The 57,671-nt window shown below is 40.1% G+C and carries 50 protein-coding genes and 1 tRNA gene (2 of these 51 cut by a window edge); 30 read left to right on the forward strand and 21 right to left on the reverse strand.

Annotation, left to right across the window (positions count from 1 at the left end; translation table 11 throughout):
* The 13 genes from Q0058_RS11240 to Q0058_RS11300 form a co-directional block, all read left to right on the forward strand.
* Positions 1 to 72: the 3' portion of a serine hydrolase domain-containing protein gene (locus Q0058_RS11240; RefSeq protein ID WP_298223960.1), read on the forward strand. 1,368 nt of this gene lie to the left of the window's left edge; 72 of the gene's 1,440 nt are visible here — the last part of the coding sequence; its start codon lies beyond the left edge, outside the window; the stop codon is at positions 70 to 72.
* 244 nt (positions 73 to 316) lie between these two features.
* Positions 317 to 685 carry a BlaI/MecI/CopY family transcriptional regulator gene (locus Q0058_RS11245; protein ID WP_298223962.1) on the forward strand — a complete coding sequence of 123 codons (369 nt, stop codon included), beginning with the start codon at positions 317 to 319 and terminating at the stop codon, positions 683 to 685.
* A gap of 3 nt (positions 686 to 688) precedes the next feature.
* A complete protein-coding gene (locus tag Q0058_RS11250) occupies positions 689 to 2,446 on the forward strand; it encodes a M56 family metallopeptidase (protein WP_298223964.1) in 1,758 nt (585 codons plus the stop codon).
* Between the two features lie 61 nt (positions 2,447 to 2,507).
* Positions 2,508 to 2,663, forward strand: a complete 156-nt coding sequence (locus tag Q0058_RS11255) for an SsrA-binding protein (protein WP_298223966.1) — start codon at positions 2,508 to 2,510, stop codon at positions 2,661 to 2,663.
* 116 nt (positions 2,664 to 2,779) lie between these two features.
* Positions 2,780 to 2,853, forward strand: a tRNA-Arg gene (locus Q0058_RS11260).
* 614 nt (positions 2,854 to 3,467) lie between these two features.
* Positions 3,468 to 3,881 carry a response regulator gene (locus Q0058_RS11265; RefSeq protein WP_298223968.1) on the forward strand — a complete coding sequence of 138 codons (414 nt, stop codon included), beginning with the start codon at positions 3,468 to 3,470 and terminating at the stop codon, positions 3,879 to 3,881.
* 5 nt (positions 3,882 to 3,886) lie between these two features.
* On the forward strand, positions 3,887 to 4,429 hold the full coding sequence (locus Q0058_RS11270) for a heme NO-binding domain-containing protein (protein ID WP_298223970.1): 543 nt from the start codon (positions 3,887 to 3,889) through the stop codon (positions 4,427 to 4,429).
* Between the two features lie 2 nt (positions 4,430 to 4,431).
* Complete coding sequence (locus Q0058_RS11275; RefSeq protein ID WP_298223972.1) at positions 4,432 to 7,041, forward strand: PAS domain S-box protein; 2,610 nt, start codon at positions 4,432 to 4,434, stop codon at positions 7,039 to 7,041.
* 11 nt (positions 7,042 to 7,052) lie between these two features.
* The gene (locus Q0058_RS11280; RefSeq protein ID WP_298223974.1) at positions 7,053 to 8,186 is read left to right on the forward strand and encodes an FIST N-terminal domain-containing protein; all 1,134 of its coding nucleotides are present in this window, start codon (positions 7,053 to 7,055) and stop codon (positions 8,184 to 8,186) included.
* Positions 8,186 to 9,211 (forward strand): ATP-binding protein, encoded by a 1,026-nt coding sequence (locus tag Q0058_RS11285; RefSeq protein WP_298223976.1) that lies wholly within the window; start codon positions 8,186 to 8,188, stop codon positions 9,209 to 9,211. Before Q0058_RS11280 ends, Q0058_RS11285 begins: the two co-directional genes overlap by 1 nt.
* A complete protein-coding gene (locus Q0058_RS11290) occupies positions 9,211 to 9,528 on the forward strand; it encodes an Hpt domain-containing protein (protein ID WP_298223978.1) in 318 nt (105 codons plus the stop codon). The genes Q0058_RS11285 and Q0058_RS11290 overlap by 1 nt, the downstream gene beginning before the upstream one ends.
* Before the next feature lie 14 nt (positions 9,529 to 9,542).
* Positions 9,543 to 10,250 carry a LytTR family DNA-binding domain-containing protein gene (locus tag Q0058_RS11295; RefSeq protein ID WP_298223980.1) on the forward strand — a complete coding sequence of 236 codons (708 nt, stop codon included), beginning with the start codon at positions 9,543 to 9,545 and terminating at the stop codon, positions 10,248 to 10,250.
* 117 nt (positions 10,251 to 10,367) lie between these two features.
* Positions 10,368 to 12,800: a DUF4114 domain-containing protein gene (locus Q0058_RS11300; RefSeq protein ID WP_298223983.1), complete on the forward strand. Its 2,433-nt coding sequence runs from the start codon at positions 10,368 to 10,370 to the stop codon at positions 12,798 to 12,800.
* Positions 12,801 to 13,793: 993 nt separating this feature from the next.
* Here Q0058_RS11300 and Q0058_RS11305 read toward each other — a convergent pair.
* On the reverse strand, positions 13,794 to 15,857 hold the full coding sequence (locus Q0058_RS11305; protein ID WP_298223984.1) for a hypothetical protein: 2,064 nt from the start codon (positions 15,855 to 15,857) through the stop codon (positions 13,794 to 13,796).
* 163 nt (positions 15,858 to 16,020) lie between these two features.
* Here Q0058_RS11305 and Q0058_RS11310 point away from each other — a divergent pair, with 163 nt between their 5' ends.
* The 3 genes from Q0058_RS11310 (at position 16,021) to Q0058_RS11320 (ending at position 18,903) form a co-directional block, all read left to right on the forward strand.
* Complete coding sequence (locus tag Q0058_RS11310) at positions 16,021 to 16,323, forward strand: STAS domain-containing protein (RefSeq protein WP_298223986.1); 303 nt, start codon at positions 16,021 to 16,023, stop codon at positions 16,321 to 16,323.
* Positions 16,324 to 16,419: 96 nt separating this feature from the next.
* Entirely contained in the window at positions 16,420 to 17,622 is a 1,203-nt protein-coding gene (locus Q0058_RS11315) for an oligosaccharide flippase family protein (protein ID WP_298223988.1), read from the forward strand.
* 78 nt (positions 17,623 to 17,700) lie between these two features.
* Complete coding sequence (locus Q0058_RS11320; RefSeq protein ID WP_298223991.1) at positions 17,701 to 18,903, forward strand: glycosyltransferase; 1,203 nt, start codon at positions 17,701 to 17,703, stop codon at positions 18,901 to 18,903.
* Here the strand turns inward: Q0058_RS11320 and Q0058_RS11325 are convergent.
* From Q0058_RS11325 to Q0058_RS11335, 3 genes are read right to left on the reverse strand one after another with little or no spacing between them, the layout of a single operon-like run.
* Positions 18,886 to 20,439 (reverse strand): glycoside hydrolase family 2 TIM barrel-domain containing protein, encoded by a 1,554-nt coding sequence (locus Q0058_RS11325; RefSeq protein ID WP_298223993.1) that lies wholly within the window; start codon positions 20,437 to 20,439, stop codon positions 18,886 to 18,888. The two genes, Q0058_RS11320 and Q0058_RS11325, sit on opposite strands and share 18 nt — an antisense overlap.
* On the reverse strand, positions 20,426 to 21,658 hold the full coding sequence (locus Q0058_RS11330; protein WP_298223995.1) for a hypothetical protein: 1,233 nt from the start codon (positions 21,656 to 21,658) through the stop codon (positions 20,426 to 20,428). Before Q0058_RS11330 ends, Q0058_RS11325 begins: the two co-directional genes overlap by 14 nt.
* Positions 21,658 to 24,747, reverse strand: a complete 3,090-nt coding sequence (locus Q0058_RS11335; RefSeq protein ID WP_298223997.1) for a hypothetical protein — start codon at positions 24,745 to 24,747, stop codon at positions 21,658 to 21,660. Before Q0058_RS11335 ends, Q0058_RS11330 begins: the two co-directional genes overlap by 1 nt.
* A 182-nt stretch (positions 24,748 to 24,929) precedes the next feature.
* Here Q0058_RS11335 and Q0058_RS11340 point away from each other — a divergent pair, with 182 nt between their 5' ends.
* Positions 24,930 to 26,114, forward strand: a complete 1,185-nt coding sequence (locus Q0058_RS11340; RefSeq protein WP_298223999.1) for a glycosyltransferase — start codon at positions 24,930 to 24,932, stop codon at positions 26,112 to 26,114.
* Positions 26,115 to 26,304: 190 nt separating this feature from the next.
* Here the strand turns inward: Q0058_RS11340 and Q0058_RS11345 are convergent, their stop codons facing one another.
* Positions 26,305 to 26,706 carry a response regulator gene (locus Q0058_RS11345; protein WP_298224001.1) on the reverse strand — a complete coding sequence of 134 codons (402 nt, stop codon included), beginning with the start codon at positions 26,704 to 26,706 and terminating at the stop codon, positions 26,305 to 26,307.
* A 101-nt stretch (positions 26,707 to 26,807) separates the two neighbouring features.
* On the reverse strand, positions 26,808 to 28,076 hold the full coding sequence (locus tag Q0058_RS11350) for an MFS transporter (protein ID WP_366869732.1): 1,269 nt from the start codon (positions 28,074 to 28,076) through the stop codon (positions 26,808 to 26,810).
* Positions 28,077 to 28,376: 300 nt separating this feature from the next.
* On the opposite strand from Q0058_RS11350, the gene Q0058_RS11355 reads away from it, so the two are divergent.
* Both Q0058_RS11355 and Q0058_RS11360 read left to right on the forward strand, forming a co-directional pair.
* Positions 28,377 to 28,952 carry a pentapeptide repeat-containing protein gene (locus tag Q0058_RS11355; RefSeq protein ID WP_298224004.1) on the forward strand — a complete coding sequence of 192 codons (576 nt, stop codon included), beginning with the start codon at positions 28,377 to 28,379 and terminating at the stop codon, positions 28,950 to 28,952.
* A gap of 194 nt (positions 28,953 to 29,146) precedes the next feature.
* On the forward strand, positions 29,147 to 29,725 hold the full coding sequence (locus Q0058_RS11360) for an NUMOD4 domain-containing protein (RefSeq protein WP_298224006.1): 579 nt from the start codon (positions 29,147 to 29,149) through the stop codon (positions 29,723 to 29,725).
* Between the two features lie 6 nt (positions 29,726 to 29,731).
* On the opposite strand, the gene Q0058_RS11365 is transcribed toward Q0058_RS11360, so the two are convergent.
* From Q0058_RS11365 to glyA, 9 genes are all read right to left on the reverse strand, one after another.
* Entirely contained in the window at positions 29,732 to 30,229 is a 498-nt protein-coding gene (locus Q0058_RS11365; protein ID WP_298224007.1) for a GNAT family N-acetyltransferase, read from the reverse strand.
* Positions 30,230 to 30,236: 7 nt separating this feature from the next.
* Positions 30,237 to 32,024 (reverse strand): ATP-binding protein, encoded by a 1,788-nt coding sequence (locus tag Q0058_RS11370; RefSeq protein WP_298224008.1) that lies wholly within the window; start codon positions 32,022 to 32,024, stop codon positions 30,237 to 30,239.
* Between the two features lie 5 nt (positions 32,025 to 32,029).
* Positions 32,030 to 32,482 (reverse strand): response regulator, encoded by a 453-nt coding sequence (locus tag Q0058_RS11375; protein ID WP_298224009.1) that lies wholly within the window; start codon positions 32,480 to 32,482, stop codon positions 32,030 to 32,032.
* A gap of 23 nt (positions 32,483 to 32,505) precedes the next feature.
* Positions 32,506 to 33,063 (reverse strand): AraC family transcriptional regulator, encoded by a 558-nt coding sequence (locus Q0058_RS11380; RefSeq protein ID WP_298224010.1) that lies wholly within the window; start codon positions 33,061 to 33,063, stop codon positions 32,506 to 32,508.
* Between the two features lie 147 nt (positions 33,064 to 33,210).
* Complete coding sequence (locus tag Q0058_RS11385) at positions 33,211 to 33,804, reverse strand: tRNA-(ms[2]io[6]A)-hydroxylase (RefSeq protein ID WP_298224012.1); 594 nt, start codon at positions 33,802 to 33,804, stop codon at positions 33,211 to 33,213.
* A gap of 131 nt (positions 33,805 to 33,935) precedes the next feature.
* Positions 33,936 to 36,383, reverse strand: a complete 2,448-nt coding sequence (locus tag Q0058_RS11390; RefSeq protein WP_298224014.1) for a TonB-dependent receptor — start codon at positions 36,381 to 36,383, stop codon at positions 33,936 to 33,938.
* Between the two features lie 146 nt (positions 36,384 to 36,529).
* Positions 36,530 to 38,215: a M56 family metallopeptidase gene (locus Q0058_RS11395; RefSeq protein WP_298224016.1), complete on the reverse strand. Its 1,686-nt coding sequence runs from the start codon at positions 38,213 to 38,215 to the stop codon at positions 36,530 to 36,532.
* Between the two features lie 18 nt (positions 38,216 to 38,233).
* Positions 38,234 to 38,614: a BlaI/MecI/CopY family transcriptional regulator gene (locus Q0058_RS11400; protein ID WP_298224018.1), complete on the reverse strand. Its 381-nt coding sequence runs from the start codon at positions 38,612 to 38,614 to the stop codon at positions 38,234 to 38,236.
* Positions 38,615 to 38,757: 143 nt separating this feature from the next.
* On the reverse strand, positions 38,758 to 40,032 hold the full coding sequence (glyA, locus tag Q0058_RS11405) for a serine hydroxymethyltransferase (protein ID WP_298224020.1): 1,275 nt from the start codon (positions 40,030 to 40,032) through the stop codon (positions 38,758 to 38,760).
* A gap of 109 nt (positions 40,033 to 40,141) precedes the next feature.
* On the opposite strand from glyA, the gene fahA reads away from it, so the two are divergent.
* Together fahA and Q0058_RS11415 are read left to right on the forward strand one after the other, a co-directional pair.
* Entirely contained in the window at positions 40,142 to 41,425 is a 1,284-nt protein-coding gene (gene fahA / locus Q0058_RS11410) for a fumarylacetoacetase (protein WP_298224022.1), read from the forward strand.
* Between the two features lie 119 nt (positions 41,426 to 41,544).
* Positions 41,545 to 42,732: a hypothetical protein gene (locus tag Q0058_RS11415; RefSeq protein WP_298224024.1), complete on the forward strand. Its 1,188-nt coding sequence runs from the start codon at positions 41,545 to 41,547 to the stop codon at positions 42,730 to 42,732.
* Between the two features lie 20 nt (positions 42,733 to 42,752).
* Here the strand turns inward: Q0058_RS11415 and Q0058_RS11420 are convergent, their stop codons facing one another.
* Together Q0058_RS11420 and Q0058_RS11425 are read right to left on the reverse strand one after the other, a co-directional pair.
* Positions 42,753 to 44,501, reverse strand: a complete 1,749-nt coding sequence (locus tag Q0058_RS11420; RefSeq protein WP_298224026.1) for an ABC transporter ATP-binding protein — start codon at positions 44,499 to 44,501, stop codon at positions 42,753 to 42,755.
* Between the two features lie 117 nt (positions 44,502 to 44,618).
* Entirely contained in the window at positions 44,619 to 45,050 is a 432-nt protein-coding gene (locus tag Q0058_RS11425; RefSeq protein WP_298224028.1) for a lipocalin family protein, read from the reverse strand.
* Positions 45,051 to 45,246: 196 nt separating this feature from the next.
* On the opposite strand from Q0058_RS11425, the gene Q0058_RS11430 reads away from it, so the two are divergent.
* The 7 genes from Q0058_RS11430 (at position 45,247) to Q0058_RS11460 (ending at position 51,144) form a co-directional block, all read left to right on the forward strand.
* A complete protein-coding gene (locus Q0058_RS11430; protein ID WP_298224030.1) occupies positions 45,247 to 45,840 on the forward strand; it encodes a small multi-drug export protein in 594 nt (197 codons plus the stop codon).
* 141 nt (positions 45,841 to 45,981) lie between these two features.
* Positions 45,982 to 46,602, forward strand: coding sequence for a hypothetical protein (locus tag Q0058_RS11435; RefSeq protein ID WP_298224031.1), 621 nt, complete (start codon positions 45,982 to 45,984; stop codon positions 46,600 to 46,602).
* Positions 46,603 to 46,613: 11 nt separating this feature from the next.
* Positions 46,614 to 47,084 (forward strand): DUF1572 domain-containing protein, encoded by a 471-nt coding sequence (locus Q0058_RS11440; RefSeq protein WP_298224033.1) that lies wholly within the window; start codon positions 46,614 to 46,616, stop codon positions 47,082 to 47,084.
* A 33-nt stretch (positions 47,085 to 47,117) separates the two neighbouring features.
* Complete coding sequence (locus tag Q0058_RS11445; protein WP_298224035.1) at positions 47,118 to 47,837, forward strand: VIT family protein; 720 nt, start codon at positions 47,118 to 47,120, stop codon at positions 47,835 to 47,837.
* A gap of 122 nt (positions 47,838 to 47,959) precedes the next feature.
* Entirely contained in the window at positions 47,960 to 49,252 is a 1,293-nt protein-coding gene (locus Q0058_RS11450) for an ATP-binding protein (protein WP_298224037.1), read from the forward strand.
* Between the two features lie 91 nt (positions 49,253 to 49,343).
* Positions 49,344 to 50,501 (forward strand): Na+/H+ antiporter NhaA, encoded by a 1,158-nt coding sequence (gene nhaA, locus Q0058_RS11455; protein ID WP_298224039.1) that lies wholly within the window; start codon positions 49,344 to 49,346, stop codon positions 50,499 to 50,501.
* 79 nt (positions 50,502 to 50,580) lie between these two features.
* Positions 50,581 to 51,144, forward strand: a complete 564-nt coding sequence (locus tag Q0058_RS11460) for a DUF4256 domain-containing protein (protein ID WP_298224041.1) — start codon at positions 50,581 to 50,583, stop codon at positions 51,142 to 51,144.
* 9 nt (positions 51,145 to 51,153) lie between these two features.
* On the opposite strand, the gene Q0058_RS11465 is transcribed toward Q0058_RS11460, so the two are convergent.
* Positions 51,154 to 51,843: a hypothetical protein gene (locus tag Q0058_RS11465; RefSeq protein ID WP_298224043.1), complete on the reverse strand. Its 690-nt coding sequence runs from the start codon at positions 51,841 to 51,843 to the stop codon at positions 51,154 to 51,156.
* Positions 51,844 to 52,090: 247 nt separating this feature from the next.
* On the opposite strand from Q0058_RS11465, the gene Q0058_RS11470 reads away from it, so the two are divergent.
* Positions 52,091 to 54,064, forward strand: a complete 1,974-nt coding sequence (locus tag Q0058_RS11470) for a PAS domain-containing sensor histidine kinase (RefSeq protein ID WP_298224045.1) — start codon at positions 52,091 to 52,093, stop codon at positions 54,062 to 54,064.
* 37 nt (positions 54,065 to 54,101) lie between these two features.
* Here the strand turns inward: Q0058_RS11470 and Q0058_RS11475 are convergent, their stop codons facing one another.
* From Q0058_RS11475 to Q0058_RS11485, 3 genes are all read right to left on the reverse strand, one after another.
* Positions 54,102 to 54,383, reverse strand: a complete 282-nt coding sequence (locus tag Q0058_RS11475) for a hypothetical protein (protein ID WP_298224047.1) — start codon at positions 54,381 to 54,383, stop codon at positions 54,102 to 54,104.
* A gap of 133 nt (positions 54,384 to 54,516) precedes the next feature.
* Positions 54,517 to 55,281 carry a DUF4382 domain-containing protein gene (locus tag Q0058_RS11480; RefSeq protein ID WP_298224049.1) on the reverse strand — a complete coding sequence of 255 codons (765 nt, stop codon included), beginning with the start codon at positions 55,279 to 55,281 and terminating at the stop codon, positions 54,517 to 54,519.
* Between the two features lie 148 nt (positions 55,282 to 55,429).
* A complete protein-coding gene (locus tag Q0058_RS11485; protein ID WP_298224051.1) occupies positions 55,430 to 56,788 on the reverse strand; it encodes a PQQ-dependent sugar dehydrogenase in 1,359 nt (452 codons plus the stop codon).
* A 258-nt stretch (positions 56,789 to 57,046) separates the two neighbouring features.
* On the opposite strand from Q0058_RS11485, the gene Q0058_RS11490 reads away from it, so the two are divergent.
* Positions 57,047 to 57,671: the start of a tetratricopeptide repeat protein gene (locus tag Q0058_RS11490; protein WP_298224052.1), read on the forward strand. It continues 1,487 nt past the right edge of the window; only the first 625 of its 2,112 coding nucleotides appear in the window; the start codon lies at positions 57,047 to 57,049; the stop codon falls past the right edge of the window.

Genomic DNA, 57,671 nt, shown 5'->3' on the forward strand with positions numbered 1-57,671 from the left:
AACGAAAAAAGTAGTCAAGAAAGAGTTGGAGCATTAGAACGTAATTTGTCGGAAGCCTTAAACGGAAAATAAAAACTACCGTTATCATCGGTTTGTAATATGGCGGCTGAAGTGCTTCTATGGAACATTTTTGCAAGGTTCAACTGCAGTAATTCTATTGAGCTTTTGTGCTAAAAACCTGTCAGGTCGCCAAGTCGAAAACCGTTCATGTGCGTTAGGGATAGCAATGGAAATCCTCTTGTGTCGGCGTTCGACACAAAAGATTGCAATGGATAGCACGGCCCGCAGGGTAACGCCAAAAAAAATAAAACACATCATGCAAAAACTCACAAACAAAGAAGAAGAAATCATGCACATTTTATGGAAGCTCGAAAAGGCTTTCGTGAAGGAAGTCATGGCCGAGATCACCGAAGAACAGCCGCATTACAACACGCTTTCGACGATTATCCGGAACCTTGAGGAAAAAGGTTTTGTGTCGCACCACGCGTTTGGGAATACGCACCAATATTTTCCGGTTGTGAGTAAGGAAGATTATCGCAAACGCTTTATGAATACGGCGATTGACACGTATTTCAACAGTTCGTATAAGAATATGGTGTCGCTTTTTGCGAAAGAGGAAAAGATTTCGGCTGAAGAATTGCGCGAGATTTTAGCGATGATCGAAAACGAAAACCCTAAAAAATAAGCTATGGAAAACTTGTTCTTTTATCTGCTGAAGTCGGCTGGTTTGCTGGCGATGTTCTTTGTCGCTTACCATTTTCTGTTGCGCAAGGAAACGTTTTTTAACGGCAACCGTTGGTTTTTGCTGTCGGGTTTATTTACTTCTGTGGTTTTGCCTTTGGTGACTTTTGACAAGATTATTTGGGTCGAAGCGAGTCCGAAAATGTATGCCTGGAATGACAATATTCCTACTGCTTTGCCAGTGAGAACAGAAACTTTTGAAATCAACTGGTATTGGGTTTTGGCGGCTGTTTATGGTTTGGGATTGTTAGTCTTTTTATGTCAGTTTTTGTTTGATTTCAGGAACCTGAGGTCAGTTTTGAAAGGGAAAACGGTGCAGCAACAGGCGGATTTCAAATATATAGACGTCGATGAAAAAGTGGCGCCTTTCTCCTACTTCAACTATATCGTATACAATTCTGCTTTGTTTGACGAGAATGAACTCAATAATATTCTGGCGCACGAAAAAGTGCATTGCGAGCAAAGGCATTCGATTGATGTGTTGATCGCGCGTTTGTTCTGCATTGCTTTTTGGTTCAATCCTATTGTTTGGTTTTACAAAAAAGCGATGTTGCAGAACCTTGAGTTTATCGCCGACAGTGAAGCCTTGAAAAATATCACGGATAAGAAATCATATCAAATCACCTTATTAAAAGTCACTACACACGAAAATTGTGTGGCCATTACCAATCCTTTTTATCAATCATTAATCAAAAAACGAATCGTTATGCTCAACAAAAATCAATCAAAAAAATGGAACTCGTGGAAGTATGCCTTAATCATCCCAATCTTAATCGGGTTCTTGTTGTATTTTCAGGTAAATGTTATTGCTCAGGAAAAACATTCAACGGTCAATGCTGAAGTAATTTCAACCAAAGACATTTCTGTGGTCATCGACAAAAACAGCACGGACCAACAACTTAAAGAAGCCTCGGAACAAGCCAAAGCGCAAGGCGTCACGTTGAAATTTTCTAAAGTAAAAAGAAACAGCGCCGGAGAAATCGTGGCGATCAAAGCAGTTTATAAAGACCAAAATGGCAACAGCGGAACTTCGCAAATCAATGGCGACGAAGCGATTAAGCCGATGCGTTTCTTCAAAGACGATCATGGCGCTATCGGATTTGGAACGGCCAAAAAAATCCGCATCTTCAAAAATGGAAACCAAGATAACAAAGACGGAAATGATGATGGGGAAATCATCATCAGTACTGATTTTGCCGAAGCGCCTGAAGCACCGGAAGCAGCCGAAATTCCTGAAGGTGTAGAAGCGCCGGAAGCTCCTGAAGCACCGGAACCTCCAACGCCTGCAGACAAACATAAAAAAGTAATCATCAAAAAATTTAAAGATAAAAACGGTAAAATATCGATGACGGTAAACGGCGAAACCGTTGACATTGATGTCGACAAGATTGTTGATGAAGCCTTGGCCGGATTAAATTTCAGTTTCGATTTTGATTCCGATGATGCACAGGAAAATGCACAGGAACAAATGAAGAGAGCCAAAATCCAGATTGAAAGAATGCGTCCGCAAATGGAGCGCGCCAAAAGAGAGATGGAACGCAGCAGACCTGAAATGGAAGATGCCAAACGCGAACTTGAAGATGCCAAAAGAGACATGGAAAACGCCAAACGCGAAATGGAAGACGCGCGAAGACAATTAGACCAATCAAGAAAAGAGCTTGAAGTGCAGAAAGCGCAATTACAGAAATCAAAGAAAAGCAAATAAGTAAAAGGAAAGACTGTCGGAAGGCGGTCTTTTTTTATATTTGTGGGAAACCAAACAACTTATGTTTAAAATCCTTGCTAAAATAAACCTGATACTTTTACCGAGTTTCACCAAGCAACAACTCGACATGGCTAAAGCGAAAAAGTGGCAACTGGCTTTGATTGCTTGGCGGTATTATGTGACTATACGCGCACTTGATTACAATTCAAGAGGTTAATCGTTGGATTTTGCAAAGGTTCAGAATGTCACTTTCAATCATAAAATCCGAAAGAATTTTTATTTGAATTTAGATTTGCAAATGCCATATTTATGCCTATATTTGCACCCGCATTAGGCCTCGTGGCGCAACTGAATAGCGCATCTGATTACGGCTCAGAAGGTTACTGGTTTGAATCCAGTCGAGGTCACTTAAGAATGAAAAGTCTGCACGCTAGTGCGGACTTTTTTATTTTATTTTTTGATGTTGAGCTCGCTCATAAAATCAAAAAATAAAATAAAAAAGTTTCAATCTTTGATTGAAAGACTTTTAATTTCCACTACGGAGCTTATTCTGGATATGCAATCCAGTCAATGCTCAATAAAACCAAGTAAACTTGAGCATTTTTTTGTTTTTGGGATTTTCAAAACGGAGCTTATTCTGGATATGCAATCCAGTCAATGCTCAACAAAACTAAGCACACTTGAGCATTTTTTAAGGATTTTAAAAACCAAGTTTTGATGGATGGGCGAAGCCAATACACTCGAAACAACCCTTAATCCCAAAATACTTAATATTAAGATTTCAGTATTTTTATCTAATTTCATTTTTTTAGTTTCATTAAAATTTAGTCTTTTAACCAAGTAAAAACTAAATGTAGATTATGAACTTTATTAATCTAAACTAGCTTTTCCAACTTGTAACTATTATCGTTCGTCTACACTTTTCTACCATTCGTCTACACTTAAACGGTGATTAACGAAAAAAAAACGACAATGACACCCTTTGACCTAGTTTTGAAATTGGATACTTATACCTAAACAAATGGCTAGATCATTAAATATACTGCTTATCGAAGACGACGCGATTGAAGTGATGAAATTCAACAGAGTGCTGACCACTTTAAAGATGAATCACAAAATCATTGAAGCCAATAACGGTGAAGAAGCATTAGCTATCTTAAAAGAAAAAGAAATCATTCCAGACATTATTATCTTAGATTTGAACATGCCGCGTATTAACGGCATCGAGTTTTTACAAATTTTAAAGAATGACGACTATTTAAAGTACATCCCATCCATTATTTTAACTACTTCCAACAATCATAAAGATGTTATGGAATGTTATAAAATTGGAATTGCCGGGTATGTTTTAAAACCTTTGAAATACGAAGATTACGTTGATCGTATCCAAAAAATGCTCGAATACTGGAGCGCGAATGAATTAATTTCTCAATAAATAGTATGTACGGAATTGTAAACAAAGCCATCGAAGATTTGGTCATAGCCAACTTCGGCGAGGAAAAATGGGAAGCGATTAAGCAGCGAAGCGGCATCGATATTGACTTTTTCATCAGTAGCGAACCCTATGACGACGACGTTACCTTTAAATTAGCAGTGGCGGTTTCGGAAGAAATGAATATGACGGTTGGCGATGTGTTGATTGCTTTTGGCGAATGGTGGGTCATCAAAACAACTTCTGAAAAATACACCGGATTAATGCAGTCTGGCGGGAATAACCTTAAAGAATTTTTATTAAATTTACCCAACTTCCACAATCGGGTGATGCTGATTTATCCCAAACTAACACCTCCGGAATTTAAAGTGAGCGACGTGACTGAAAACAGCATTCAGTTGCATTATTTCTCTAAACGTCAAGGGTTGCAAGAATTTGTGAGAGGCTTAATTCAAGGACTCGGAAAAATGTATGATACACCGGTCACAATCGAATTGATGCAAACCCGAAACGAAGGAAGTACACACGAAATATTCAAAATAAGCTGGTAAAAATGGACGGATTAGAATTTAAATTTCAAGAAGAATCTTTTAATAAATTATTCCCTTATTTTATTCTAATCGACGCCGCTTTTCAAATCGTAGGATTCGGGAAAAGCATTGCTAAAATTTGCCCTGATTTAAAAGCGAATGTTCCGTTTAATGCCTTTTTCATACTCAAAAGACCGCAGGCCGAAACCAATACCTTTGATGCGTTATTGCATTTCAGTAATCAATTAGTAGTTATTGAAAGTAATGCTGATGGTGTTGCACTTAGAGGACAATTTGAATTTCTTAACGGACAATTGCTATTTGTGGGCTCGCCTTGGTTCAACTCGATGAACGAGGTGGTGGAAAGAAGTCTGACTATTAATGATTTTGCTATTCACGATCCCCTTTTAGATTTACTTCACGTTTTAAAAAATCAGGAAATTTCTGCTAAAGAACTGAAAGAAACGCTGATCACGATCAACAAACAAAAAAATGATCTAAAAAAAGCCAACAAAGAAATTCATGACATCGCCTTGTTTCCCACACAAAATCCGGATCCTTTGATTCGAATCGATTTTGATGGGAATTTGATCAAAAGAAACCCTGCGGCTGAAACGCTCTTGTCCTTTATTCATGAAGGTAGAGAATACGATGCAGCCACTTTTTTCAAAATCATTAGCCCCCAAATTGATGTAGACCAAGAGCGCTATATTTTTGAAACCCAATCAGGATCTAAAGATTATTCGTTTGTGTGTAAAAGCCTTAAAGAAGAAAAGTACATTAATATTTATGGGCGAGATATCACAGAACAAAAAAGAAATAGGGCCGAATTAGAACGATTGTCTCTGGTAGCGAGTTCAAATGAAAACGGAATCGTCTTTACGTATCCTGATGGCACTATTTTCTGGTGCAATGATGCATACACCAATTTAACAGGCTTTCCTAAAGAGTTTATTTTAGGCAAGACGCCTATAGAAATTGGGAAATGCGAGCATACCAATACCGAAGATTTTTCAAAAATGCTTACGCCTTTCTATAAGGGTGAACCTTTTGAAGTAGAACTCATTCACGGCAAAAAGGATGGTAGTCATTTCTGGTCCAGAACCAAAGGGCAACCGATTTTTGACGAACAAGGCAAGGTAAAGCAGTATTTCGCGATGCTTGAGGATATTTCCCTTAAAAAGCGCTATGACGAAAGTTTAGAAAAAGAAAAAAGCAAATACCAAAGTATTATCGCCAACATGAATTTGGGCTTACTGGAAGTTGATTTGAATGATGTGATCACATTATCCAACAACAGCTTTAATGAAATGAGTGGTTATGCTTCAGAAGAGTTGGTTGGCAAAAAAGCTGCTGAATTGTTGATGCCTAGTGAAAGCCAAAAAATCATTCTTTCCAAAAATGACACCCGAAAACAAGGTGTTACCGATTCCTACGAAATAAAAATATTCAATAAAAAAGGGGAAAAAAGAAATTGGCTAATTAGCGGAGCTCCTAATTATGACCTTAACGGAAATGTCATCGGATCTATTGGCATACATCTCGATATTACCGAACAAAAAGCCCAGGAAGAGCAATTATTGATGTTGTCGCTTATTGCTGAAAAAAACATTAATGCCGTACTTATCGCGGACAAAAATGGTTTAATTGAATGGGCTAATACTAGTTTTTTAGGCATGTCTGGCTTTTCGATGGAGGAAATCATAGGAAAGAAACCAGGCCATTTATTGCAAGGCCCGGAAACCAATCCGGAAACAGTAATCTACTTGAAAGACCGCATCCAAAAAGGATTGCCTTTCAATTGTGAAATTGTCAATTATTCTAAAGCTGGTAAGAAATACTGGGTCAGCATTCAAGGGCAGGCTTTGTATAACAAGAAAAATGAGATTGTGAAATTCTTTGCAATCGAGGAAAATATCACCAAGAAAAAAGAATTGGAACAACAAAGAGAATTCCTGGTGGATAGCTTAGCGAAAAGCAATAAAGAACTCGAAGATTACGCCGCGATTGTTTCGCATGATTTAAAATCGCCTTTACGAAGCATCCATTCTTTGATTACATGGATTAAAGAGGATAATGACAAAGAGTTTAATCCTCAAACCTTGCAGTATCTGGGCATGATGGAAAACAAAGTAGAAAAAATGGACCACCTGATCGAAGGCATCCTAACTTACGCCAAAATTGACAAAGCCGATGTGGCCATGGAAAACATCAACACCCATGAAATTGTTCAAAACATCATCAATATCATTCATATTCCACCGCATATTTCGGTTACCATCAAGAATAGCTTACCAGTCATCAAAGGAGATCGTTTCAGAATCCAGCAATTGTTTCAAAATATTATTAGCAATGCCGTAAATTATATCGATAAACCTAGCGGAATAGTTGAAATAGATTGCCAATCGATGCCCAAGCATTACGTTTTTTCAATAAAAGATAACGGTCCAGGAATCGCCAAAGACAACCAGGAAAAAATATTCAAAATATTCCAGTCTTTGGGCTCCAGCGATAAATCAACCGGGCTCGGGCTGTCTATCGTAAAAAAAATCATCGACTTGTATCAAGGCGAGATCTGGATCGAAAGTGAAATCAATCAAGGCGCCACTTTTTATATTCAACTAAACAAATAATTTGTTCCTCTATGAAAATAGTTCAAGCTTCAAAAACAGAAAACCAACCTTGGAAATTCCTTCAGGAAAATACCGTATTAAACAATCCTTTGGTATTGATTTTTGCCAACCGCTTCTTATTAGAGCAGGAAGAAGTCATTGCCGATATTCGAGAACAATTTCCTTATGAGCATCTTATTTTTGGTTCCACTTCAGGTGAAATCATCGCAAACCAGGTGCATGATGATTCTATTGTTGTGACCGCCATCGAATTTGAAAAAAGCAGTTTTGAAATCGTCACCGAGAACATTTTAAACTTCGACAAAAAAGCAAAACCACTCGGAGAAGCTTTGTATGCTAAGATCCCCAAAGCCAATTTAAAGCACTTGTTTGTGCTGTCAGAAGGCAGTTTCGTCAATGGCAGTTCGTTGATTGATGGTCTTGAAAACAAACTGACCGATGCAGTTTCGATCACCGGCGGAATGTGTGGCGATGATGCCAGATTCCTAAAGACCCTTGCGTCGTATAAAGAAAATCCGAAAGAAGGCGAAGTCGTTTTGATTGGTTTTTACGGAGCAACATTAGAAATCACTTTTGCGAGTTTTGGCGGCTGGATTCCATTTGGTCCGGAGCGTAAAATCACCAGTGCCAAAGCCAATATTCTTTTCGAAATTGACGATCAGCCTGCGCTCGATTTATATAAAAATTATTTGGGTGACAAAGCCAGCGAATTGCCTCAAGCGTCGCTATTATATCCTTTGAACGTGACTCCTGAAGGCAAAAGCGAACCGGTGGTACGCACGATTCTAAGCATCAATGATGACAACAATTCGATGGTGCTTGCCGGAGATGTTCCTGTAAATTCAAGGGTGCAACTCATGATGGCTTCCGTTGATGGTATTGCCGCCGGCGCCCAACATGCCGCGGAAATCGCTATGAGAAACAGAAAGTCACCCCCACAAATAGCTCTGTTGGTCAGTTGCATCGGAAGAAAATTAGTCATGAACCAAAGAGTTGAAGAAGAAATAGAACAAGTGCAGGAAATCATCGGGAAACAAACCGCCATCACTGGTTTTTATTCTTATGGCGAAATGGCGCCTTTTAATGGTCAGACCGCTTGTGAGTTGCACAACCAAACGATGACCTTAACCTTAATCAGCGAATAATGAATTCCTTATTAAAAAGACAAATTGCCAAGCATTTGGATACCGGTCTCAATAATATCGACTTATTTTTTAAAGCCGTCGACAATTCCTATGAAAATTATGAGGAGCAAATTGCGATGTTGCAGCGCGCTATGAAAATTAGTTCGGATGAACTGTATGCTGCAAACCAAAAATTGCGAGAAGAAGCGGAAAGTTTGAAAGATATCAATAGAAATTTAGAGTCGATCCTGAATTCTATGAATCTCGACGCTTCTAAATTTTCTAATACTGATACGCTGAAATCTTCCGAATACATCAAACAACAAGCCGTTGAAATTATCAAAATCAACAAGCAACGGGAAGAATTATTAATCAATCTTGAAAAACAAAACCAAGCGCTGAATGAATACGCGCACATGGTATCGCACGATTTAAAAGCACCGTTACGCAGTATTGATACTTTGATCAACTGGTTTATGGAAGACAATGCCACAATGATGACTGGCGAGAATAAAAAATCGATGCAGACCATTTTATCCAATGTTGAAAAAATGGATTTGCTGATTAAAGGCATACTAGTGTATTCTTCAGTAGAAAAGCAAGAAGTAGAAGACCGAACGATTGATTTAAACATTTTGATTGATGAAGTGGTTCGTACGATTCATGTTCCCAATCACATTACCTTGACTGTAAACAATACCTTACCTAAAGTATTTGGAAATCAATATCGTTTCAAGCAATTGTTTCAGAACCTAATTCAGAATGCAATAAAATACAACGACAAAGAAACCGGAACCATTGAAATTGGAAGCACCGAAACAGAAACAGAAATGCAATTTTACATCAAAGACAATGGCATTGGCATCGCAGAGAAATACCAAAGCAAAATCTTCGATGTCTTTTCGAAACTTCATAACAACGATGCATCTTCTGGCATTGGACTTTCAATTGTAAAAAAAATCATTGATCTCTATAATGGTAAAATCTGGTTAAAAAGCCAAGAAAATACCGGTACTACTTTTTATTTCACCCTACCCAAAAACTAATGGAACAACCCAACAACAATTATATCGACCAACTTTCGGGCGATAATCTCGAATTTAAAGCTAAGATGATTGCCATTTTAAAACGGGAATTGCCTGAAGAAATAGAGATATATCTAAACCAAATGCGCAATAATGATTGGGCTGAAGCGGCACAATGCGTGCACAAATTGAAACACAAAATTTCCATACTAGGTCTTGAAAAAAGTTATTATATTGCTGAACAATTTGAAACACAATTGAAAAACAAAAACACCGTGTTGCATTCGGACTTTGAAGCTATTCTAGAAGTGATGCAACAGTTTGTTCAGGAATTATAATTTTGATTTAAGCTATGAATTGCATTGTTATCGACGACGAAGAAATGGCAAGAGCCATCATTGGACAAATGATTGAGAACTCCGCTCCATTGAAATTAGTTCAAGAGTTTTCAAACGCAATGCAAGCCATCAAATATTTAAATCAGCATCAGGTTGATTTGATTTTCCTCGACATTCACATGCCTGATTTTACAGGTTTCGACTTTATTCAAACCATCAAAAATCCACCGAAAGTTATCTTAGTTACTTCTGATAAAAACTTCGCCATCGAAGCTTTCGAATACGAGTGCATCGTAGATTATTTAGTAAAACCCATCACCGAAGATCGTTTCCTAAAAGCCGTTCAGAAAGCCAATGCCAAACAATTGACCGCTGCCACAACTGCGAATAAAGCGGTGGCAGAAGACAATGCCAACGAATTTTACATCAATATCGATCGTCGTTTAATCAAAATTGAATTTGCCGCGGTCAATATTGTCGAGGCCAAAGGCGATTATATCCACATCAAAACCGAAGGGAAAAACTACGTCGTGCATTCCACACTTAAAAAAATTGAAGACAAATTGCCTAAAGATTTGTTTTTGAAAGTGCACCGCTCGTTCATCATCAATACCAAAAAAATCATCGACATTGAAGACAACAGCGTCTTGATCGGCAAAGATGTCATTCCGGTCAGCCGTGCCAACCGCCCAGAATTGATGAAGCGCTTGAATTTACTCTAAATCATTCGTCGAAAGAAAACCGTATTCCACCGACACTTCCGTTTGCCTCTATCTAATATTAAAAAGAGTCCGTAACCAAGCTGTTAGATTTGTATCATAATTTTAAAAAACTCAATTATGAAACGAATTTTAGTACTCATTACATTTTTCTTTTGCACCGTAAATTACGGGCAGACTTATCAATATTTAGGATCCTATACTGCAGACGGAACGCCTTTATATTTTGCGCCTAGTGACGTTATCACACAAGCAACACTTACGCTAGTAAGTAATTCTTTACCTGAAAGCTATCCAGTACCAACCTACAATCCGCAGTACATTTCATCAGGTTATGGCACCGACATTATTATTGACAGCCTCGCCGATGTTTGGGTGACTTTCGTAACTGAAGGAGCGGGTTACAAAAACGTCTTAGGATTTTATACTTACGACATTAATAATCCTCCTACAACGGCTCCCACAGCCAGTCAAATTACGATTGTTTTTCCTAATGTTTCTGCGCAAGGAAGCGGTGGTTCTTTAGTCGCAGGTAATAAAGTGAAAATTGGTACTTTTCCTGCTGGAACAGGAATTGGCTGGGTATTGCTTGCCAATGCCTGGAATGGTACTCAAGTGACCAGTGGTTTGTGGCGTTTGTTTTCAAATCCAAATTTTAATCCGGAAGCAACAGCTGCTTTACGCCAACACAATGTTTTGTTGAATGACCCGGACAACCAACGCGTCATCCTTGGCTTTGAAGACATTCGCCGCGACAATACCAGTTGCGACAATGATTTTAATGATGCCGTTTTTTATATCACATCAAATCCTTACGAAGCCATTCGTTGTACTAATCTGGCGGATGTTAGTAGTGCCAATGATGTTACTTCGGGAAATAATGGCGGACTGGAAAGCAAAGGCGATCTAGCCACTTTAATTGCAAAACGAAATTTTAAAAGAATCAAAACGAATAGCTTTGCCGATCGCAAACCAATACAAACAACGTATGCCGCAGCCCAAGGAACACAATTGCGTGCAAACGATCAAGTTAATTTTGCAGCGTTGCTTCCAGGTAGCGGATTGTTTGGCACTGAAACCACTTATGTTTCGAGTCCGACCGATTTGATCGGAATTACCAATGCGAATCAAGTGTATTCCGTTGATTATTATCAAGGTGAAAACAGAGTGGCTGCCGTTTTAGCAACTGCTACAACAGGTGGAATTTACGGTCACTCAAAGGCCATTTGCGATCGTTTGAACAACAGTACTTTAGAAGATGTGAGAACCATCAATTTGAACGGTCTTGAAATCATCATGGTCAAAATCAAAAGAGCCAATGGCGCGATTGAATTTGCTTTGAATTTCTCCGTACAACAATTGGTTGGCGAAAACAAATTACACAGTTACTGGAATATTGCACAATATCCAACGGGAGCGTATACTAATTTCCAGGTTTGGGGAAATTCTATGGGGCAAGTGAGTAGCATTACCAATTATATTTTGGCGCAATATCAGTCGCAAGGTGCTTTAACTACAGAAACCGTAAGCAACCGAATTCCAACGGTTTTCGTAAAGAAAGGTTTTTATAAAAATGGCGCATTGCATTTGTCTATCATCAATAAGTCTGGAGCAGCATCCATGCTTTTAGAGGGCAATAAAAAAGTGACGGAATTGGCAACGTTAGAAAATGTTTCTCAAAACATCGCATTAACGAATGACTACAATCAAGAAGTAGTTTTAGATTTAGGTGGCTTGTTCGATTTTGGATTTTCAATCACCGGAAACAATTCTCCGCAACAAGATGCCTTATACATGGCAGACGGACCTTGGGGATTGGATTATGTGTCTGCAGAAACTACCATAGAGAATTATCAAATGACTAACACGTCAACAGCCGTAGCTTCTGATACGTATGCTATTGAAAGAAATGTGCAAGTAAACGGACAAGTGTTAGGAACGTTGAATGTCTTCAGAAATATGTTGCCTGGAGAATTAACTTTTGATGCTAGTGATTACGCTGCCGTTGGATTTACCATTCAGAATTCATTGCCTATGGAAGTCATATTGGTTACAGAAAACACGACCGATTGGAATAACCGTTTGCGCTTTCAAATCCCGGCGCATGCTACCGCTACAGAAACTACAATTGCTTTCTCTGATTTCACGAACAGTTTTGGGACGCAATTCAACCATGAAAAAATCAAAGGATTTGTGTTTTCGGTTCATGGGAATTACAGCACGTTTCAACCGTTTTCAACGAACATTTCCAACTTAGCATTGAAAAGCGCATCTGCTTTAGGAACGGTAGGATTTGAAAATGCAACGACTGCTCAATTATACAATTACCCGAATCCATGTCAGGGTACTACTACCCTAGTGTTGCCTGTACAAACTTCAAAAGCAACCGTACAAATTATTGATTTGACAGGAAAAGTTTTGCAAAATAAAACCTACGAAGTAGAATCGAATCAAGTAACGATTTCGCTAGACGGTATTTCAAAAGGCTTTTACTTTTTTGAAGTAACGACCCAGGACAATCAAAAATACCAAAGCAAGTTTTTAGTGAAGTAAATAACCCAATTATATAATCGGAAAGAGGCTGTCAGTAATGATGGCCTTTTTCTTTTTGTGGTTATACCGAATCCAATCGCTTTTAGTTGAACGTTTTAATTTTGTGCAAAACACAGACAACCTCTTGCCAAAAACAGATTAAATCAAACGCCAAAATTACGCTCGCATCAATCTTTTACTTTTTTTAGAAACACCATTTTAGATTGATTTAGCAAAATTAATAAATCCAAAAACCTAAATGCTTAGCGATTGCTTTACACTGCGGTTATAGTGGTTCGCGACGCACGCAATTGGTAAGGCCATAAGGATCTTTTCAAATATACCATTCCAATCTCAAACCAACCTTACCATTTTTATTCTGTGTCAAAAACATTTATCTTTTTAAAATTGACACAAAACCTTTGTCAAAAAAAAGATTTCAAAAAATTTGACACAAAATCTGTGTCAAAATATTTTTTTCGAAAAAATTGACACAAAAGATTCTTATCACTCAAACCTAAATCTTGTTACATAAATAGTGAGTTGTTCAAAGCTTAGCGCAGTGCGTTTAGATCATAGTGGGTTGAGGCCATTGCGCCTGGGTTTCAGAGAAAAAAGTGGTGACTGCTCTGCTTTAGAAATCGTACTTACAGAAATACTTCACACTACTTTGGCCAGCGCAAACCAACGATAACACTTCAGTAAAACTAACGTCATGCTATTATCGAGGCATCTATTTTGAAAAGTTTTAGCGTCGTATTTAATTCGTATTATAACCCCTTTATTGCAATGGGAAGACTCCTAAATTTCAGGAACAATCTTTCTTAAATATCATCTGTTACATCGCCTCAATGCCTTGCATCACCTCTTAAAGTTAAATAGATTGATACTGCAATAAAGCCCAATTAAAGCTTAATCGGATAATATGATGCTGCTTGGTTTAAAATGGAATCGTTGTAAGAATGACGCATAAAAAAAAGCCGCCCAATCAAACAACTTTAATTTTTTTCATCATTAAGATTTCGTCTTAAATAATGGTTTCGAGAACAAACTCCAGCGCAAACGGAATCCGATTTCCGTATAAGTAAATCCTGCCACCGATGCCGAAGCGATATTACTTTTACCGCCATAAAGATTGGCCAGCAAACGATCGGAAAACTTATAACCAAAACGCGCCTGAATGCGGTAAGTAAGTTGTTTGTCGTTGTCTTCAATATACTGATAACCTGCAGCGGCATTGACATTGTAGAAAATACTTTTGGGCAACGCAATTTTTTCATCTTTCAGAAAATCGACGAAGATTTCGTACGCATTAAATTTCTTCGGACTAAAATATATCGTGGGCACTTGGTCTTTAAAAGTAATGAACTGGTAATTGAATCCGGTTTTCAAAACGGGTTTCGAAAGAATGTTATAATACAACGAAGTAAACAAAAGGTTTCTCGTATTGCTGTCCGTTTGCGTGGTGTAATAATACTGCGTAAACCAACCCAAATTGATGTTGGTTCCCATATTGTAATTCAAATAATAATTGTTGGTCGCAATTTGTTGGTCGATCAAATCGGTATTGAAATTTTGCAATTCGCGTTTGTAACCCACTTCTAAATCTTGCAATTTGTAAGGCTTGACTTTGAAATATGCTGCCACTAAAGCTTGTGTATAATTGCTGAAGGTAGAAGAAGCGGAAGTCACTCCAATTTCCGCATTAAAATTAATTTTCGGATGAAACTTATAACCAAAACCCACTAAAAAATCATTCGATTCCGCTTTGACATTCGTATTCTTATTGCCTGTTTTTCTAAATTGATACGTTGTATTTAGCGCCCATTTTGTCGACAAAGGAAAAGTCAATAAGGTTCGAGAAGTTATTGCAGTGTTGTTTCCGTTATCAAACGAATAGCTGATTTTCTCTTCTACGTTAGGCGTGTGTTCTTCGTTTAGTTTCTTTAGAAAATTCGTAGCATCGTTTTGGTTTTCAAAAATAGTTAGCGTGGTTTTTACCGCGGCAAACGATTTGTCGATTTCGCCTGAAGCATAATAAGCATTGGCAATCCCCAGGTTTCCATCAAACGATTTGGCATCATTGACCAGAATGTTTTCATAATAACGGATACTGTCTTTAAAATCACTTTTATAAATAGATAATGTTGCTGAAAGTGCTAATAACCAATTCTCGTTGGTGTAATGCGTATTCAATTCGTTAATTTCCGTGGCTGCTGCTTTAAATTTTTTATTCCAGATTAAAGCTTGTACGTGGCGTTCGTAGGTTTGCTTTTTTAAAGTTTCGTCACTGCTTTCTTTTACCGCAGTCATGGCGTTTTGGGAAGTTTGTAAGGCTTGCGCATCTTTACCATCAATATGTTCAATTAATGCCTGTCCATTCAAAGCCAATATCGGATCGGTTGCTGACAACAACTTATAGGTCGCTTTTCCTTTGGCAATGTCTTTACTGATAAGGTATAAATTGGCTTTGTTTAATGAGGTTTCTTTGTCGTTCGGGAAGTCGGCTAATATTTCATTGTAAAAAGTTTCCGCTTCGGCGTATTTTTTCTCTTTCACCTTATCATTCGCATAACCCAATTTGATATACTTTCTGGAAACCAATGCGCCTGAATTTCCGGGCGACAACTCCAACGCTTTGTTCACATTCATTAAAGCATCTGGAAATTCTTTCAGATTAGATAATGTATTGGCGAAACCCAAATGCGCGACAAAATTGGTTGGATTGTTGGCGACCAAGTTGCTGTAGAATACTTTAGCCTCGGCAAATTTCTTATTCCATAATAAGGCTTCGGCATAATTCAATTCGATTTCCAGATCGCCTGGATATTCATTTTTCAGTTCGATAAACATTTGCAAGGCCGCTTCAGGTTGTTTATTTAAACCGACAGCTCTCGCATAACACAAACGGGCGGTTTTATTTTGAGGATAATCTTTTAAGATGTCTTTGAAAAAAACTTCGGCTTGGCTGAATTCGCCTTTTTCAAGATGGCTGAATCCGGCATTCATATTTTGAGCGCTACAGATACTACTTAAAGTAATCAGAAAAAACAGAACCGTTTGGTGTATTAATTTCATTCGTCGATGGTGTGTTTATTAATGAGTGCAAGTTAGGGACAAACCTATGATATTTCACCTACAGCAAACCGCCATTCGTCGAATAATATCGAGGTCTCGTGGCCAAACGCTGGATATTTGCATCAGAAATAACAAATAATATAAACTTTTTAAATCAAATATCATGGCTTTACAAATCACAAACAATGCAGGAATTTTCGAAATCAATGGCGACTTAAATTCGCAAAATGTACTTTCATTAAACAATCATTTCGAAGCTTTACTTGAGCGTTCCAAAATGATTACACTTTCTTTAAATAAATTAGTCGACATCGATACCTCGGCGGTTTCAGCGATTGCTTCATTATACAAAAAAGCAATGTCAAGCAATAAAATCTTCTATATCATCGGACAGGAAAACCAAAAAATCAGCGATCGGTTTCAAACAGAGAAACTAAGTTACATTTTACGTAGAGACGTACTTTAATTTTAATTGTCCTAACGCTTCTAATTCAACAATATGAGAACAATAAACGTCAGTCGCTTTTTAAATCATAAGCCGTTCAGTGAAGAAAAAATCTTCATGCTCACAATGCTTGTGGTCAATGCCGGTAACTACTTTTACAACCTGTTACTGGGAAGGATTTTAGGTCCGGCTGCCTTTTCAGATGCCGCCATATTGATTACTTTTTTATTGGTGCTTTCGTTTTTAGGCATGACTTTTCAAATCGTAACTTCAAAATACGCGGTGTTACTCGAAGAAAAAGCATTGACAGTTTTCATAAAAAAAATAACCCGATCAGGCATCAATCTTGGCGTTGTGATTGGGGCTGTAATCGTAGCATTGAATGAGCAATTGCAAGTTTTGTTTCATACGCAAACTGCCATGATGTTCTTTATTTTCGGATTCGGCATTCCGCTTTACTTTCTGATCAGCATCAATCGAGGATTGTATCAAGGGAAAAACAGTTTGCACAAGATGGCAATCACCTATCAAACAGAAATGATCAGTCGTCTGGTGATTACGATTCTGACTGTATTGTTCTTACCTGAAATTCCTACTTCAATTGCTGTAGCTGCAGGAATTCTGATTTCTTTTGTCTTTGGCTTGTTTCCTTTTCAAAAGCGGTTGGTGCAAAGTGCTGCGCGAATTCCAAACGAATCCATTCCTACGAAAAGCATCTTGACCTTTTTTGCCCTCACCGCATTTTATGAATGCACCCAAATTATCATCAACAACAGCGATATTCTTTTGGTAAAACATTATTTCTCGAACGATGAAGCCGGTTTGTATTCCTCTTTAGCCTTAATCGGACGTGTGGTCTATTTTGTGGCCTGGATGTTCGTGATGTTGTTGTTGCCCAAAGTAATCCAGCTTCAAAAAGATGGAAAAAACACGCAACCCATTTTGTTGCAGTATGTAGGCTATATTGTGCTTTTGTCTACAGGAATTGTGGCAGGAAGTTATCTATTTCCGGAAACCGTGGTTGATGTGATGTTTGGTTCAAAATACCTTTCGATTGCGCCGTTATTATGGCAATATGCACTAGCGACTTCGATTTTTGCCATTGCTAATATTTTTGCATATTATTTCCTGTCGATTGGAAAATACGTTCCGGTTTTGGTTTCTGCTATTTTAGGATTGACGCAAATCGGGCTCATCATCGGGTTCCATAAAAGTCTGGAACAAGTCGTACAAATGCAGATTCTTGCCATGGTTGTGCTCTTAATTTTCCAATTGAGTTACTTCTTTTATCACAGTAAAAAGAACGTTCGTCTAAACTAAATTTCCATTCGTCGAATAGTTCGAAAATCCTTTGGAAACCATTCGATATTTGCACTATAAATTTAAAACATCGTAAAAATGAAAATAGCAGTTGTAACAGCTTTCCCGCCAAGTAAAGTAACCTTAAACGAATATGGTTATCATTTAGTAAAGAATTTTGTTCAAAAACAAGAAGTAACCGAATTGGTTTTGATCACTGATAAAACAGCAGCACCAAAACAGTTGGATTTTGATCAAAGTGAAAAAGTAACGGTAAATGAATGCTGGGAATTCAATAGTTATGCAAACATCTTTACCATTATCAAAGCCATTTTGAAAGAGAAACCAGACGCGGTTTTATTCAATTTGCAGTTTGTAAAATTCGGCGATAAAAAAATTCCAGCAGCGTTAGGTTTGATGATACCCATGATTTTGAAAATGCTAGGAAGCAATACAATCGTTCTGTTGCACAATATTTTAGAGCAAGTGGATTTGGAAAGCGCTGGTTTTACCAAGAATAAATGGGTAGAAAAAATCTATAATTTCATTGGAACCAATCTCACGAGATGTTTGTTGCAATCCGATAAAGTGGCGGTAACCATCAGCAAATATGTCGATATATTAAGTGCTAAATATAAAGCAGAAAATGTAGTTTTAATTCCGCACGGTTCGTTTGAAACTCCGGAAACTCCCAATTATGATTTGCCCAACGGACCGAAGAAAGTCATGGCTTTTGGTAAATTCGGAACCTATAAAAAGGTTGAAATTCTAATTGAAGCCGTCGAAGAAATCAGGAAAAACAACAACGAACCTATCGAAGTGGTCATCGCAGGAACCGACAGTCCGAATACGCCTGGTTATTTGCAATCGGTCAAAGAAAAATATGCGCATGTTTCAGGAATAACATTCACAGGCTATGTAGAAGAAAATCAAGTGGCAACCCTGTTCAACGAAAGCGCAGTAGTCGTTTTTCCATACACCTCTACAACAGGAAGTTCAGGTGTTCTACACCAAGCCGGAAGTTACGGAAAAGCCGTCGTGATGCCAGATTTAGGCGATTTGAGTTTGTTAGTGAAAGAAGAAGGTTATCAAGGTGAGTTTTTCAATCCTGAAAGTGCTAATTCTTTGGCGAAAGCAATTGCTACGATTTTAGAAGACGATTCCTACCGACGTCGTATCGCTCAAACCAATTATAAAGCGGCTTGTGCCCTATCGATGGATAAAATTGTCGGCATGTATTTGGATCGTTTTGACGAAATTGAAATCAGTAAACTCTCCAAATTATTAGTTCGAAATGTATGAAAAGGATGGTTTCTTCTTTCCTTCTGAATTGAGGAAACCAAATCGTTTCTGCTTGTTTTTTTGCCAAGGCCATTTTCCAGCAACTTGATCTGGAATACTCGGAAAATCATACAACGTCCACGACACAAATGCAAGGTTATTCTTTTTGAATAGCACTTGCATTTTTTGATGGTAAGCAGCTTGGTCTTCTTCAGTATTTCCAACCCAATTCCATAGGCCTTTGTAGGACGGAAGTCCAAATTCTTGAATGACTACTGGTTTCCCAACGGCTTTCTCCAAAGTGCTTTGTTCGTGTTCAAAGTTTTCAATCGGATGGTAAAAATGGTACGAAACAAAATCCACTTGGTCTTTTAAATGTACTGCTGCAGTCGAATTCGACCAACCAATCGTAGTCAAATGATTGGGATCGTTTTTCTTGATAACAGGAAGCAGATGATCCAACCAAGAGAGCACATTCTGTTGATTTCGGTTTTCAAAATCGAGGTTGGGTTCGTTTTTCATATCCCAAGCTAAAATGGCTTTGTGGTTTTTAAATGCGGATACGATTTTCTCAGCATGGCGGTGCGTTAAGGTCCAATTTTCGATGGTATAATCACTATAAAAATCAAACAAAGTAACGATAACGTAAAGATTTTTAGATGCTGATAAATCTAAAAGCTGTTTTAATTTATCTAATTTTTCAGGCTTCACATCGGCTTGTCCAAAATCATCGTATTGTATAAAAATCCGAATCGTATTGAGCTTGGCGTTTTTAATAATATCAAAATCGCGCGCAATCGTATCCGTATTAAACCGCTCCCCAAAAGTATCCCAAGCGGAATTTTTTGGATAGTAATTGATGCCTTTGATGACAAATTCTTCGTTGTCTTTGAGGATCTTTTTACCACTGACTTTAAATACGGGTTGCGAAACAATGGTATCCAATGGCAAAATATCCTTCTTCATTTTTTGGATGTGTCGCACGCGCCAAAAACCATCTTCCAATAACATCATTACTTTATAAGTCGCTGTGTCCTGAATCGTGGTGATTTCCTTTTTGGCCTGAAATACCTTTTGAAATTCGACTACATTTTTATCGGTAAAAACCACCAATTGCCCATCAGCACTGTAGAATTCTAATTTCGGATGATGCTCTAAAGTGGTGCTTTCAATGGTGATTTTCTTTTTAGAATTATCGGCAATCGTGCGGTATAAATTGATGCGGGCATTTTGGGTGTAATAATCTTCAATACCTGCTTTCTTGTTGTTTTCCAATGCTTTGTTTTTGACAAACCATGAAAAAAGGTAATGCTTCTCAATGGTTTTCAAAGTGTTCGGTTCCATCACGCGACCCGGATTGTCAAGACTTTCCCAAATTACTTTCGGCAAATAGGTGTTGACGGTTTCTTTATCCAAATGCAACATGGAAGTTCTATCGGCTCCGGAATTCAAATAATCGAGTACCGTACTAATGCCAAAAAGCACCATCAAATTGACTGCAATAAAAGAAGCAATCAAGACTGTTCGGATAGTAGTTCTATTGTTAATTAATGTCATAATGTTTGGGTTCCGTGGTTTGGGTTACGCCTAAAGTGCTTATTTCAAAGCGATACTCTTTTTCTTTATAAAAATCAGAAGACAATTTAAAAGTCGCATTTCCTTTGCTGCTTTCTTCGTGTAATGTGTTTACTAGTTTAGTACCGTGAAAGACTTTCACAGTAACTCGAATGCCATCGGGCACCAACTGATTCATGAAACTTTTTAAAGGACCAACGACCAGCGTCCTATTTTTATTCGAAAACGAATAACCAAACGATTGCATCATGGGTTTGTAAGCAAGTATGATGGCGTTACTCTCGGCGATTCCGGTCACATAACCTTTGACGTTATAAGTTTCGGCATGATCCGGGTGCAGCAGTTGCGCATTCGCAATACCATTTATGGTGGTGCCAAAGGTTTTGAGTAGCATTTTTGTTTGGGTCGTGATGATAAAAGTAACGAGCGTGCCATCGCTGACTATATTTCCGAAAGGATCTTTAATCATTGATGTGGTAAAAGTGGTGATTTGATTCCCATCTGCAAAATCGTGGTTTCGACTGTAATTTATGCTGAAATTGGTGGCAATATTCGGATAGACTTCGGTTTCAATTTCTTTAGAAGAAATGGAATTGCATTCCGTTGAAACCAGTAATTTCCCGGATTTACTTTCCGAAAAGATGTTTTTCCATGCGATGAAATTCTTCGTGCTTTCCGGAGTTTCTGTAATCGAATTAAGAAATTGATGCTTGATGATAGCCTTGCTGTTGTCTGCAAGCGGATTGTCAAAACCATCTGTAGGAACCGTAACCATCATAGTAAACTCTTTACCTCCGGCCAGAATACTTCTGGGTCCAAGATAATTTTCAATTTGTGTTTTCGTTTGTGAATTGGGTGCTATCTCAAAGGTTCCTGAATTTGTTTTTTTTGAGCCGTTGATTAAAAACCAAGAAACAACGCCCGTTTTTTGGCAATAATTCACCGGGATTTTAAAGCTATACTTTCCGTTTTCCATTGTTGCATCTACCAACGTTTTTCCGTAGGAATGAATCAGGAATAATGCTGGTTTTTCCGTTTTTGACTGTGAGGAGAATTCAAGTTGTATCGGTCCTCCAGCTTGAAAAGCATTCGTTTTAGTAACCAATTCAAATGCTACTTTTTCATCTGAAACCAAAGCAGTTCCGAAAGCTAAAAAAAGCAAAGCACTTAACAATCCTAATATGTAAAGCATTTTCTTCATTAGCGTGGATTTCCGATATAATTGTTGAGTTCGATTTTGATGTAGTCGAACCCATTACCTTTTACTTTTTGTAGTTGCTCCCATTCTTCATTAGCCTTTCTGTTCGGAACAACGGCTTTTGATATCGAGGCATTGTCCAATCCGTTCACAAAGCAATTTTTTAAAGAAGATTTCAGTATGGAAATGCCATTCAAATGCAACAAATCGTATTGAAAATAATGCTTGCGCTGCACGCGAACGCCTTCGTGCATAAACGCATGATCGACATACACCAGTTCTTTTTGGGCGTTATAATACGAAACGAGTAGTTCCGGAATGGTAGCTTCCTGAATGCCGAAATTAAATAAGGTGCCTTGCACTTGCTGGTTTGCAATCGTCAAATCGGAAAGTGCTACCGACGTATACAAATCGGTTATTGCGACGTTACCTGCGGCTTGAATGTCGAAAGTTACAGGAGTTCCTTTGATGTTAAGTGGCGTAAATTCGTTCGGATTGAAAGTCGTGGGTTTTACATCTGTATTTTTGAGCCAGGCAATGTCTTCAAAATTGACCCTAAAACTGGTAATTTCTTTGGGCATCAGTTTGTGTTTGATGACATATTTCGCATTGTGCGAGGCGAGTTGCTTGTCGTTTTTATCGTATAAACTGGCTTTCAACGTGACATCAGCAGGAACATTATCCACATTTTGAAGCGTGCCGATGATGATGTATTCTTTGTTACTTTTAATAAGCTTTGCAGACAAAATTTCTAAAACCGGTTGTTTCAAAACGTCATCGTGATAGGTTTGTTGCGTGGAGATGGCTCTTCTGCCGTGTTTGTAAAATTCGGTGGTGTTGCTTGAAACAAATTGATCGGGCGGAATCGCAACATCCAATTTGTTGGGAATTAAAAACCATTTTCCTTTGATTTTAATGACTTCATGAATGTAATCTCTGTTGATGATTTCAAGCGGAGTAATCCATTTGGTGTGCGCTACAATTTTAGCTTTGTTATCAGATTGGTTGACGACTTTCATTTCAATGGCATCCAACTTTGCGTAGGAATTGAGGATACCATCTTGAACGGAAGTTTCCAACAAGAACTGGGATAGCGGATAACTTTTATCGGGCACAACCAATGAGTAGGCTTTTTCAAATTCTTTAAAATCGATAGCATCATAATAGGACTTTACGACATTCTTCGGGCTGATTTGCGTGGCATTGCTGAGATACAATTGATAAACAAAAACACCAATAATCACAATTAAGACGAGCGACCATCCGTGCAATATCGAAATCAATTGGTTGGAAAATTTTTTATATGGAATCGTAAAATGAAAGAAATCAGGCGTGGCCAGGACTTTCAATTTTAGCGATTGGTACAACAGCATTTGAATATTCAATACAAAAGCGATGATCACGGTCAAAAGTGGAATGATGCCCCACATCAGTTTTTGATACACCGGAACATCTTCATACGGAAGTATCTTTGATAAGGGCGGCACATTGAGTTTTTCCCAAACCATGATCCCGTTCTCGAGTTGCGACAATCGGTGCCAGCCGCAGAAATACAATATGGGATCGTAGAATTTATCATTAGAGAAAATGTACTTCAAATTGTATTTTTCTGGAACGGTCAGAAACTGTTGTAATGAACCGATGCCTTCAAGACCTCGAAATTTAGAATTTTCCAAACGTTCTACCGCGCGTGAAGTCAATTCCGGAAGTCGACGTGCCGAATGATAATTTCCATCTACCGTTAGGGCTTTTGTTTGCAAGGATAAGGTAGCCATTTGATCGCCAAACCCTAAAGGCAAATAGCGCCACTGATCGTGCTGGTCTTGGTTGAGGAAATTGACAATCGGCAACGTGTTGATTTTTTGGGGTTGAAAAGGCCTGAAATACCCCAAAGTAATCGTGAATACCGCCATGCCTAAAAAGCTTGCCGCCAATAATCCGCCGAGAATGCGATGGTATACGGAACCAAAGCGAACTTGAATGGCTTCGCGCAAATCGCCTTCTACAAAGCGATAGACCAATTCGCCAAACAACGGCAAACTCATAATCGATGCCCATAATGTAAAACGGTCGAGCGTTAGAATATTAAATGCATTTTTGCCTAATAATAGTAGCGGAATTGGTGTGGTGCCACCGGTTCCTAACACCGTTAGTAAAGTCAGCGAAAAGCCGAAAAACAAATAGCGCTTGCTATAATAACGATAAAACAAATAAGGAAGAAAGAACAACAAAATACCCCACGGAATCAGAAAGAACATCAATCCGGAAGACGTAACCTGAAGAAAACTATCGCGACTGCCATGCGGAATCGGAACTTGCGTGATCGGATTGTTTTTAGAATTGATCCAATACGGAAGAATGCAAAAAATCAGAAGGAAAACAGAAGTACCACCAAAAAGAACAATTCTTTTGAATAAAGTCAAAAACGATTGGAAGAATATCTTAAAAGTCACTTCCTGATAACCCGACACTTTCTCACGGGAAACATCCATAATCACCATGCCGATTAATGGAAAAATAAAGAAGACCATTCCGAAAAGTGGCGTAACATGATGCGAGCAAACAGTAACTGCCATCAACGAAATCGCTGTAAAAAAATATTTGTATCGGCCGGTTTTAATCCAAAGGTAAATTTCGGGTAAGGCATGCATCAAAACGGATATTCCAATAATACTTGGTAATTGACCGAAGATGTGAAGTGTCTCCACGAAAGAAGATGAGAAAACGGCTACTATAGCGGTATACCCTGCGACGGTTCTATTTCCTGTGAGCAATAAAGCAAATCGAAATACACCAGTTATGAATAGGATAACGCCCAATAAAGCAACGGTAAACAATCCGAATTTTAACCCCCCAAGCAGCGAAAGCAAGGCAATGCATTGATGCACCAAAGGCGGGTAACCCATTACTGTGAAGCCGGTATACCAACTGTAATTCCAAGGTTCGAACCAACTATGCGCATAGTGATTCGCAAAAAACAAATGAATTAAAGCGTCGTAAGTGTTTTCTAAAGTAAAGAAAATAGCGCTACCGTGAAATACGATTCCAATAAGAAGGGCGACGATAAGGTATTTATTCGACTTTTCTTTCACAGCATAAGGCTTCTATGATTATTGATGTAAATATAGGAATAAAGACTTTATCGGTGAGTTTTTAGTATCTACACAAAGGTTCCATTCATCGCAACAAAAGCTACCATTGGTCTAAAATCTCCAATTCGGCCTTGGTTGTCGTTCTATATTTGCCATGAAATTAATCACAAAAAATAAACATCATGAAAATTTTAATAGTTGACGACCAAGAATTAGTATTGCTTTCTTTGAACAAATGTTTAACCGATTTGGGGTATGAAGTTTTAAGCTCCAACAATGTTTTCGATGCCATAAAAAAATACGATCAATTCGAACCTAACTTGGTTATTGCGGATATCAATATGCCCGTGTTGGAAATTGAAACGCAAAAAAACGACACGACCAATATCAATGAAAAAGCTTCAGGTTTAGAAATTGTGAAGTACATTAAGAAAATCAAAAAGCATGCAACGCCAGTCATGATTTTGTCCGGGAATAATGAAGAAGAAATTATTGTCAAAGGATTCGAATTGGGCGCTGCGGACTATATGAAAAAACCATTGAGTTTAAATGAAATCGGCGCTAGAGTGAGAAGATTAATTGGTGCTGAAAATGTCATCTCTTTAGTCGATATTAATAAAAACAGAAACATCCAAAGTACTTGTACAGGCGTTGTCATTCCTTGTTACAATGAAGAAACCCGATTGTCTAGCGACGAGTTTAAGGCGTTTGTTCACCAAAATCTTAGCTATCATTTGTGCTTTGTGAATGACGGAAGCAAAGACAACACTTTAGGCGTTTTAGAAGAGCTACGTAAAGGGAATGAAGATCGAATCAGTATTTACGATTGCGAGAAAAATGGCGGAAAAGCAGAAGCGGTTCGTTTGGGAATGCTGCATTTGGCGCAACAAAACCAATTTGATTATATTGGATTTTTGGATGCTGATTTATCAACCAATTTTGATGATTTCGATGATTTGGTTAAAACCATTAGCAACTCGAATTATAAAATTGTAAGCGGTTCGCGTATCAACAGAATGGGCGCCGATATCGCTAAAGAATCAGCTCGTAAAATCATCAGCCAAGGCATCAATTTGATCATCAGAAAAACCTTGGGCATGGATTTCAAAGACACCCAATGCGGGGCCAAAATCATGACCAAAGAGATTGTGGAGAAAACGTTTCAAAAGAAATTTCTAACAAAATGGTTGTTTGATGTAGAGATTTTCATGCGCATGAAAAAAGTCTATGGCAATGAAAAAGCTAAAGCATTGATATGTGAAAAACCATTAAACCGTTGGGTACACATGGATGGCTCGAAATTATCCTTCAAAGATTCGTTTAAAATTGTAGGACAGATTGGTCAAATTGCGTTGCACTACAGATAATCGTCTCAACTAAAAAGTATAAAAATAACCTTCAGGTTTCCTTGAAGGTTTTTTTTGTTTTATGGATTTTCAAAACGGTTTTTTGATGAATGCATGCAGCCAGTTTTTCCGAGGTCACTTTTTAAACGCAACTAGCTATTAATAATTGCGTTTTTCGGTATACCTACCCGATGATGCGTGAAAAAAGGTCTTAAGCAAAAGCTTGGAAATTTTCCCAATCGATTTTGAGAATCTCTTCTAACGAAGATTTCAATTCCGTAAAGTTAACCGGTTTTCGCATCAGATAATTAGCGCCGGAACTAAAATATTTACTGCTGTTCGATTTAGGGTAAATTCCGGAAATCATCACCACAGGGATATGCTTCCATTCATCAGATTTCTTAATGATGTCAAGAATTTCATCGCCATCAAAAACCGGCATGTAAATATCCAGAAAAATGATATCGGGTAATTTCTTCTTCAGGCTTCGCAACATTTCTGTGCCATTGACGAATATGGAAACTTCATGACCTAATGATTCTGCAATTTCCTTGAAGAAATATAAATCATCCGTGTCGTCATCAAGATAAAATATGGTTTGGGGCGTTTTCATAGCATTTCTTGTTTACACACAAAACTAATAGGTTCGCTTTGAAAATAGCTTATAAGATATCGCCGCTACTTTATATAATTACACTTCAGAGGAGACAATTCTTACTCTTTATTTTTTTCCTCAAAACTAAATTCACGCAATTGAGGTGCTTTGAAAAAAGTAAAAGCAATCACGCCCAGTGTAATACATCCGCCCGTAACAACGGCTCTTACCGTGCCAAGCCAATGCGCCATAACACCACTTTCAAAATCGCCAAGTTCGTTTGAGGAACTCACAAACATCGTATTCACGGCAGAAACACGACCGCGCATTTCATCTGGAGTGACCAGCTGCAAAATCGTACTGCGGATGACCACGCTTACGGCATCAAACATTCCCGAAAATAGTAGCATGAAAAAAGAAAGGTAGAAGTTTTTTGAGATCCCAAAAATGATGATTGACACGGCAAAACCGGTCACACAGACAAATAATTTCCTTCCTGGATAAGTTTTCAAGGGCAAAAAAGCCAGCAATCCTAAAGTCAGTAATGCTCCTACTCCCGGTGCGGAACGCAGGATTCCGAAACCCATTTCATTGACATGCAGGATTTCTTTCTGATAAACCGGCAACAACGCCACCGCGCCACCAAACAATACCGAAAACATATCCAGACATTGTGCCGCTAAAAGTGTAGGTGTTTTCATGACAAACCGCAATCCTTCAGTTACGCTCTGCAAAATGGGTTCCTTGGCTTTCTTGAGTATTGGTTTAACAGTGATTTTTAATAAAGGTAAAAACATAGCCATTTGAATGATGACCACGCCAAGCAATCCGAATGGGATTCCAATCCAGGCAATCAGAAAACCCGCAGCCAACGGCCCTAAAACGGCACCCATTTGCCACGCCATACTGCTCCAGCTTGTTGCATTGGGGTAATGCTCGCGCGGGACAATCAATCCGAAAAGCGAAAACATCGACGGGCTATAAAATGCTCTGATGACACCTCCCACAAAAACAAAAAGATAAATCAGACATTGCGAAGCACCAATCGGAAGCTGCGCTTGTGTGATGGGTAAGGCAATCCCGAAAAGACAGCATCCTATGAAAATGTATCCGCTAAGGCATCGGATAACCATTTTTCGTTTTTCATTTTCATCAACGACATGGCCGGAAAAAAAAGAACAACCTATGGCTGGAATCACTTCGGCAAGCCCAACCAAACCTAAAGAAAGTTTGTCATTGGTGAGTTGATAAATCCAGAAATAAATGATCGTCGACTGCATGTTCAGGGAAAATATAATTCCTAGCCGTAACGTGAGATAAGAAAGAAATTCCCTAATTTTTAATGACGGGTTTTTATAGAAAAAACCTGTTACTTTTTCCTGCTGCATAGTGTTGACGCTTATACTGTAAAAATAGGGTTTAAATTCCAAACGTTTTGGCCTTCAAAAAATTTATTTCAAGTGCATTGTATAACATAAATTCTGAATTGTATAAGTATTACTTTGAGGCAAAACGCTAATTTTATCAGCATTAATCGCTAATATCCCAAAATTATGTTGATGCACGCACTGCTACGACGTACCGTTGGGCGTAAAAAAAAATGGAGATATGACCAAACGTTATTTGAAAATGGATTATATTGCCGCCATCGAATTTCATTTGGGATTCGAAAAAACGATGCCCGATTCATGCCCGAATATTTCCTGAACCAAGAGTACCAAAACCGAACTTACCAAAGAGAAGCAGTCAATTATAAGGAATTTGAACAATGCACTTTCCGCCATTGTGATTTCTCAAGTTGCAATTTCATCGATGTGACTTTTATCGATTGTCATTTTTATCATTGTAATTTCAACGGCGCAAAAATCAATCATGTGGCGCTGAGAACTGTTGGTTTTCATGACTGTGAGATGAAGGAAGTCAATTTTTCGATGTGCGACAAACTCATTTTTGACATTGCATTTGACGATTGTATTTTGGATTTCTCCAAGTTCTATGCCCTGAAGATTAAAGATACGGTATTCAGAAACTGTAGCCTGATTGCCGTAGATTTTATGGGCGCCGACATCACTGCTGCAGTATTTGATCATTGCGATTTATATCGTAGTGAATTCGATAAAGCGATTGCCTTGAAAACAAATTTCAAAACGAGTTACCACTATACAATCAACCCGCAAAAAACCAGAATTCAGAAAGCAATTTTTTCACTAAAAGAAGTTAAAGGATTGTTATTTCAACACGAAATTATTGTTGCTGACATCTAATTGTAAGATAATTGTTATAAATAAAAGTTTATTTGTAAAATCAGCGTTAATTTATGTACGTAAATTATTATTTTTTATATTTTTGAATGATTAATCGATTTCCCAAAAGATTATTACCTTATAAACCTGCATTCCTTATACGCCTATAGTTTGGAAAATCGGAAGAACTATTGTATTATACCTTTTAAATAACAATGATTAGAATTTACCCTAATGAAGAATTCAAGGAAGTTTTCTTGGATGTTCCTCAAAGAATGCGTTATGCCATTTCAAACAAAGGAAGAATAGCCAGTTTTACAGACCGTATTGAAGACGGAAACATCCTCAAAGGAGGTACTTCTGATGGCTATGTTACCTTACGTTACAGAGAAAAAGTTGGTGACAAAATCATCAACAGAATAAAATTTGTTTACAAACTGGTGGCTGAAAATTTCATTCCAAAAACCTCTGAAGATCAGGTGCATGTGTTGCATATGGATTTCAGCCGTGACAATGACGATGTCAACAATCTGCGCTGGGCTAATCCTGCCGAGAAATTGGCACATTACAAGAAAAGCCCGAGGGTCATCCGCGCGAAACAGAATTTACTCGAGCACAATATCAAATCTGACGGCAGAAAACTAACGGTAACGACCGTAATCCGTATTAAAAAGATGCTGCAGAATCCTAAAGGAAGAACCAGAAACAGTATGATCGCCAAACAATTCGGCATTAGTGCAACACATTTGAAACGCATTGAAACCGGCGAAAACTGGGGACACATTAAGGTTTAAGGGAACTCACAGTTTCTTTTCCATGACATAGTCTTCCATCAGGAAACCATCGCCAATCGGAATATCAATCTCGCCTATTTTCTGATACCCATTTTTGAGGTAAAAGTCATAGGCGACATTGAATTTATTGACGTTTAAAGAAACTGCGTCTGCCTGATGATCGCTTGCCAATCGCTCTACTGCTACCAGCAATGCCTTCCCTGCTCCTTTTCCCTGAGCCGTCGGAAGCACATAAAGTTTGTGTAGCCGGGTAACATTATTTTGCTGATAATCATGTTCGTAGGATGCAAAACCAATGGTTTTCCCACTATCGGCAATCAGCAGAAACCGGTGATTTTTTTGTAGGAGATTGTTCTGCAACGTTTCATCAGAATAGAACTTGCCCAGCATATAATCGAGTTGGGCTTTCGACAGGATATTGCCGTAAGTCACGGGCCAGGTTTCATAAGCTATTTTTCTTATGACCGGAAAGTCGGTTGCGGTTGCCTCAGAAATGGTAAGCATAGTCAAATTAAATAGTTTTAGGAATAAAAATAGAGAATTTTACGCCTTCATTGGGTTTGGCTTTCACTTTAATAAAGCCATTGTGATTTTCAACGATGCGTTTGCAGATGGCCAATCCTAGTCCTGTGCCGGCATATTTTGCATCCGTTTCGAGCCGCTTAAACAACTGGAATGCTTTTTCTGCGTATTCCTGTTTAAAACCAATGCCGTTATCCGCTACTACAATCTTATAGTATTTGTCGCTGGCAATCGGTTGGCCTTTGTGCATTTCATTTGGCTCGATGGTTTCGGCAAAAATCTCAATTTTGGGCGGCACATCATCCTTGCTGTATTTGATTGAATTTGAAATCAGGTTCACAAACAACTGCTCCATCTGGAATGCAATGGCTTTTATTTTGGGCAACGCACCGATTTCAATTTCGGCTTTTTTATCCTCAATATTGGTAGCCAGATCATGAAGAACCTGTTGAATGACCTCATTGAGGTTGGTTTTCACAAAAGCTTTATCACCTCTGACCGCGCGCGAATAATTGAGCAAATCAATCAGTAAACGCTGCATTCTGTTCGAAGCGAGTTTAATTTTAGAGAAATAATCCTTTCCGGAATCCGTCAGCAATTCGAGTTCCTTTTCTTCGAGTCGCGAAATAAACATCTGGATTTTGCGTAGCGGTTCCTGCAGGTCATGACTTGCAATGTTGTTGAAGGCCTGCAATTCTTCATTCATCACCACCAATTGCTTGTTGTTTTCTTCCAGTTCGATGGTTCTTTTATACTGTTCCGTGACATCGTAATTGACGCCAATCTTAACGGTCTGCCCGATAGCATTTTTAGTAAAACTTCCGACCGATGTGATGTAACGAATGGTTCCGTCCGCCAATAAATAACGGAAAGTCATCGTGGTATCCTGGTGGTTTTTCAGAGAATCCTCATGCGCTTTCATGATGCTTTCATAATCATCCGGATGCAGGTATTTCGAAGAATTTTCAACTTTGGCTTCGAACGAGCCAGGTTCAACGCCTAACATTCGGTAATAGTTGTCTGAAAAAATATAAGTATCGGTATCAAGATTATATTTCCAGTAGCCAAAGCCTGCAATCTTCTCAGCGTTTTGGAACGAATGGTTCAGGAATTTAAGTTCGTCGTTGGCTTTTTTGAGCGCTCTGATATCGACGTTCATTTTATTGTAAGACAGCAAAACCATCAGCAGCGATATGATCACGAGCAAAAACACATTGATCATAGAATTGCGCAATTCGTATTGGTGCGAGGAATTATGGAGCTTAGCAATATTGATCTGCTTGTTGATGCTTTTGTATACAAAATCGCGCATCGCTTTGGTACAATTGCTGCTTTCGAGAAGTCTGGCGTTGAGTTCCAGCGGATTGATTTTCTTGTCTTTAGCGATGGTCAGCGTCTCCCGAAAAAGCATAAAACGATAATCGATGAGCTTTCTTAGGCTGTCGATATCTTTACTTTTGTCGGCTCCGAAGGACAACCTTTCGATTCTTTTTAGAATGAGTTCAATCTGCGCGCGGTCCAGAAACCGGTTCTTCAGATACGATTCGTCTTTGGTGATAATATAACTCCGCAGGCTCGTTTCATACATGCTCACCACCGACAAAACCTTTTCGAGTTCCAACTGCGTCCGGTTCGATCTTGCGATTAAATCTACAGAAGTATCAAGCCGCTGCATCTGATTGTAAAACACCGAAGCGATATAACAAACCAAAGCAATGGCCACGATAAGTGCTAATTTGAATACTTGGGAATTTTTATACAATCCAAAGAATCTCATAGCCACTAGATGCTAAAGAAAAAGGTGTCGCGGTTTAAAGATGAAGTATGAAATTGCCAGTTCAGGTGCAGCACTTCTTTGATGACTCTTTTGAGTTCAGAAAAATCGTTGGGCTTTTTGATGTATATATTTGCACCTTCGATAAACGTATCTTCAATATCACTTTCTGAAGAAGATGTGGAATAGATCGCCACGGAAACCTCCCGAAAACGTTGGTCTGCCCTGATTTCCTTCAAGCATTCCAAGCCATTTTTGTAAGGCATGTTCAAATCGAGGAATAAGATGTGCGGCAATTCAAAATCCGGATTCACCAAATGTTCCATCAGGTCTTTCCCATCTTCAAATAAGATCAGCTCATTGGTCATTTTAAGTTCGGCAATCGCTTCGCTGAAGAACATACGATCGTCCTCGTCGTCATCGGCTAAAAGAATTCGCAATGGTTTTTGATTTGTAGCCATAATAGTAGAAAAGGGTTTGGAAATTATTTATTGATCAATGATTTTCTTTTGTTGACAATACGTTTAAAAACCGACGGCGTCAAACCGGTGACTTTCTTAAACTGGCTCGACAAATGCGCGAGGCTGCTGTAATTAAGTTTGTAAGATATTTCGGTTAAGTTAAATTCCTCATCGATAATCAGTTTTTTGGCGCGTTCAATTTTCTGGATGATAATGTAGTTCTCAATCGAGGTAAAAGTATATTCTGAAAAAATATTCGACAGATAACCATAACTCAAATTCAGCTTGTCCGCCAGATAAACCGAAGTCGTAGTAACGGGAAGTTTGTCTCTTTCGTATACCATTTCGATAATCGCATCCTTGATTTTCTGGATCAATTGGTTTTTTTGATTGTCGATTAAGGTAATGCCGTAATGGTTCAGCGAAGCCTGAAGTTCGGTGAGCGTTTCTTTTGAAATGACCTCTTTGATCTCGACTTCTCCAAAATCCAAAAGTTTGTATTTGATGTTGAATCGTTCGAGCTGTTCCTGTAAAATAACACGACAAGCTACGATTCCATCAGAATTGAAATAGAGTCTCATGGGGTTGTTGGTTTGTTTTGTTTGCTTTTGATGCTATAAATATAGCCCAAAAATTTCCAGCCTTCAACAGAAGTTAAATAAAATAAGATGTTAAAAATTCAAACAAACTAAGAATGAACGCCTTAAAACTGTGGTTCCTGTGAGAATTTACCCGTGAATGCTTTCGCTTTTTCCGTAATTGGTGATGATCGAAGCTTCGAAATCAAGCCATTCGCGCCAGCGTTTTTCCACATCGATGCCTTGTCCGTATTTGCGCGCATAAGTGATGAAAGTGGTATAATGCGCGGCTTCACTTTCCATAAGTTCACGATAAAATTGAGAAAGTTCCTCATCCTGAATATTCTCAGACAGCACTTTAAACCTTTCACAGCTTCTCGCTTCGATCATAGCCGAAAACAGCATGCGCTCAACAAAACCTGAAACCCGGCTTCCGGTATTGCTGCGTTTCATATATTGTGCGAGTTCGCCAACGTATTCATCTTTGCGTTCACGACCTAAAGTCAGGCCGCGTTTTTTGATGATTTCATGCACCATTTCAAAATGCTCGATTTCCTCTTTGGCCAGTGCCAACATATCACTAACTAAATCCGGATATTCCGAATTGATGGTGATGATCGTGATTGCATTTGAAGCGGCTTTTTGCTCGCACCAAGCATGATCGGTCAGGATTTCTTCGATGTTGGTTTCTACGATATTGACCCAGCGCGGATCGGTCGGAAGTTGCAATCTGAAAGTTGACATAAGATGTTTTTTGAATTAACTGTTGTCGCTGTCGAAAGTCGGTCGTCATAGATCTAACCCGAAACCGACCTTTTTTCGACAGCCAAAATTACAACATTTAATCACAAATTTCAGGGATTTGTAGGCCCTATTTAATTTTTCACGCGGTTCTTTTCACTATCGGCGCCATTGGCATCATGCTGCGATTTGGTTTCAAATGATTTCCCAAAACTGTAGGTGAAAGTAAGTGCGACGAATCTCGAATCACCGCGGTTTCTCCAATTCGCATCGGTAAGCTGGATGTTTTTGATGATGCCGTTGTTGAGATTCGAAAAGAAAATATCGTTCGCCGACAATTTTAAACTGCCTTTGCCTTTGAGGATTTTTTTCTGTACACCCAAACTGACATTCGATCTTGCCAACAAAACAAACTGCGTGGAGGTCACATCCGTGGTATAATTTCCGCTGAGTTCCGCCGACCAATCTTTTTTGAATTTAAAACTGTTGTTCATCATAAAATACCAGAACGTTCCCGAAGAATTCAAACCTTCTGTATACAATTGGCTCTGAAAATGCGAGTAAGTCACTTCCGAATAAACGTTGGCGGACCACCATTTCGCAAACGGAATTTGGGCATTCACATTGAGGCTGTAATACTCACTTTTACCGATATTTCCGGGGCGGCTGTAATAGATTTCGTCTTTAATTTCAATCGTTTCATTGATATCATCTTTGCTGTGGGCATAACTTAAAGTCGTCGAAAAAAGCTCTTTGTAACGATACGAAAATTCATAATTATCAGAAAAATTAGGGTCCAGATAAGGGTTTCCGGAATAGAACGTGAACTTATCGAGCGGGCTCACAAATGGGTTCAAATCCTGAAAATACGGGCGGTTAATTCTTTTTCCATAATTGATAACCAACTGATTGTTGCCAATCGAATCTAACTTATACATCACATAAACCGTCGGGAAAAGATTGGTGTAATTCCTTTTGAACGTCGATGCGGGTTTCTCAACATTGCCGAGCTGATTGCCTTTAGAATCCGTATGTTCCAACCGCAGTCCGGTCTGAAAAGTGAATTTTTTATAACTCGTATTGAAATTCACATACACCGCATTGATGATTTCATCATACTTAAAATGATTGCTCGTATCGTAATTCGGAACCTCATTCCCGGCAATGATATCGCGGTAATCGGCAATATTATCGGTTTTGGAAAAGCTTCCTTTATAACCGGCTTCAAAGGTTCCTTGGTTCGGAAGCGGATGCGTATAATCAGATTTCAGCGAATAAATGGCAATATCGGTGGGTAAAATACCATGCAAAGCATCTTGGCTGCTCAGCGAATTATCGGGTTGGTACACAAAATTATTAAAGCGTTGGTTGGTTTCGGTTTCGTATTTCAGATAGTCGAGATCGACCGTGATTTTTTGCCCGAGCGTATCAATATCATGACGGAAATTGAGGTTGATGCCGCCATTTTTGAATTTCTCATTCTCAATATTGTTGGCGATAATGGTCGAATCTATGACCGAAGCGGAATTGGTTAAAGTACTGCGCACATCCGTTTTTTGGCGGCTCGATTTCAGAATTCCAGTAAGTCCGATGCCCAAAGTGGTTTTGTCGTTCACGTAATAATCCAATCCGATTTTGGCGTTGCCTGTATTGACTTGTGTCCGGAAAAAACTGTTCTGGTAAAAAAGGCTTTTCGTGGTTAAATCCGCATTCTTAAACCGTCGGAAAATAAACAGATCATTTACCGGATTTTGGTAAGCGTAACCCACATTCCCAAACAACCTGACTTTATTATTGAGGTAATTGAAATTGAAACCTTGTCGCGTCTGCGGCCTTTGTCCTTGCGAATAGCGCGAAGTAACACTGCCGTTGAATCCTTTCGCTTTCGATCTTTTGCTGATGATGTTGATTACGCCCGCACTTCCTGCCGCATCGTATTTTGCCGGCGGATTTGTCATCAATTCGATTTTATCGAGCGTGCTTGCGGGAAGCGACTTCAGGTAAGCTTCTAGTTCTGCTCCGGACAAATAAGTAGGTTTGTCATCAATAAAAACCTGAACGCCTGATTTGCCTTTGAAAGTGATCGTACCGTTTTGATCGACGCTGATGCCCGGAGATTTTTCGAGCACATCCATCGCATCGCCGCCTGCAGCCGTGATGAAAGCCTCTACATTGACGACCGTTCTGTCGATTTTATTCTCAATGAAAGGTTTCTTTTTCTTGACCACGACTTCCTGAAGCGTATTGCTTTGTTGCGTTTCCATGGTGATTTCCGGCCACACCACTTCTTGTTGCGAATCAATGTTGATGGAAGTGCTTAAATACGATTTGTAACCTTCATTTTCAACAGCAATTTGGTACGCTGCATTGGCAAGATTGGCAAATTCAAAACTGCCGTCAGCTTGGGTGATTTCGGTTTTTACGAGCGTGTTATCTTTGACTAGTGCCAAGGAAACTACTGCAGAAACTAGCGGTTGCTTCGCTGAAGTTAGCACTTTTCCGCTGATTTTTCCCGACTGCGCCTGAGCAAATCCGCAGCACAGGAATAAACTGCATAACATTGATTTAAAATAAAGGTTCATACTGGTTTCGTTTTTTGATGAATGATGATTGGTTGATGATAAGTTGATTTTGTTTCATTTAAGGCCATAAAAATCCAGTTCACAAAAGTGAATCTTAAAAAGATAAAGTGTTGGTTATTGCGTCAGTTTGCCAACGCCTGAATGATCTATTTTTCGCCTGAAGCGACTTTGCTGTTGATATTATAGTTAAAGCAGATGTTGTGAAACGGCGCTTTGATGTATTTGTCCCGAATTTTCCTGTATTGACTTACGGGCTGTATTTTTCCGTTGACGATAAGGTTGATTTTGGAAAGATTGTACGATAAATTTTTAGTGTCTTTGATGATTTTTTCGGCCATCAGATCGGAAATGATGTTACTGGTGATTTTCTCCACATTGAGGTTCTCTGGCAGATTTTCTCCTGAAATTCCGGTTCTGATCGAAACCTTTTTGGTGCCGTTTTCTGTAACCTCTTTCTCATAAGTTTTGGCGCTTTTAGTGTCGTTGATGACGGTTCTTGTGGTCACCGTTCTTGACCTAGCTTCATTTTTATGCGCTTCGTTTTCAGCTTTTGCAACCTGATCATCGTAAAACCTTGCTTCATTATCGGCTTTGGCTGCGGCCTCGTCTGCTTTTCTGGTATCATCATCCGCTTTTCTGGCCGCTTCATCAGCTTTGGCCGCTTCCATGGTAGCTTTTCGGGCAACTTCAGCATCATAATCCAATTTTGTTTGCGGATAAATGGCCTGAGGATTGGTTGGAGGGCATCGCGAATCCTGAACTTGAGCTACAGGTGAAATTTCAATAGGCATAATAGGTATGGCAACATTGCTGACCGTTGGTTTCGAGCAGGCTAACAACACTACCACCGTCAAAAAAAGGCTTGTTGCAAGGAACGTTTTCTCGACTTTGTTGAGTGATTTGTCGCTATTGTGGATGATGCGTTTCGCTCGTTGCAACAAATGATTTTTAGTACTGCCAAATCCTACCGCCAACGTACAATTGTTTCTGTTGAATTCATCGAAAGTGACAAGCGCCTGCACAAAATTGATTTTATCTTCAGTGGCAGCAATCGCAATATCGTCGCAACAATTTTCGCGTTCCTCTTTGATCAGCGATGACAGCCATAAAACACCCGGATTGAAGAAAAATATCGTTTCCGCAAAAGCCTGCACCAAATTGATTCCGTAATCTTTTCTACGGATGTGCGCGAGTTCGTGCAATAAAATCGCTTCGATCTGTTCTTCTGGCAAACTTGTTAACAAGCCAAAAGGAACGAGTAATATCGGTTTGAAAAATCCGGTCACCAAAGGCACTTTGACCAAAGTCGATTCTAATAAAACAACTGTTTTTTTGATTTGAATGCGACTTGCCAATGCTTCTATTCTGCTGCTCCAATAAGCTGGCGGAGCAAAAGTTTTGTAATTTCTAATCCTATAGATATGGCCCATACCTGTAAAAACTCCGAAACATTTGATGCAGAAAATCAGAAACCAAATCAGTGTGATGGTATTGGCGTGATGGTTTAAAAAACTAATGATCGAATTAGAAACAGCATCGATATTTCCGTTGCCAGAAACATCAGCAATTGTTGCATTAAATTGGTTGACTGGTAAATTAAGGCGTGTAGTGACTTCGGTTTTTTCACTTTGATATTCGTAATCAAACGTAAAACCTGCAATGATCACAAAACTCAAAAACAAAAGAGAAAGTATATTATAACGCAAGCTCGCTGACGATTTCCGCGTGATGAAAATTACGGTTCCTGCGCACAAAGCCAACAGAAATCCCTGCCACACGGAATGCACTAACGTCCAAGAAATGGCTTTGAGTAAAGTGTCGTTAAAAATCATGAGCGTTCGTTTTACGGATTATTTCTTTTCAAGTTGGTCAAGCATTTTTCTGATCTCATCAATTTCTTGCTGTGATGTTTTTTTGTTCCCGAGCAATTGCATCATCAGACTGCTGCTGGAGCCGTTGTACATCGCATCCACAAATTTTTCAAGCAGGAATCCTTTGGTTTTTTTCTCTTCAATCGCCGGGCTGTAAACATGTTTCATACTTGATTTGTCGGTAAGCAACATGCCTTTTTCGGCCATAATCTGCATCAATTTTAACGTCGATGTATATTGTACCGCCCTTTTCTGCTCATTGAGCTGGTCATTGACGAACCGCACGGTCGACGGGCCAAATTGCCACAACACTTGCAAGATTTCGAGTTCTGATTTTGTAGGTTCTGACGGGATGCTCATTTTCATTTTTTTGATTTCAACAAATCAAAGGTAGGAAAAATTTCGTACGAACAAATTATAACGTAATATTTTTTGAAACTTTAACACAAATAAAAAACCCACACTCGAAAGTATGGGTTCTCATTATCATTTAATGATGTTGCTTAAAACACGAACATCGCGCGTTCGCCCATCATCGCATTGACTTCATCAGCCACTTGTTCGATGATTGCTTCATCAGTGTGATTCATCAGAACACGGTCGATCATATCGACAATCGTTTCCATATCGCTTTCCACCAAACCACGCGTAGTGATGGCCGGAGTACCAACACGGATTCCGGAAGTGATGAACGGTGATTTGTCATCAAAAGGAACCATATTTTTGTTAACGGTAATTTCAGCGCGAACCAAAGCATTTTCAGCTTCTTTCCCCGTTATGTTTTTGTTTCTTAAATCAATAAGCATCATGTGGTTGTCGGTGCCTCCAGAAATCAGATCGTAACCTCTTTTCATAAAAGCTTCGGCCATCGCTTTGGCATTTTTCTGCACCTGCATCGAATAATGGAAAAACTCATCGGTCAGACATTCACCAAACGCTACCGCTTTAGCAGCGATGATGTGCATCAACGGACCGCCTTGGTTTCCTGGGAAAACCGCCATATCCAGTAAGTTCGACATCATTTTGATTTCGCCTTTTGGCGTGGTCAATCCCCACGGATTTTCGAAATCTTTGCCCATTAAAATCATCCCGCCTCTTGGCCCACGCAAAGTTTTATGTGTAGTAGTAGTGACGATATGACAATGTGGAATCGGGTCGTTCATCAATCCTTTGGCAATCAATCCGGCCGGATGTGAAATATCGGCAAGCAACAACGCTCCAACGCTATCCGCAATCTGACGGAACCTTGCGAAATCCATGTCGCGGCAGTATGCTGATGCTCCTGCGATGATCATTTTTGGATTTTCGCGCGTGGCGATTTCCTGAATCTTATCGTAATCGAATTGACCGGTTTCTCTTTCAACACCATAAAAAACCGGATTGTATAAACGACCTGAGAAATTCACAGGCGAACCATGCGTTAAATGCCCGCCGTGCGACAAATCGAATCCTAAAATTTTGTCACCCGGTTTTAAGCAAGCAAAGAAAACGGCGGTATTGGCTTGTGAACCCGAATGCGGTTGCACGTTGGCATATTCGGCACCGAAAAGTTCTTTGGCTCGGTCGATGGCGATCTGCTCTACGACATCGACCACTTCGCAGCCACCGTAATAACGTCTTCCGGGATAGCCTTCCGCATACTTATTAGTGAGGCACGAACCCGCGGCTTCCATGACCTGGTCGCTGACAAAGTTCTCAGAGGCAATGAGTTCTATACCGTGTATTTGTCGGTCTTGTTCTTCAAGAATTAAATCGAAAATCTGTTCGTCGTGTCGCATTTTATTTTTTTTCGTTAAAAACTGCCCAAAATTACGAAAACGGTTTGTTAAATTGGCATATAATGATATATTTGGTCAATGAATTTTCAACAAACAATCAACACGACACATGCCCATCACCGCAAACAATCCTAAAAGAAAATCCTGGTTGGAAGTTCCTGCAGACAGCGATTTTCCGATACAAAACATACCCTTCGGCGTCTTCATTACCAAAGATGATGTCATCACGATAGGCACCAGAATTGGCGATTATGCCATTGATCTTGGAGCCTTACAACAACTCGACTATTTTCATGGCATTGAACTGACGGACGATATGTTCATGCAGGATACGCTCAATGATTTCATCTCCGACGGAAAGAAAACCTGGCGTTTGGTGCGCAACCGTATTGCCGAGATTTTCGACAGCAATAATGCGAAATTGAGAGATAACGCTGAACATAAATCAATTGTCGTATGCAAAGTGGAAGATGTCGAAATGCAACTTCCGGTACTCATTGGCGATTATACCGATTTCTATTCGAGTAAAGAACATGCTACCAACGTGGGCACGATGTTTCGCGATCCGAACAACGCTTTGTTACCGAACTGGTTGCACATACCTGTTGGATATCACGGCAGAAGTTCTACGATTGTGCCTTCGGGAATTCCGGTGCACCGCCCGATGGGACAGACTTTACCGAATGGGGAAAGCACGCCTGTTTTTGGACCTTCGCGTTCGATTGATTTTGAGTTGGAGATGGGTTTCATTACCACCGACGCAAACATTATGGGTGAAAACATTCCGGTGCATGAAGCTGAGGATTATATTTTCGGAATGGTTTTACTCAATGACTGGAGCGCACGAGACATCCAGAAATGGGAATATGTGCCGCTCGGACCGTTTTTGGCGAAGAATTTTGCAACCTCAATTTCGCCTTGGATAGTAACGATGGATGCCTTGGAACCTTTTAGAACCAAAGGACCGAAACAAGATCCGAATCCGTTGCCGTATTTGCAGCAAAAAGGCAAACATGCTTTTGATATCAATCTGGAAGTAGCCATTGAGCCTGAAAATACTGAAGCCACGGTGGTTTCAAATTCCAATTTTAAATATATGTATTGGTCGATGAGCCAACAACTCGCGCACCATACTTCTAACGGTTGCCGTGTAAATTCTGGAGATATGATGGGTTCGGGAACGATTTCTGGGCCGACGGCTAACAGTTTCGGTTCGATGTTGGAACTCACCTGGAATGGCAAAAACCCAATCGTGATGAAAGACGGAAGTGAACGCAAATTCATCAACGACAATGATACCGTGATTATGAAAGGCTTCTGCAAGAACAACGAAGTGCGTATCGGTTTTGGTGAAGTGAGCAGTAAATTATTGCCCCCCTTCGTAAGAAAGTAAGAATCACTTTGGGAACTACAGCCCTAGCCCTGATGGCAGCGGAAATCTTTTTGTGCTGGCGTTCAGCGCAAAAAATTGGGAGCGTACAGCAGGTTCCCGGCTCCTAAAAAAATAAAGTCATGAAAAAAATTTCCTTATTATTTTTATTGATGATAGTCGGCGCTTGTGGCGTAAAAACCACTCGTAAAATGGTCGCTTCGGGCGATTATGACAGCGCGATTGAGAAAGCCGTAAAAGGTTTGCAGAGCAACAAAGACGCGAAAGGCAAACAGGATTATGTGTATCTTTTGGAAGAAGCGTTTGCCAAAGCCAAAGAGCGTGATTTGCGTGATATTGCGGGCTGGGGCTGGTTTAAGGATGCGAACCCGAAGGATCTTGAGGCGATTTACAACACTTATAAATTGCTGAGTGAACGTCAGGAACTGATCCGTCCGTTGCTGCCGTTGAAATTGATTAAGGAAGGCCGCGATGCGAAGTTTCCGATGGAGGATTATTCCGAGCAACTCACCAACAGCAGGAATGCTTTGTCTAAATATTTGTATTTGAATTCGGTGGCTGCGCTGATGTCGGGCGATAAGATGAGATGCCGCCGTGCGTATGATGATTTGGTGTATCTGAATCAAATCAATCCGGGTTATAAGGATGTGACGAAGCTCATTAACGACGCGCAATTTAAGGGAACGGATTTCGTGATTGTATCGACTAAAAACCAAACCAATGTCATTGTTCCGAAACGTTTAAATGATGATTTGATGGATTTTAGCACGTATGGCCTAAACGATAAATGGACGGCTTACCACAATGCGAAACAAAAAGGAATCGATTACACTTACGGCATTGAAATCAATTTCAGGGACATCAATATTTCGCCGGAACGCATCAACGAGAAAGAATTCCAGAAAGAAAAAGTCATCAAGGACGGCGTCAAGAAACTTTTGGATGCGCGTGGCCGTGAAGTGAAAGACAGTCTGGGCAAACCGATTTATGTCGATAATATGAAAACGGTGCAGATCGCGATTTACGAATCGACACAACAAAAAGCCGTGCAAGTTACCGCCAAAGTGGATTACGTGAATTTAAAAACCAACCAATTGCTTCAAACTTTTCCTATCGCTAGCGAGTTTTTATTTCAGAATGTGTACGCGCATTATCAGGGCGACCGTCGCGCTTGTGAAACTGATTATCTTCAGAATTTTGACCGCAGACAGGTTCCGTTTCCTACGAATGAACAGATGGTTTTTGATTGCGGCGAAGATTTGAAGAACAAACTCAAGGATATTATCAGCAGGAATGCTATTGGAAAATAGATTTTTACTGGCCTTTGATATTACTTTCGTTCCCCAATCTGCTGACGCCACATCGCGTAATACAAGCCTTTTTCGTCGAGCAAATCCTGATGTTTTCCTTGTTCTATAATATGTCCTTGCTCCAATACATAAATCCTGTCGGCGTGCATGATCGTAGACAATCGGTGCGCAATAAGCAAAGTAATCTGGTCTTGTTTGGATGAAATGTTTCGGATCGTTTGTGTGATTTCCTCTTCAGTAATCGAATCTAAAGCTGAAGTGGCTTCATCAAACAACAACAATCTCGGATTTCTAAGCAAAGCGCGCGCAATCGACAACCGCTGTTTCTCACCTCCGGAAACTTTGATACCGCCTTCGCCAATCGTCGTGTTGATGCCGTCTTTAGCCCTGGCCAACAAGTTCTGACAAGCCGCCTGGCGCAAGACATTATTGATTTCCTCATCGGTCGCGTCGGGTTTGACGAACAATAAGTTGTCGCGAATCGTGCCCGAAAACAACTGGGCATCTTGAGTTACAAATCCTAATTGCTGTCTCAATTCTGTCAAGTCAATGTCGTTGGCGTTTTTTTCGTTATAGTAAATGGCGCCTCCTTCGGGTTTATACAAACCAACCAACATCTTCACAAGTGTGGTCTTACCGCTTCCCGATGGGCCGACAAACGCAATCGTTTCGCCTGCTCTGGCTTCAAAAGAAATGTCTTTGACGGCATAAGTTCCTGCGCTTTGGTGTCTGAATGAAATGTGTGAGAACTTCAGATGGTTGATCGAACCTATGGTTTGTGGATGCACAGGTTTGTCTTCGCTTTTGGAATGCATCAAATCGCTGAAATTGTCCATCGATACTTTGGTTTCGTTGTAAGTTGCGATCACATTGCCCAGTTCCTGCAACGGATTGAACAAAAAGAAAGAGAAAAACATCAGCGTAATCACATCGCCGGGTTTGATGATGTCGCGGAAAATAAACATATAAAGTGCAAACACCAGACAGGTTCTCATGAAATGAACAGTAGTTCCCTGAATGAAACTCAACGAACGGATGAAACGCACTTTCTTCAGTTCCAATCCGAGGATTTTAATCGTGGTACTGTTGAGGCGATTCACTTCCTGCTGGGTCAATCCTAGGCTTTTCACGAGTTCGATGTTGCGCAGCGATTCTGTAGTCGCTCCAGCCAAAGCGGTGGTTTCGCGTAGGATTTCCTTCGACACCACTTTGATTTTCTTTCCTAAAAACGAACTTACAAAAGCCACCACAGGAATCGTAGCCAGAAAAACAGGGCCGAGCAACCAGTGAATGTTGATCGCATAAACGACTACAAACGTAATCCCAATCACGGTCTGGAACACCATCGAAATTGACAACGTGATGAACTTCTCACAATCGCTTTTGACTTTCTGGAGTTTGCCTAAAGTTTCGCCACTGCGCTGGTCTTCAAAATCCTGAAAAGGAAGCTGCAACGCTTTTTGAATACCATCTGTATACATCTGCGCACCAGTTCTTTGGATGATAATGTTGGTGAAATAATCCTGAAAGTTCTTCGCGATTCTGGATAGCATCGCCGCTCCTAAAGATAACGCCAACCAACCCAAAACGGCTTTGGTAAACATGGCATAATCGTTATTGAAGTTCTTCACGCCGACGCCACATTCATTGAGTAGCTTTCCAATAATGATGGAGTCGCAAAGCGAAAAACACTGGTTGATGGCTGCGAGAAACAGCGCGAGAAACAATAAAGGTTTGTGGGCTTTAACGTAAGTGTAAAGTATTTTCATAAGAATCTTAAAAATCGAAACGCAAAATTACGACTATTGTCGGCAAGAATTCGATGCGATTTTGATAAAGAAACGTTAAGAAAATTTAGATTGAATTTTTTAATTGCTTGCTGCCTACTAAGCTTTCGTAAACACCGCAATGGCGCCCGATTCATCTTTGAGTTTCAACTGCGTGTCGGTCAGGTTCAGAATCGTTTCGGTTCTGTTGGTGCCATCGATTACGGTGGTCAGCGTATTGCCTGATTTGGTGTAAGTTCCGGTTGCGGTCTGCAACACACAAGGCGAGTCGGAAGAATCATAATCGCCAGCGGTTACTGAATTGTCTGCATAAAATTCGAGATAATCTTTTTGACAACCATCTTCATTCTGTGGCGGATCGATGAGTATTTCCTGTCCGGCTACGATCGTACCTACTTTGGTGGCATTCCATTTTCCTTCAAGCGGCAAAGTGTTGTTTCCGTTATTGTTGTTGTCGCTGTCATTGTTGCAGGAAGTTGACAAAATACCGAGACTTATTGCCAATACAAGTATTACTTTTTGAGTTTTCATTTTATAGTATTAAAAGTTGATTGGCTAAATTAATTGGAATGCTGCGCCATGGCGTTGTATGATTAAGGCTTTAAGTTGTATAATTTGTGTCAGGGATTGGTCGGAATATTTATTTTAATAATTTTATACAATCTAATTTTAAAAAGCGCACCTTAGCAACGCAAGACTAACCTTGCATCATTAATCTCGGAAAACTATGTGGTGGCACTATTTACTGGTTTTTGCAGGCGCCTTTTTGTTTGATGTGGTGCCGTTTCCTTTTCCGCCCGCGTTTTCGGTGATGGTGCCTTTGCAGCTTGCGTTTGGCCTCGATCCTTGGTTGGTGATTGTGGTTGGCGTGGCGGGTTCTATTTTGGGTAGGTATCTGTTGGCGCTTTACATTCCGTTGCTGGCGGATAAAATCTTCAAAGCGAAAAAAAACCGCGAAGTGCAATTTCTCGGACAGAAGATGAAAGAGAAAGGCTGGAAAAGCCAAGTGGTGATTCTGGCTTATTCGTTATTGCCATTGCCTACGACGCCTTTGTTTCTTGCCGGTGGCATGGCGCGTATCAGACCCATGCAGATTATTCCGGCTTTTTTTGTAGGCAAATTTATCAGCGATGCGCTCGTGATTCATATGGGGAAATTCGCATACGACAATTTTGACGGGATGGTCAGCGCGGCCTTATCCTGGAAATCGATCGGAAGTCTGATGCTTGGCCTCCTGATGATCTGTGCGCTGCTTTTCATCGATTGGTTTACGCTGCTCGAAAAGAAAAAGTTGACGCTCAATTTCAGAATCTGGAAGTAACACTGCTGCCAAAACCTAAAGCTGTTTTTCTTGGTTGTTTTTTATTTTAGTATTTTCGTTGCTCTTGCCGAGTTGGTTCATTTTGTAACCTTTAGGGTTGTGGCGAGACTTAACAGGGAACTATTCTAAATCAGGTATTTTATGTTCAGGAAATATTGCATACTACTGGGAATTATCATGGCCATCGCTTTGTTGGTCATTGCGTCACTTTACTATCCCGGTGGTTCACAAGCCGATCCAAACTCGGTCGGTTATGACTGGAGCGACAATTACATCAGCAATCTTTTTGGTGAAAAAGCGGTCAATGGTAAGGACAATTCGGGCCGTTATTGGGCCGTCGCGGGCATGCTTTTCCTTTCGTTGAGTTTTGCGTTGTTCTTCATCGAATTCTCTAAAAAAATTCCGATTTCGGGTGCGGCTAAAGTCATCAAATATTGCGGTGCCGGCGGCATGGTGTTTACATTTTTAATCGCCACGCCACTACACGACATCATGATTACGCTGTCCAGCACGTTGTTTCTGCTCGGGATGTTTTATATTAGTGTTTTCGTATGGAAATCGAAGTTGCTTATTTTTAAAATACTCTGCGTGGTTTGCCTTCTGGGGTTTTACTTTACGTTGTATATTTATGGCGCCGGAGCCTACAGAGCCTTATTACCGATGATGCAAAAAGTGACTTTTGCCCTCGTCATTGTGCTGATTCTGGGCTTGGAATATTTTACGGGAAAACAGGATTTCGAACATCTAAAAGCCAACAAATAAAAAAAGAACCTATGGAAACCACACATACCATCGCCAAACGCTTCCGCGAAGTGATGCTTAACGGAACCTGGGTAGCCAACACGAATTTTAAAGACCAGTTGTCGGGTCTTGATTGGCAAATCGCTACGACGAAAATTCAATCTTTAAATACGATTGCGGTATTGGCGCAGCATATTCATTATTACATTGCCGGAATCAACAATGTTTTCAGGGGCGGAACGTTGGACATTCGCGACAAATTCAGTTTCGATTTCGCTCCAATAACCTCACAAACGCAATGGGATGCTTTTCTGACAACTTTCTGGAATGATGCCGAAGCCTTTGCCTCAATGATTGAACAAATGCCCAATGACAAACTTCATGAGGTTTTTACCGACGAAAAATACGGCACCTACCAACGCAATATCGATGCGATGATTGAGCACAGCTACTATCACTTGGGGCAAATCACGTTGCTTAAAAAAATGATTACCCAACCGTAAAACTAAAATACTACTAACGCAAAACTTTATAAGATGCAAACCCAAACAGAACACGATTCAGAAGATTATTTAGCCTCGCACTACATTCATCGCAGCAACTGGTTGCGGGCAGCCGTATTGGGTGCCAATGATGGTATTTTATCGACCGCCAGTATCGCTATTGGTATCGCCGCGGCAAGCCATCATCGGGAACCTGTAATCTTGGCCACACTCGCAGGATTGGTGGCGGGAGCTTTGTCGATGGCGGCAGGTGAATATGTATCGGTGAGTTCGCAGACCGATATTGAGAAAGCCGATATTGAACGCGAACAACAGGAATTGCTCGAAATGCCCGAAATCGAATTGTTGCGACTGGCTGAAATCTACGAAAAACGCGGCTTGAAAAAAGAAACCGCTTTGACCGTGGCGCACGAATTGACCGAACACGATGCTTTGGGCGCACACGTTCGAGACGAACTCGGACTCAACGAAATCTCTCAGGCCAATCCGATTCAGGCAGCCTTGGCTTCGGGCGCTTCGTTTACCGTAGGCGGATTGCTCCCGCTGCTGGCGACGATATTCCTTCCCGTAAAAAGCATGGAATACTACCTGTATGCCTCTGCCCTTTTGTTCCTCATTTTGCTAGGCACTATGGCTGCAAAAGCAGGAGGATCGAGCGTTACAAAAGCGATCTTGAGAATTAGCTTCTGGGGAACGGCCGCTATGGGATTGACCGCATTGGTGGGCTATTTGTTTGGGGTCAAACTGGCTTAATCAATGGCTGTATTCCAGGTTTTTAAGTGGAAGAATTATTTTTTAATTTTCGTACCCATTATCGGAAATGTATAAACTTTATGATGCTCTAAAGAGTACTTTTGTAGCCAAGTAATGGCACAATGACAAAAAAAATAATTATTTCAAATAAAATCGCGGCTCAGAAAGAAGAGCATAATAATTTAGTCGAATTAATTGTCGCCAATAAGAAACTTGCCTTTCAAAATCAGGAAAAAGAAAAACGCGCCGCCGAACTGGCTTTCCAGAATCAGGAAAAAGAAAAACGTGCTGCAGAACTCGTCATTGCCAACACCGAACTGGCTTTCCAAAATCAAGAAAAAGAAAAACGCGCTGCAGAACTTGTCATTGCCAACACCGAACTTACTTTTCAAAATGACGAAAAAGAAAAACGTGCTGCAGAACTTGTCATTGCCAACACCGAACTGGCTTTCCAGAATCAAGAAAAGGAAAAACGCGCTGCTGAATTGATTGTCGCCAATACCGAACTGATTTTTCAAAATAACGAGAAAGAAAAACGCGCTGCAGAGCTTGTCATTGCCAACACCGAACTGGCTTTTCAGAATCAAGAAAAGGAAAAACGCGCTGCAGAACTAGCCATCGCCAATATCGAACTTGCGTTCCAGAATCAGGAAAAGGAAAAACGCGCCGAAGAATTGCTGGTGGCCAACAAGGAACTCGAATCGTTTACGTTTATTTCGAGCCACGATTTGCAGGAACCTTTGAGGAAAATACAAGCGTTCTCGAGCCGGATTCTTGATGAAGAACTTGACCGTTTATCCTTGAAAGGAAAATACCATTTCGAGCGTATACGGCTTTCCGCATTGCATATGCAAACGCTTATTAATGATTTGCTCGCCTATTCGCGAACGACCGCCACCGAAAGGAAATTCGAGAAGCGCGACCTCAATAAAATTGTCATGGAAGTCATGGCGGCCCTCAAAGAAGAATTGCAGGAAAAAAATGCCACGATTGAAATCGGTACCTTATGTGATGTAGAAATTATCCCTTTCCAGTTCAGACAATTGTTGCAGAACCTCATTGCCAATTCGCTTAAATTTTCGAGAGCCGATGTTCCGCCGCATATCATCATCAAAAGCGATATCATCAAGTATGACGCTGCTGACCCAAAAAAATTGGCGAGACCTGTTGATTATTGCCATATCAGCATTGCGGACAATGGCATTGGGTTCGATCAGGAATACAACGATAAAATCTTTGAGATTTTCCAACGCCTGCATGAGAAGGAAAATTATGACGGTACGGGCATTGGACTGACCATCGTAAAAAAAATTGTCGAAAACCATCATGGTTTTATCACTGCCAGCGGCGAACCTGGCGAAGGTAGTACTTTCGATATTTATATCCCGGCGCATCAAAACCAACTTCATGCATAGCGGGTAAACAAGCTTAGAAATTTGTTTGATATTTCCTTATATTCGTATGCGATAGAAAAGCACGACCGAATCGTTGAAATTCAAACAACCCATGAGAATAAGCGCCTTATTTGAAGATTTCTTTCATAGTGAAAAAGCCGGCGGGCTGACACTCATCGGCTGTACCGTTTTATCTTTATTTCTGGCCAACTCTATTTTCGGTGCTACTTACCATCATTTCTGGCAAACGCCATTGGCCGGACAATCTCTGGAATACTGGATTAACGACGGCTTAATGACGATTTTCTTTCTGCTCATCGGTTTGGAACTCGAAAGAGAAATTTACATCGGCGAACTCTCCAACATTAAAGAAGCGCTCCTACCCATTTTCGGTGCTTTGGGCGGAATGATTGTTCCCGCCGGGATTTTTCTTTGGTTCAATTATGGAAGCACAACACAATCCGGCGCCGGAATTCCAATGGCAACGGATATTGCGTTTGCCTTAGGCGTCATTTCTTTGTTAGGCAGTCGCGTGCCAGCATCTTTAAAAATATTTTTGACCGCTTTGGCCGTCATTGATGACTTGGGAGCGATTCTGGTAATTGCCGTTTTCTACACCAAAACTTTACTGTGGAGCAACTTACTGATTGCACTCGGAATTTTCGCGTTGCTATTGGTATTGAACCGGCTTAAAATCAGAAACCTGATTCCTTATCTCATTGGCGGGGTTTTGATGTGGTATTTTATGTTGCATTCTGGCGTTCATGCTACGATTACTGGCGTATTGCTCGCATTTGCGATTCCGTTTGGCAATGGCGATGAACAATCAACGTCTTATATTTTGCAACACTGGCTGCACAAACCTGTAGCTTTTATGATACTGCCGATTTTTGCTTTAGCCAATACTGCCATCCTTCTAGACGGTGATATTGGGGCAATACTGAGCCAGCATTACAGCATCGGAATCGCACTCGGACTGATTATAGGAAAGCCTGTTGGGATTTTTCTGCTGACGTTTCTCGCGGTCACTTTCGGCCTTTGCAAACTTCCTGACGATTTGAACTGGAAAGCCATTGCCGGTGTTGGTTTTTTAGCCGGAATCGGTTTTACCATGTCAATATTCATCACCCTTTTGGCCTTCGATAATGAGAGTATCATCAACAATGCTAAACTTGTGATACTGCTTTCTTCTTTAGTGGCGGCACTTATTGGCCTTTTGAGCCTTAGAATGGTCTTAAAACCAAACATGGATCGCATGGAAAATGATTGATGAATTTTTAGACATCTGCTACCTTTTTTTGAAAAACTGATTGTGTTTTTTAATTTTAGGCGTTTAAATATGGATGATTATGGGAAATCAAAAAGCGCTGTCGTCAGAGGATCGTTCGGTATTCATTGAAGTATTGAAAACACGTTTTGAAAAAAACATGAAACGCCATCAAGCCATCGAATGGTCTAAAGTCGAGGCAAGACTCGAAACCCAAACTGAAAAACTTTGGTCGTTACTTGAAATGGAAAAAACAGGCGGCGAACCCGATGTTGTCGCATTTGATCAAAAGCATGGCGCCTATATTTTTTACGACTGCTCTGAAGAATCTCCGAAAGAGCGCAGAAGCCTCTGTTATGACCGCGAAGCCCTAGAATCAAGAAAAGAACACAAACCCAAAGACAGCGCTGTCGACATGGCAACCGCTATGGGCGTTGAAATCTTAACGGAAATTCAGTACCGGGAATTGCAGGAACTTGGCGCATTCGATACCAAAACTTCGAGTTGGGTGCAAACTCCTGATGCTATCAGAAAACGCAAAGGCGCCCTTTTCTGCGACCGGCGTTACGATACGGTTTTCGTATACCACAATGGTGCAGAATCTTATTATGCGTCCAGAGGTTTTCGGGCTTCGTTAAGTATTTGAAAATTTTAATTACAGCCTTTTACTTTCGAACTGATGCAGCATTTCGTTTGCTTTTTCATTTTCATGAATGGAGAATAATGCCTGAGAATAACGGTAATAATATTCCGCTTCTAAATCGGTAGTCATCGAAAACAATTGGTTATACCATTTGGCCGCAATAGTCAGATCGCCTCCAAAAAAACGGCTGTTGCCCACTTTCTTGAGCATATCGACTGATTTATAACCTTTATCGATCACCCTTTCGTAGGTTCCGATAATATCAATATCGACGTATTTAAGTTTTTTTAGGGATACGGTTTCAGCTATTTTATCAGAATTTATTGGTGCCTCTATGGAAGCAACCGGAAGTTTTTTTGCTTCATGCATCGAAGCCACTTGAAGTACTGGTCTCACCTTGATTTTGGCCTTCCCGTATTTTGGAGTGATGATTCGTGTATTGTTTTCACCCAAATCATTGGTACTGACAAGACTCAAACTCGAAACATTGTAGGTAGTGATGCTGCTTCCAAAATTCATGTTGATTCTTTCCTCGACATGATAATACAATACGGAAAGCTGATCGTCGGAAACTTCTTCAAGGGTCGTTTGCGCAGCGCTCATTTTGGCACGATCCGAAAGTGGTCGGCTCGGTTGCGCAGCGGCATCAAAAGAAAATATAGTAGTAGCAATTACTATAAAAAAGGGGGCTAAACTTTTCATACTAATTTAAATAAGATTGGGGCTCTTTTTAAAATCACAGCTAAGATAAACAGAGTTTGTTTTTTTGAATTATTTTTCCCTTAACTAACCTTAAAAAACGTTGAACTGCGAATTTTTCATCGAAAATCAACCCGAAAATTAAAAATTCAGATGGTAAACAAGTCTACATTCCAATCCACAAAATCCCTTTATTTTCTTATCTTCGTTGGGATTTTGAAAAAAATAACGCATCGGGAAATCAGGAAAAATGGAAGCTCAAAACGAAATACAACAAAATGAGGAAAAGCTCAACATCATCATCGAAGCCAGTGCGTTGGGTGTTTGGGAATTGAATCTGAAAACCAGAGTGCCGAAATATTCCAAAAGATATCTTGAAATCATTGGCGGTTATTCGCAGGAAGTCATCCTGACACACGAAGAATTGCTGCGTCATATTCATCCTGATGATATGCCCATAAGGGAAAAAGCGTTCAACGAAGCAATGACTTCAGGCCGCCTTCACTATGAATCCAGACTAATATGGAAAGATCAATCCATTCATTGGATGGAAGGCCGCGGAAAAGTATTTTATGATACCGACAACAATCCTGACTTCATGATCGGAACCATCAGGGATATCACGGCAGAAAAGGAACACCAGCAGAAATTGGAGGAAAGCGAAAAACAATTCCGATCGCTCGCAGAAAGCCTTCCGCAACTGATTTGGGAAACCGATGAAAAAGGAAATGCCCTGTTCGCCTCCGGAAAATGGAAAGAATATACCGGAATCACACCTGCGGGAGAAGCCGAATGGAAAAGCATCATTCATCCTGACGATTATGAAGGCAATGCCAAAGCCTGGATGCATTGTCTCGAAACCGGCGGGCTATACAAATACGATGTCCGGATCAAAAATAAGTCAGACCAGTACCGATGGCATGCAATAATTGGCGAACCTGTTTACGACAAGAATCATAAAATCAAAAAATGGGTTGGATCCTGCACGGACATTCATGCGGAAAAAACGTTTACCCACGAATTGGAAATGCAGGTCATTGAGCGCACCAAAGAATTACAGCAAATCAATGCCTCGCTTAAAGAAAGTGAAGAACGCTATCACCTGATGGTCGAAGAAATTCAGGATTATGCGATCTTATACCTCAATGATCATGGTACGATTGAAAACTGGAATCTCGGTGCCCAAAAAATCAAAGGCTATAAGGCGGAAGAAATCATCGGTAAGAATTTCTCTATTTTTTACACCGAATCAGACCGAGACAGCAACCTTCCACAGCGGTTGTTGACTATCGCCAAAGAAACCGGAAAGGCCAAACATGAAGGATGGCGCGTGCGTAAGAACGGCAGCCTGTTCTGGGCCAATGTCGTAATTACCGCCATTCATAATGACCAAAAGGAAGTCATCGGATTTTCGAAAGTGACACATGACCTCACCGAAAAAAAGGAAGCCGAAGATCAATTGAAACAAAGTAAACTAGAGCTCGAAGAAAAAAACACGGAACTTGAGAAAATGAACAAGGAACTGCACTCTTTCGCTTACATATCAAGCCATGATTTGCAGGAACCGCTCAGGAAAATCCAGGCATTCTCTACGCTGATTATGGAGAAAGAACTTCCGAATCTGACCGAAAACGGAAAAGATATGTTCAACCGAATGCACAGTGCCGCTAACCGGATGCAGATTCTGATCAATGACTTACTCGCCTATTCGAGAACCAATGTGCAGGAAAGAACTTTTGAAAAAACCGATCTGGCCAAAATCATCGACGAGGTCAAAGAAGATATGTCGGAGGAACTTGAACAAAAGCACGCCAACATTGAAGTGATGGGAACTTGTGTACTGAAAATCATTCCTTTTCAATTCAGGCAACTGATTTACAATTTGGTGAGCAATGCGCTTAAATTTGCGAAAGAGGATGTTCCGCCACATATCAAGATAAAAGCTGTAATCGATGATGGGGCAAGCTTTAACAATAGTAAACTTTCAAAAGAAACTTCATATTGCCACATCAGTGTTTCGGATAACGGCATCGGCTTCGAACAGCAATATAGTGAGCGGATTTTTGAGGTGTTCCAGCGTCTTCACGGCAGAAGCCAATATACCGGAACAGGCATCGGACTGGCGATTGTAAAGCGTATTGTTGATAACCATCACGGAGTCATTACTGCTTCGGGCGAAAAAAATCTGGGAGCCACTTTTGACATTTATATCCCAGTACTATAATACACTGTGGAAAAAATAGTTTTGAATCGCTATAAAATCAAGCCAATATATCGGCTTTTGAAATGCAACCGATGACGTCATTCACAACACCAGCACTGGCTTCTGACCGACCTGAGTGGATGAAATCTTTTATCGAAAGCTGGATCAGGTGCTTGTAGATCTGATCTGAAAAAGAGGCTTGCTGCCCTTCGACAAAAGTGATGCGTTTGAGCTCTTCGGTTACGGCTATGTAGGCTTTACCGACATTCATTTTGTCAGTCTCTGCTAAAAGTTGCTGCAGTAATTGTACTAATCGTAAAGGTTTTTCGGTTTTCATCATCAGGAGTTTATTACAAACCTATGAAAAAAGTCTCAAAGTATCTGACGCTTACCAATTTCTTACGGAATTTGTTTCCGGACACCATAAAAAAAGCCACTATCACTAGCGGCTTTGTATTTTTTTATTGCATGGATTAATGATGACCAGGCCCGTCATGCATGTGACAACCGCCGCCGATATGTTGGTGGAATTGTGTCGCCAGCGCATTATTCCCGTCGGTATCATCCGGACCAATTTCAATCACACCATTGCCGTTTCCGTCAACTGCGGTACTTAAATTTACGTGGCTCAGGATTTCATTAAGGTCAAAATTGAACACCAAATCATAAGTCCCGGTAGTAATCACAAGGTCTTGACCGGCATCTTCATAATCAATTGAAAAACGCTCGTTCAGATTATGCCAGAACACAAACGGAGTTCCATTGATGGTTCCGGTCACTTCCACGGTTTTGTTATAAATTGGTGAAGTTGACACAAGGCTTGGACTGAGTTTAAACTGAACTTCTTCATAAGTCCCGTTGGGAACCGTTACCGAAGTCAAAGGCACCGTTTGGTTCAACAAATCAACTTCCCAAGGTCCGGCAAGTTCCGTATCGTCATCCGAATTGAAAAAACCGTGATCATCATTACCGTCTACGTGGCCATTATCATGTCCGTCATGTTCGTGGTGGTGTTCTCCTTCCCCATCCGACAACTCAAATTCAATTTCACGGATATTGATTTTGAAACTGGTCAGCGCGATATTGTCTGTCAAACGTCCTGACGAATTGGTATAAGTTGCTGTGGCTTTAACCTGAACATTGCCATTCGAGGAACTGCTGCTGTTGCTGTCACTCGAACAAGATACCGTCAGAAATAACAGTCCAAAGATTGCGATAAGTGTTTTTAAACTTTTCATATTGTAATTGTTTTAAAGGTTAATAGGTTGTTGATGAAACAGGCGATGAACAAACAACCCTACATCCGAAAACGTTAATTTTACAATCTGAAAGCCAAAACGAACTGTTGCACAGGAATGTTTTGGGTTATGCCATCTGGATAAATTGTTATTTGATCAGTATCTTTTTGGTTTCTACGATGGTCTTATGCTCATCAAGCAATTGCAGGTAATAGATGCCTGAAGAAAACGCGCTGACATCAACTTTATCAGTATATCCAGCGGCGTAAACTTGATTACCTTCGGCATTGCGTATGGAAATAAACCCTGTTTTCAACGCTGAATCGACGTAAAGTATTCCATCTGAAGGCACCGGATAAACCGACATTTTTTGGTTGTCTGAAAACTGATTGACGCCCAACGCCTGATTCTTAATTTCTATAATTCTGTCATCCGTGGCGCCCGGCGTTCCCGCATAATCTTTATTGGAAGTACAGATAAAAACACGTCCGTCAGGAATCACCAAAACATCGCGTAACCTTCCGTAAGTATTGGTCACGATAATATTTTGCTGTACCACTTGAGAACCATCGTCACTGAGTTTCAATTGAAGCAACTGTTTGTTTTTTAAAACCGCCACCAGCAACGAATTGTTCCATTCCGGAATCGCATCACTTTGGTATAAAGATATTCCCGCCGGTGCAATCGATGGCGACCAACTGTAGATCGGTTCCACTACATTCTGCGCAGTACAAAAAGTGATTTCGGCTGCGGTACTGCAAACGCCTTCTACGGTAGGCCAACCGTAATTCCTGTTTTCCTGAATGATATTGATCTCGTCATTAGCGCCTGTTCCGTGTTCGGAGCTGTAGAATTTGCCATTGCCATAACACAATCCTTGTGGGTTTCTGTGGCCGAAGGACCAAATGTAACTGCCTGTAATGGGATTGTCATCGGGAATACTACCGTCAAGATTCATCCGCAACACTTTGCCGTTGATTGAAGTCAAACTTTGTGCGACTGTCGGTGTGCTATAGGTATCGCCCAAACTGATGAATAATTTGTCCCCTAAAATAACCATCCGCGAACCATTGTGCGAGACGCCCGCGGGAATGCTTCCAAGAATAATTACCGGATTGATCAAAGTATTGTTCGCCGCATCATACTCGTACCTCACAATTTTTGAAGTGGTCGTAGAATAGGTATAATGCACATACAAATACGGCGTATTATTGAAATCCGGGTGCAAAACAATCGAATGCAACCCCACGCTAAACCCAAAAAGCACGACGTCGTTAATGGAAAAAACCTGCTGCACTTCATAAGTGTCGGGATTCATTCTTTTGATGTTGCCCGCCAATTCGGTAAACCAGATCCAGCCGTCGGCACCGTATTCCATATCCCACGGAATACTGAGGTTTGAGGCTACTACTGTTTTTTCAAGGATTGTATTGCCGAGAGTAACCTGCGCGAAACAAGTGGAATTTAAAAAGCATGCGAATAGTATCGATAAAGTAATTTTTTTCATGGTTTTGTTTGTTAGTTTGAAGTTTCGATTTTCAATGTGGCAGACTGTAAAACACTCAAACAGCTGAAAATCAAAGAAGACGAATTTAAGTAAAATATCGCAATCATAATGAAAAATCTGATGATGACATTCCTCTTAATTATTCAAACGGCGTGTTAACATCAATACAAATGCTCACCTTACGATTTTTTAAGCAGGCCAAAAAATATTTTTTTATTGTCTACTTTTGTTTTCAAATTTATAAACCCACATTCTTTGATGTTTAAAGCAACCAGAAGCTCCGTACTGATTTTACTAACCTTCGTTTTTACCGCTTCCTATTCCCAAAACCGAACGATTGATTCTTTAAAAACCATATTGGGTCATAAAATTAGTGACACCACACGAATCAATACCATTATAGCAGCCATGGACCATTCTGTGACATGGAGCCCACCACATGTCGCCTTATACAAACAATTGCAGCCTATTTTTACCAAAGGGCTGAAGCTGCCCAACCTTCATGCTAAAACAAAGCAAAAATACTTGTATGCTGCCGGTGTTTATTATTACAATACCGCCAAAAAAGAAACCATGGATCGCGATGACAATGCGCCACTGCACTTTGACGAAGCTATAAAATTCTTTAAGGCTTCAAAAGATTATAAAACCATGACCGAAGCCATTGTTGGCAAAGGCTCTTACTTTCAAACCATAGCCGATTGGCCCAACACTTTTAAATGTTATTTTGCCGCACTCAAATATTTTGAAAGCATCCACAGTGAATTCGGAATCTCCGATGTCAACATGGAAATCGGAACCGCATGCCTGGCGCAGCAAGACTGGGAAAAAGGCATCCTTTATTTGAAAAAAGCCCTGACCTATTTTGAGGTGCCTGATGCGG

This window comes from Flavobacterium sp. (genome assembly GCF_027484705.1).
Taxonomy (GTDB): Bacteria; Bacteroidota; Bacteroidia; order Flavobacteriales; family Flavobacteriaceae; genus Flavobacterium.

Excerpts from the sequence above, each read along its gene's own strand:
- Q0058_RS11245 (WP_298223962.1), top strand. The coding sequence starts at position 317 with ATGCAAAAACTCACAAACAAAGAAGAAGAAATCATGCACATTTTATGG.
- Q0058_RS11250 (WP_298223964.1), top strand. The coding sequence starts at position 689 with ATGGAAAACTTGTTCTTTTATCTGCTGAAGTCGGCTGGTTTGCTGGCG.
- Q0058_RS11255 (WP_298223966.1), top strand. The coding sequence starts at position 2,508 with ATGTTTAAAATCCTTGCTAAAATAAACCTGATACTTTTACCGAGTTTC.
- Q0058_RS11265 (WP_298223968.1), top strand. The coding sequence starts at position 3,468 with ATGGCTAGATCATTAAATATACTGCTTATCGAAGACGACGCGATTGAA.
- Q0058_RS11270 (WP_298223970.1), top strand. The coding sequence starts at position 3,887 with ATGTACGGAATTGTAAACAAAGCCATCGAAGATTTGGTCATAGCCAAC.
- Q0058_RS11275 (WP_298223972.1), top strand. The coding sequence starts at position 4,432 with ATGGACGGATTAGAATTTAAATTTCAAGAAGAATCTTTTAATAAATTA.
- Q0058_RS11280 (WP_298223974.1), top strand. The coding sequence starts at position 7,053 with ATGAAAATAGTTCAAGCTTCAAAAACAGAAAACCAACCTTGGAAATTC.
- Q0058_RS11285 (WP_298223976.1), top strand. The coding sequence starts at position 8,186 with ATGAATTCCTTATTAAAAAGACAAATTGCCAAGCATTTGGATACCGGT.
- Q0058_RS11290 (WP_298223978.1), top strand. The coding sequence starts at position 9,211 with ATGGAACAACCCAACAACAATTATATCGACCAACTTTCGGGCGATAAT.
- Q0058_RS11295 (WP_298223980.1), top strand. The coding sequence starts at position 9,543 with ATGAATTGCATTGTTATCGACGACGAAGAAATGGCAAGAGCCATCATT.
- Q0058_RS11300 (WP_298223983.1), top strand. The coding sequence starts at position 10,368 with ATGAAACGAATTTTAGTACTCATTACATTTTTCTTTTGCACCGTAAAT.
- Q0058_RS11305 (WP_298223984.1), bottom strand. The coding sequence starts at position 15,857 with ATGAAATTAATACACCAAACGGTTCTGTTTTTTCTGATTACTTTAAGT.
- Q0058_RS11310 (WP_298223986.1), top strand. The coding sequence starts at position 16,021 with ATGGCTTTACAAATCACAAACAATGCAGGAATTTTCGAAATCAATGGC.
- Q0058_RS11315 (WP_298223988.1), top strand. The coding sequence starts at position 16,420 with ATGCTCACAATGCTTGTGGTCAATGCCGGTAACTACTTTTACAACCTG.
- Q0058_RS11320 (WP_298223991.1), top strand. The coding sequence starts at position 17,701 with ATGAAAATAGCAGTTGTAACAGCTTTCCCGCCAAGTAAAGTAACCTTA.
- Q0058_RS11325 (WP_298223993.1), bottom strand. The coding sequence starts at position 20,439 with ATGACATTAATTAACAATAGAACTACTATCCGAACAGTCTTGATTGCT.
- Q0058_RS11330 (WP_298223995.1), bottom strand. The coding sequence starts at position 21,658 with ATGAAGAAAATGCTTTACATATTAGGATTGTTAAGTGCTTTGCTTTTT.
- Q0058_RS11340 (WP_298223999.1), top strand. The coding sequence starts at position 24,930 with ATGAAAATTTTAATAGTTGACGACCAAGAATTAGTATTGCTTTCTTTG.
- Q0058_RS11345 (WP_298224001.1), bottom strand. The coding sequence starts at position 26,706 with ATGAAAACGCCCCAAACCATATTTTATCTTGATGACGACACGGATGAT.
- Q0058_RS11350 (WP_366869732.1), bottom strand. The coding sequence starts at position 28,076 with ATGCAGCAGGAAAAAGTAACAGGTTTTTTCTATAAAAACCCGTCATTA.
- Q0058_RS11355 (WP_298224004.1), top strand. The coding sequence starts at position 28,377 with ATGCCCGAATATTTCCTGAACCAAGAGTACCAAAACCGAACTTACCAA.
- Q0058_RS11360 (WP_298224006.1), top strand. The coding sequence starts at position 29,147 with ATGATTAGAATTTACCCTAATGAAGAATTCAAGGAAGTTTTCTTGGAT.
- Q0058_RS11365 (WP_298224007.1), bottom strand. The coding sequence starts at position 30,229 with ATGCTTACCATTTCTGAGGCAACCGCAACCGACTTTCCGGTCATAAGA.
- Q0058_RS11370 (WP_298224008.1), bottom strand. The coding sequence starts at position 32,024 with ATGAGATTCTTTGGATTGTATAAAAATTCCCAAGTATTCAAATTAGCA.
- Q0058_RS11375 (WP_298224009.1), bottom strand. The coding sequence starts at position 32,482 with ATGGCTACAAATCAAAAACCATTGCGAATTCTTTTAGCCGATGACGAC.
- Q0058_RS11380 (WP_298224010.1), bottom strand. The coding sequence starts at position 33,063 with ATGAGACTCTATTTCAATTCTGATGGAATCGTAGCTTGTCGTGTTATT.
- Q0058_RS11385 (WP_298224012.1), bottom strand. The coding sequence starts at position 33,804 with ATGTCAACTTTCAGATTGCAACTTCCGACCGATCCGCGCTGGGTCAAT.
- Q0058_RS11390 (WP_298224014.1), bottom strand. The coding sequence starts at position 36,383 with ATGAACCTTTATTTTAAATCAATGTTATGCAGTTTATTCCTGTGCTGC.
- Q0058_RS11395 (WP_298224016.1), bottom strand. The coding sequence starts at position 38,215 with ATGATTTTTAACGACACTTTACTCAAAGCCATTTCTTGGACGTTAGTG.
- Q0058_RS11400 (WP_298224018.1), bottom strand. The coding sequence starts at position 38,614 with ATGAGCATCCCGTCAGAACCTACAAAATCAGAACTCGAAATCTTGCAA.
- glyA (WP_298224020.1), bottom strand. The coding sequence starts at position 40,032 with ATGCGACACGACGAACAGATTTTCGATTTAATTCTTGAAGAACAAGAC.
- fahA (WP_298224022.1), top strand. The coding sequence starts at position 40,142 with ATGCCCATCACCGCAAACAATCCTAAAAGAAAATCCTGGTTGGAAGTT.
- Q0058_RS11415 (WP_298224024.1), top strand. The coding sequence starts at position 41,545 with ATGAAAAAAATTTCCTTATTATTTTTATTGATGATAGTCGGCGCTTGT.
- Q0058_RS11420 (WP_298224026.1), bottom strand. The coding sequence starts at position 44,501 with ATGAAAATACTTTACACTTACGTTAAAGCCCACAAACCTTTATTGTTT.
- Q0058_RS11425 (WP_298224028.1), bottom strand. The coding sequence starts at position 45,050 with ATGAAAACTCAAAAAGTAATACTTGTATTGGCAATAAGTCTCGGTATT.
- Q0058_RS11430 (WP_298224030.1), top strand. The coding sequence starts at position 45,247 with ATGTGGTGGCACTATTTACTGGTTTTTGCAGGCGCCTTTTTGTTTGAT.
- Q0058_RS11435 (WP_298224031.1), top strand. The coding sequence starts at position 45,982 with ATGTTCAGGAAATATTGCATACTACTGGGAATTATCATGGCCATCGCT.
- Q0058_RS11440 (WP_298224033.1), top strand. The coding sequence starts at position 46,614 with ATGGAAACCACACATACCATCGCCAAACGCTTCCGCGAAGTGATGCTT.
- Q0058_RS11445 (WP_298224035.1), top strand. The coding sequence starts at position 47,118 with ATGCAAACCCAAACAGAACACGATTCAGAAGATTATTTAGCCTCGCAC.
- Q0058_RS11450 (WP_298224037.1), top strand. The coding sequence starts at position 47,960 with ATGACAAAAAAAATAATTATTTCAAATAAAATCGCGGCTCAGAAAGAA.
- nhaA (WP_298224039.1), top strand. The coding sequence starts at position 49,344 with ATGAGAATAAGCGCCTTATTTGAAGATTTCTTTCATAGTGAAAAAGCC.
- Q0058_RS11460 (WP_298224041.1), top strand. The coding sequence starts at position 50,581 with ATGGGAAATCAAAAAGCGCTGTCGTCAGAGGATCGTTCGGTATTCATT.
- Q0058_RS11465 (WP_298224043.1), bottom strand. The coding sequence starts at position 51,843 with ATGAAAAGTTTAGCCCCCTTTTTTATAGTAATTGCTACTACTATATTT.
- Q0058_RS11470 (WP_298224045.1), top strand. The coding sequence starts at position 52,091 with ATGGAAGCTCAAAACGAAATACAACAAAATGAGGAAAAGCTCAACATC.
- Q0058_RS11475 (WP_298224047.1), bottom strand. The coding sequence starts at position 54,383 with ATGATGAAAACCGAAAAACCTTTACGATTAGTACAATTACTGCAGCAA.
- Q0058_RS11480 (WP_298224049.1), bottom strand. The coding sequence starts at position 55,281 with ATGAAAAGTTTAAAAACACTTATCGCAATCTTTGGACTGTTATTTCTG.
- Q0058_RS11485 (WP_298224051.1), bottom strand. The coding sequence starts at position 56,788 with ATGAAAAAAATTACTTTATCGATACTATTCGCATGCTTTTTAAATTCC.